Consider the following 57671-nt stretch of genomic DNA (forward strand, 5'->3'; position numbering starts at 1 on the left):
CATCTAAGCGTGAAGCCCCCCTCAAGATGAGATTTCCCTGCTTGAAGACCCCATGTAGACGACGTGGTTGATAGGTTCGAGGTGGAAGCGCAGCAATGCGTGGAGCTGACGAATACTAATCGGTCGAGGACTTATCCAAAAAAAGTACCGAAGTTGCAATTTACCATTGCAAAGTAGGTCGGATGTGTAGTATACTCGTTTTCGCACTCAGTTTTCAGGGAACAATCCCTGAATGAAAACATTCCCCGATAGCTCAGTCGGTAGAGCACTCGACTGTTAATCGAGTTGTCGCAGGTTCGAGTCCTGCTCGGGGAGCCATATCTTGGAGAGGTGTCCGAGTGGTCGAAGGAGCACGATTGGAAATCGTGTAGGCTCTAACCGGGTCTCGAGGGTTCGAATCCCTCTCTCTCCGCCATCATACGTATGGCCCGTTGGTCAAGGGGTTAAGACACCTCCCTTTCACGGAGGTAACAGGGGTTCGAATCCCCTACGGGTCACCAACACATGGGCGCTTAGCTCAGCTGGGAGAGCATCTGCCTTACAAGCAGAGGGTCGGCGGTTCGATCCCGTCAGCGCCCACCATGAATTTCATATCGTCGCGGGGTGGAGCAGTCCGGTAGCTCGTCGGGCTCATAACCCGAAGGTCGTAGGTTCAAATCCTGCCCCCGCAACCAACTTTTCAATGCGGAGCCGTGGTGTAGAGGCCTAACATGCCTGCCTGTCACGCAGGAGACCGCGGGTTCGAATCCCGTCGGCTCCGCCATTTATCTTCTCAACTCAAGGCTTGGTAGCTCAGTCGGTAGAGCAATGGACTGAAAATCCATGTGTCGGCGGTTCGATTCCGTCCCAAGCCACCATTAAACAATTGAATACGCCGTTGTAGCTCAACTGGTAGAGCAACTGACTTGTAATCAGTAGGTTGGGGGTTCAAGTCCTCTCGACGGCACCATTGGTTCTTGGAGGATTAGCGAAGTGGCCAAACGCGGGAGACTGTAAATCTCTTCCCTTACGGGTTCGGTGGTTCGAATCCATCATCCTCCACCATTATAGGGGCATAGTTTAAAGGTAGAACAGCGGTCTCCAAAACCGTTAGTGTGGGTTCAATTCCTGCTGCCCCTGCCAATTTTCCTCTTGAATATGGCGGTCGTGGCGAAGTGGCTAACGCATCGGATTGTGGCTCCGACATTCGGGGGTTCAATTCCCCTCGATCGCCCCATATTCCCATTGGGGATTAGCCAAGCGGTAAGGCAACGGACTTTGACTCCGTCATTCCCAGGTTCGATCCCTGGATCCCCAGCTTTATGCGGACGTGGCTCAGTGGTAGAGCATCGCCTTGCCAAGGCGAGGGTCGTGGGTTCGAATCCCATCGTCCGCTCCATTCCGATTATGGCGCCATAGCCAAGTGGTAAGGCAGAGCTCTGCAAAAGCTTTACCCCCAGTTCGAATCTGGGTGGCGCCTCCAACTTCCTTTTGCCGGGGTGGCGGAATCGGCAGACGCACAGGACTTAAAATCCTGCGGTAGGTGACTACCGTACGAGTTCAAGTCTCGTCCTCGGCACCAAGTAAACTTGTAATATGTGCCCTTAGCTCAGCCGGATAGAGCGTTTGACTACGAATCAAAAGGTCAGGAGTTCGAATCTCTTAGGGCACGCCATTTTTTTTATTCTTCTTTTATGTGCCGATGTGGCGGAATGGCAGACGCGCTCGACTCAAAATCGAGTCCGAAAGGGTGGAGGTTCGAGTCCTCTCATCGGTACCATAAAAACGAATAAATGCCGGCGTGGCGGAATGGCAGACGCGCTCGACTCAAAATCGAGTCCGAAAGGGTGGAGGTTCGAGTCCTCTCGCCGGTACCACTTTACAATTCCTAAACTCTTAAGACGGTCACCCCCGCTTAAGAGTTTTTTGTCGTTTCCGCCATTCACGCGATTGCAAGCCGATCGATCGGCGAGTACGATAGGATTATGTTTCACTGGCGAAGGTGCGAATATCGCGGTTAATCATACATACAACATTGCAACGGACGGGGGGCGGAACAAGGTGATCGCGATCAAGGAGCGAATCGGGAACGCGAAAGCGAAGTTGATCTACAGTCTCGTGCGCAAGCATGGGACGGTATCGAAGCAGTTGCTGCTGGAGCAGAGCGGCATGAAAGGAAGCACGTTAACGCGCTTATTGGAGGATATGGCGGCCGAAGGCTGGATCGAGGAGGTCGGCTTCGGCGAATCGACCGGCGGGCGTCCGCCGATTTTGTACCGGCTGCGGGCCGATCGCGGCTACGTGTTCGGGCTCGACATTTCCCGAATCCACTCCCGTCTCGTCCTGTGCGATCTCAGCTTCCGCAAGCTCGATTCGCGAGTGTGGAAGATGACGGCGGGCTCGACGCCGGAGGTGCTCATCCAGCACATGACCGAGGCGATGGAGCATATGCTCGAGATTCACGACATTCCGAAGGGGAGGCTGTTCGGCGTCGGGGTCGGCGCGGTCGGACCGCTCGATCGGCTGAAGGGCGTTATCACGAATCCTCTCTATTTCCCTGCGACGGGGTGGACGGACGTGCCGGTATGCCAAATGATATCGGATCGGATGGGCGTACCGTGCCTGCTCGATAACGGCGCGAACGCGGCGCTGCTCGGGGAATATTGGACCGACGAGCCGCAGGAGCGCGGCGAGCACGTGCTCTACATCCACGGAGGCATCGGCCTCCGTTCCGCGATGCTGTCGAACGGGAAGGTCGTGTACGGGGCCGTCGACATGGAGGGCGCCGTCGGCCAAATGATCATCCAAAGCGACGGCGTGCCGCACCGGGAACCGGACGGCAACTACGGATGCTTGGAATCGTACGCGAGCATTTACGCCCTCGAGCAGCATGCCGTCTCGCGTCTTAAGCAAGGGCGGGACAGCGCGCTGAGGGCGCTCGTGGAGCGGCCGGAGCAGGTGAAGTTCGATCACCTCGTCGAAGCGATCCAGGGACAGGATCCGCTGACGCTCGATATTTTCCAGCAATCGGCGACGTATTTCGGCATCGGTCTCGCCAACATGCTGAACCTCCTTCATCCGGAGAAGGTGATCCTCGGCGGACCTATGTTCAATACCCAAAATTTATATTTCGAAACCGCTACGAAAGTGGCGATTCGGAACACATACTATTACCCAGCGTATCAAGTGACGTTCAGCAGAGGAAAGCTGGGAGAAGAGGCGCTGGCGGTCGGCGCGGCGGTGCTGGCGGCGACGCAGCTGACGGAATGAATCAGTGCTCGCCGTTTCCCGGCCTCAAGTATGCTTTATCCTTCAAAAACAGCTTCCAAAACCAGATAAAGACGGGCACGAGAATCCCGATGCCGACTGCGTAGCCGACGAGCAGCGCGTTGAACATCTGGGGCGACGTAAACCCTTCTTCGACGGTTAACATCGGGTAAAACAAGTACGGCATATGCGCACGGCCGTACCCGATGCTCGCGAATCCGTACTGCGCCACGACGGCGAGCACGGCGACGCGGGCGAACCCTTGGCGCCCTCTCGGGTCGCGCCACCAGAGCGCCGAATAGCCGATCGCGAAGGCGGCGACCGAGAGGACGAACCAGCCCCATTCATGAGCCATGTTCGCCGCGATCCAGCGCGCTTCCGGCACGAACGTGAAGCTCGTCAGCATCGCCATGGCGAGCGTCGTCGGGCCGAGCGCGATCGCGGCGCTGCGATACACGCGGTAGGTTCGCTCGTCGTCGCCCTCTCGCGCGTAGTCGGCGAGGAACAGCGCGGAGAGGAACAGCTCGGTCGTCAGGCCGAAGCCGAGGTGCGCATACAGCGTCGGACTCGCGAGCAGCTTGCCGAACAGGAGGCGAGGCGCTTCTTCTCCGCCGGCCGTGAAGCCGCCAAGCGTCAGCGGCAGCACGGAAACGAGCAAGCCGGGAATCAGCAGGCCGGTAACGCCCGAGACGAACGGCAGCATGCCGCGGTATTGATGCGTCGAGTACGCATACACGAGGAACGCGCTCCGCAGGATGAGAAGCGCCAGCGCGAGCCCGGCAGGCAGCACGAGCAGACCGCCCAGCGTCGACGTCGCGAACGGGAAAAAGCCGACGAACGCCACGACGAACAGCACGAGAAACACGTTCGTCACTTTCCAGGACGGTGACAGAAACCGGTTCGCGATATCCGCCGCGGCCGTATCGTTCCGCCGCCCGAAGACGAGCGACCAAAACCCCGCCCCGAAATCGATCGACCCCGCGATCGAATACACGAACAAAAACACCCATAGAATCAAAATCCCGAGTCCCGCGTCGGACATTTACCGCACCCCGCCTTCCGCCGCCGCGCCGTCCGGATAATTCCCCGCATACGCTTCGAGCTCCCTTCCGACCGGCCGCCGCCGGAAAAACATCCGCATGACCAGAATCGTCGCGACGAGCAGCAGCACGTAAATCCCTAAAAAGAGGAACAGCAAGAAGCCTAAACTTTCGGATTGCAAAGCGGCTTCCTCCGTTCGCATCACCCCGTAAATGACCCACGGCTGCCGTCCGCTGCAGCTGAACACCCAGCCGGTTTCGATACCGAGCATCGACAGCGGGAAGGCGGCCACGAGCACCGCGAGCAGCCACTTCGGGAACGGTTTCTTCAGCACGTACTTCCATGCCAGGGCGCCGAGCGACAGCGCGATCAACAGCGTGCCGATAAACACCATTAAATTAAACAAGGTATGGATGTAAAGCGGCGGCCAGTTTTCGCGCGGGAAATCGTGCAGGCCGCGCACGACCGTGTCGAACGAATTGCCGGCCAAGAAGCTAAGCGTCCACGGAATCTCGAGACCGCCCACCACTTTCTCGGTCGCCGGATCGACATATCCGCCGATGGCGAGCGGAGCGCGGTCGGTCGTCTCGAACAGCCCTTCCGCGGCCGCGAGCTTCTCCGGCAAATATTCGTGCAAATATTGCGCGGTGCCGTGCCCGTTGAACGCCGTCGTCAGCGACATGACGCCGCCGAACAGCAAGCCCATCATCAGCGCTTTACGATGGTACGCCTGCTCGCGCTCGGTCGAGGCCCGTCCCCGGAGCAGCTTGTACGCCGCGACGGAGACGATCGCGAACGCGCCGGTCATATACGCGGAGGCGAGCACATGCTGCGCGGTAATGAAGATGGCGGGGTTGAAGATCGCCGCCCAAATGTCGACGTCGACGACGTTCCCGGCTTCGTCGATCCGAAACCCGCGCGGCGTGTTCATCCAGGCGTGGGCGTCGGTGATCAGCACCGCCGAGGCGCCGGCGCCGAACGCGACGAGCGTGACGCTGACGATGCGCAGCAGCGGCGTGAGGCGATCGGCGGCATAGACGTAGATGGCCATAAATAACGATTCAAGGAAAAAGGCGAAAATCTCGACTTGGAACGGCAGGGCGATGACCTGCTGCACGATTTCCATGTAGCCGGGCCACAGCAGCGAAATCATGACGCCGACGATCGTGCCGGACGGAATCGCGACGCCGAGAATGATCGCGAACCCTTGGGTCCAGCGGCGCGCGAGCAGCGCGTAATCGCGGTCCTTTTTCCAATGATACAGCACCTCCGCGATCACGATCATCGCCGGGATGCCGACGCCGAGCGTCGCGAATATGATATGAAACGCCATGGACGAGCCGAACAGCGCGCGGGCCATCGTGACGGAATCCATCTTGTGCAGGCACTCCCTCTCTTGGAAACAGGTACATTTCATGTTGCTTCCAAGGGGTGAAAATTATTCTTGCTCGCACGCAAAGAAACCGCCGGAGCTCGAAAGCCCCGACGGTTTGGCGAAGGTCCCGGACTCAGACGCCGAAGACGCCGGAGCGGGAGATGATAACGAGGAGGATGAAGAGCACGAGAATCGCGCCCGTGGACGTCCAACCGTAACCTACTGCCGTCATTCCAATCTACCTCCTTTGCCGCGAAAATGGATACCGACGCGAATTACAGGACCCATACGCGGGCGATGATCACCAAGAGGATGAAGAGCACCAGGATGACGCCCGTCGACGTGAAACCAGTTACCGCTGTCATGGAAACCCCTCCTTTGATCGAACCGCCGTGATTCGTGCGATCCGAGAAGTTAATACAACATATGTGGCTGCGCGGGAGTGCGTATGGACGATTGTCACGGGGGCGCCCCCCGCCCCTGCCCAAATGCCGCTGGAGCGGACAGGTCCGCCTGCAGTCCGAGAGGGGCGGAGCCGAAGTCGGACGTTTCCCCCGCCTTGGGTCCAGTTCGAAATACCGTCACCGGTCCGTTTTGGCAAGCCGCGGAATTCCCTAGAATAAAGACATGAAACAAACCAAGTACATGAACGGAGCTGAACGGATATGAAATGGAATCGAAATACGGGTCTCGCCATCGCGCTCATCGCGATCGGCGCCATGATCCTGCTGCACCGCCTCGGACTCGACGTTTTCGGCTGGGTCGTCCCGCTCGCGATGATCGGGCTCGGATATTACGGCATCCGAATCGGACGACAGACGATCGGCTGGATCGTGCTGTTGATCGGATCGCTGGCGCTGCTCGGCAATCTGTGGGGCCTGATCGCGTTCCTCGCCCCGATCGCGCTCATCGCGTTCGGCTGGACGATGCTGAAACGGCGCAAGGCGTATGAATAACGAGTCGACCAAGGAGGACTACAAATTATGAGTTTAATGAGAAGAGTTCGAGATTTGACGGTAGCTACGCTGAACGATCGATTGGAAAACGCGCAGGACCCGATTCGAGTCATCGACGGCTTCCTTCGCGAAATGATGGAAGCCATACGAGAAACCGAAGCGTTGCATCGGCAGTGCGCGGCGCACACGGCGAGCGTCAGAGCGCAGTTCCTGCAGTCCGACGCGCTGGCGCGCAAGCGCGAAGAGCAGGCGCTGCTCGCGCTGAGGGCCGGCGAAGACAGCGTAGCGCGGGCGGCGCTCGCGGAGAAGGTGATCGAAGAGGAGAAGCGCGACGGCTACCGGACGCTGTACGAGCAAAGCCGCAGCACCGTAGACGAGCTGGAGAACCGCCTCGCCGAGCTGAGACGGGATTATCAAGAGGTATACCACAAGCGTCAATATTACTTAGCGCGTCTCGAGACGCTGCGGCTGCAGCGCCGGATGCACGAGAAATCGCACCATTACGCGAGCCAGGGCGGCAATTGGTTCCACCGGCTCGAAGAACATATCACCGATTTGGAGCTGGAGGCGAGAAGCTTGATGGATGTTCGCGGCGGCTATTCCGCGCCGGCGGGCGACCGGATCTCGTTCGGCGAGGATAAGGTCGAGCAAGCGCTCGCGATGCTGAAGCGCAAGTTGGAAGGAGGCCACTGAACGACATGAAACGAATCTACCGATCCGCCCGCGACAAAAAGCTGTTCGGGGTATGCGGCGGCCTCGCCGAGGCGACCGGCATCGACGCGACGATCATTCGGATCGTGCTGGTCATCGCGGCGGTGTTCTCCGGCGGCGCGCCGATCCCGATTTACATCATCGCGGCGATGATCATGCCGAAGGATCCGACCTACACGCCGCATTACGGCGCGCCGGGCTGGGCTCCGCCGCCTCCGCCGCCGCAGTCTTGGGGCACGCCCCCGACGCCCCCGACGCCGCCGCAGCAGCCGCCGTACGGCCAACCGCCGTCGCAGGGATACTACCCGCCGAAGGACGCGGCGAAGTCGCCGAGCATTGACGACTTGATGGGAGATATCGAGAAAAAAGCGCTGCAGAAAGAATTGAACGAATTGAAAGCGAAGCTCGCCCAATACGAAAAAGGACAAAAAGGAGACGATTGAAATGGGAGTATTTAAGCGGATCAAAGACATGACGGTGGCGTCCATTCACGATGTACTGGACAAAGTAGAGGACCCGGTAGTAATGTTAAATCAATACTTGCGCGACATGGAAGAGGAAATCGCGACGGCCGAAGTGACGGTCGCGAAGCAAATCGCCGCCGAGCGGAAGCTGAAGCAGCGGCTCGACGAAGCGAAGCGCGCCGGGGAGACGCTCATGGCGAAGGCGGAGGAAGAGCTCCGCGCCGGCCGGGAAGAATCCGCCCGCGCAGCTTTGGAAGAGAACCTCAAGTACGCCGCGAAGGTCGAGGAGACCGAGGCGCTGTACGCGCAGACGAAGGCGCATGCCGAAGAACTGACGGCGCAGCTGCACGCGATGAAGGAAGAGTTCTATAAGATGCGCAACCGCCGCAACGAGCTCGCGCAGCGCGCTCAGCTCGCCAAGATCAAGAAGCAGACGGCGGCGGTCTCGTCCGCGAACGTCATCGAGAACGGCGGCGCGGCGCGCGGGTTCCATCGCATGGAGGAGAAAATCATGCAGATGGAAGCTGAGGCGGAAGTAGCGCGGATCCCGTACGGCGCGGCGCCGTCCGCGGAGCCGGTTCGGAACGAGCGCGTCGACGCCCAGCTGGAAGCGCTCAAGCAGAAGCTGGCCTCCGGTTCGGAACAGCAGTAACGCGTCGGCCCAAGGGGCGCCCGGAGAACGTTCGGGCGCCCGCTTGGCTTTTCGTCGCGCAGCGGCCCACATCGCACTTAGGAAAGGAGGCGGCAGCATGGCTAACGGCAAACGGAATACGGCGCTTCTTTTCATCGGGGCGGGGCTTTACTTGGCGATCGGCCACATGGCGGGCTTTGTGGCCGCCGGCGCGCTCGTGCTGGCGCTTCTCGGCTTCGCGATCGTACGCTCTTCCCTCGACAGCGAGCGCAAAGATTTGGCGGGCTACGTGCTGCTCGTCGTCTCCGGTCTCGTGCTCCTCGCGAGCCATTGGGTGTTCGCGCTGCTCGTCGCGGCGGCCGCGTATTGGTTTTTCCGCAAGGCGAAGCGAAGCGGGGAGCCGCTCCCAGGGCCGGACATTCCGCTCGATCGGTCGTTCGTGAAGCAGCACATCGTCGCGAGCGTCCGCTGGGGCGGCAGCGAACCGTGGACGGTTCGCTCGGCGGAGCTCGCGGTCGCGATCGCGGAGGTGCGGATCGACATGACGAACGCGATCTTCGAGGAGCCGACCGTCGACCTGCGGCTCACGGGGCTGATCGGCGATATCGACGTCATCGTGCCGGACGACGTGGGCCTTGCGGTGCATGCGGACGTCGCGATCGGCGAAATCAAGGTCGCGGGCGAACGCGGCGCGGGCATTATGAACCGGCTCGCGTGGCGGTCGCCGAATTTCGAGACGGCGGAGCACCGGGTGCAGCTGCACGTCTCGTACGCGGTCGCCGATGTCGACGTGAAAGTGCTGTGAGCGGGAGGAGCCGGCCATGATACCGAAATTAACCAGCTTAATGTGGCGAACGATGGCCGAAGGCATGATGCTCGGCCTCGCTTTGTTCCTTGTCGTGACGTTGTCCGCGCAGAGCTTCTCGCTGCTGCGCCCGACCGATTGGCAAGGAGGACTGCGGTTTACCGGGCTTACCATCGTCTTCGTCTCCGCCGTCGGCGCCGCCTACGGCTATTGGCAGAGCACCCGCTTGAAGAGCCGGCTCGCGGCGCTGGAAGAGGCGATGATGCTGCTCGAGAAAGGCCATTTGTCCCGGCCGATGCCGGACCTCGGCGAAGACGAAATCGGCCGTTTGGCCGAGCGGCTCGGCGCAATCAGCGGCAAATGGGAGGAGCAGGTGACGACGCTGCAGCGGCTGTCGACGAACAACGCGGAGCTCGCCGAGAAGGCGCGGCTGTCGGCCGTTGTCGAGGAGCGGCAGCGGCTCGCCCGCGATCTGCACGATGCCGTGTCGCAGCAGCTGTTCGCCATCTCGATGACGGCGACGGCGCTCGGGCGGACGCTCGAGAAAGATCTCGAGAAGGCGAAACGCCAGGTCGCGCTGATCGAAGAGATGTCTTCGGTGGCGCAGTCCGAGATGCGGGCGCTGCTGCTTCATTTGCGCCCCGTCCATTTGGAGGGCAAGCCGTTCGCGATCGCCTTGCGCGAGCTGCTGCAGGAGCTGTCCACGAAGATGCCGGTCGCCATTCAATGGGAGATGGACGAAAATATTCGGCTGGCGAAAGGCGTCGAGGATCAGCTGTTCCGAATCGCGCAGGAAGCCATTTCGAATACGCTTCGGCACTCCCGCGCCGAGAAGCTGGAGATGAGGCTGCTCCGGCGAAGCGACGGCGTGCGGCTCAGCATTCGCGACAACGGCATCGGATTCGAGCTCGATAAGAAAAAGCAAGCGTCCTACGGCTTGATGTCGATGACCGAACGCGTCAACGAAATCGGCGGATTCATGAATATCGTGACGGCGCCCGGCAAAGGGACGAGGATCGACATTCGGGTGCCGGTGCCGGTAGAGGAGGAAGAGGGAGCGAACGATGACGAATAGTGTGAAGGTGCTGCTGGTAGACGATCATGAAATGGTGCGTATCGGCCTAGCCGCCGTGCTCGGCACGGAGGACGGCATCGAAGTCGTCGGGGAGGCGTCGAGCGGCAAAGAGGGGCTCCGCCTCGCCGAGCAATATCGTCCCGACGTCGTCCTGATGGACCTCGTCATGGAAGAGATGGACGGCATCGAAACGACGCGTCGGTTGACCGAGAAAATGCCGGACTGCAAGGTGATCGTTCTGACGAGCTACCTCGACGACGAAAAGCTGTATCCCGTCATCGAGGCGGGCGCGTTCAGCTATTTGCTCAAAACGTCGCGAGCGACGGAAATCGCCGCGGCGATTCGCGCGGCGGCGAACGGCCAGCCGGTGCTGGAGTCGCAAGTCGCCTCAAAAATGATGAACCGGTTCCGGAAGCCGAAGGAGGAGGCGCTGCCTCACCACGAGCTGACGGAGCGGGAGATGGAAGTGCTCAAGCTGATCGCGAAGGGCCGCTCGAATCAAGAAGTGGCGGACGAGCTGTTCATCGGCATCAAGACGGTGAAATTCCATGTTACGAACATTCTGGGCAAGCTGGGCGTCGAGGATCGAACGCAGGCGGCCATTTACGCTCATAAGAACGGCTTGGCGGATTAACCCGCAATCCGGGCGGATGCGCGGGATGGGGGTCCATGCGGGCGCGCTCCGGGCCGAATACCATGAACTAACGAACGGTATTCGACGGAAGGGCGATGCGCATGATTCGCGGCAGAAAACCGGCGGCGGACGACAGGCACATTTTGCGGTTGATCCGCCGGGAATTGATCCCACTGACACCCAAGCATCTGCGGCCGGCTTGGTCGGATTCGTCGTTGAAGCGCCGTCTGGACCGCACTGTCGTGTTCGTGTGGCTGCCGGACGAGGCGCACGAGCCGCGCGTCTCCGGCTTTATCGCGGCGATCGCTCGCGGCGGCGAGCTGTTCGTCGACATGCTGGCGGTCGACCGCGGCTATCAAGGGCACGGCGTCGGCGGGATGCTGCTGCGCAAGGCGGAGGCGTACGGGGCGGAGCAGGGGTGCGCCGTCATGCGGCTGTACGTCAACGAGACGAATCGGCAGGGTATTCGATTTTATCAAAAGCACGGCATGAGGCCGGTATGGCACGATGCCAAACTCGAAAGCTATGTAATGGAGAAGCGGATCGGATAACCGGACCGCTTCTTCTTTGCGTTACGGGAGCAGCGCGAACAGCAGCGCGATCGTCGCGAGATCGAGAACGAGCCGCGGCCCGACCGGAGGGACGAACGGGCCGAACGGCGGCACGAACGGCGGAGGCGGCGGGGGCAGCAGCGCCTTCGTAGCCGTTTTGTTGCCCGATTTCGCCCGAACGCCCGCCTTCTTCCGCTTCCGCTTGCCAGCGGACGCCTCCGCTTGGCCGTTCAAGATGAGGCGGCCGTTCTCGCAGCCGGTGACGACGCCGTAATGGCGAGTGCCGTCCATCAGCACGACGCCGACGTATCGATTTTTAAAATGGTGCACATGCTCTTCACGAACAGGATATTCGCAATACATTTCCGCTTCAACACCTCCCAGGGCATTTACCATACTCTATTCATCGCCGCGGCGCGGCGGCCCCGATTCGGCTCGAACGCCGCCGCCCATTTTTCGACGCGGCCGACGGCGCGTAGCATTTTCCGCTCGTGTTTGATAAACTGTCAGTATTGCCGCACGACTGCGGACCTAAAATTCTCATAGAAAGAATGATGACGCTTGAACTATCAATCGGATGGCGCAGTGATCATCCTTTTCGGCGCGACCGGAGACCTGGCGCGGCGCAAGCTGTATCCGGCGTTCTACAGTTTATATAAGGAAGGCAAGCTGAACGATAAGTTTGCCGTTATCGGCGTCGCTCGCCGTCCGCGAACGGACGAGCAGTTCCAGGACGACGTGAAGGAGTCGATCCGCGAGTTCGCCCGCCATCAGCCGGACGACGACGCGGAGTGGGGGCGCTTCGCGTCCCGGTTCCGGTACATGCCGCTCGACATTCACGACATCGACGCGTTCCGCCGCCTTCGCACCCTCGCGGACGAGCTGGACGGCGCGATCGGCATCGGCGGCAACCGGCTGTTCTATTTGGCGCTTGCGCCGGAGCTGTTCGGCAGCGTGTCTCACCATTTGAAGGACGGCGGACTGTTGGAATCGAGCGGCTGGCATCGCCTCGTCATCGAGAAGCCGTTCGGCTACGACCTGCCGTCGGCGGAGAAGCTCAACGCCGAAATTCGGCAAGTGTTCCCCGAAGAGTCGATCTACCGGATCGACCATTATCTCGGCAAGGAAATGGTGCAGAACATCGAAGTCATTCGATTCACGAACGCGTTCTTCGAGCCGATCTGGAACAACCGTTACATCTCCAACATCCAAATTACGCTGAGCGAAACGGTCGGCGTCGAGGAGCGGGGCGGGTACTACGATACGGCGGGCGCGCTGCGGGACATGGGCCAAAACCATATGCTGCAGATGGTGACGATGATGGCGATGGAGCCGCCGGGCGTGCTGCATCCGGAAGCGGTGCGCGACGAGAAGGTGAAGGTGCTGAAAAGTCTGCGCCTGTACAAGGACGCCGAAGACGTGCGGCGGAACGTTGTGCGCGGTCAATACGTCGCCGGCGAGTCGAACGGGAAAGCGCTGCGCGGCTACCTGGAGGAAGAGAAGGTGCCCGCCGATTCGACGACGGAGACGTATTTCGCGGCGAAAATTTTCGTCGACAACTTCCGTTGGGCGGGCGTGCCGTTCTATGTGCGTACGGGCAAGCGACTGCCGGCGAAGGCGACGGAAGTCGTCGTCGAGTTCCGGAACGTTCCCGAGAACGTGTATTTGGCGAGCAAGCATACGCTGCAGCCGAACCTGCTCGTCTTCCGGGTCAACCCGATGGAAGGCGTTTATATTAAATTCAACGCGAAGGCGCCTGGCTCGGAGGAGCGCATCGTGCCGGTCGCGATGGATTTCTGCCAGTCGACGGGCGTCGGCATCAATACGCCGGAGGCGTACGAGCGCCTCATTCACGACGCCGTCCGCGGCGATTCGACGTACTTCACCCGATGGGACGAAGTGGCCGCCGCATGGCGGTTCGTCGATGTCATCGCGAAAGCTTGGACGGAGTCGAAGGAAGACCTGCAGACGTATCCGGCAGGGACGTGGGGACCGATCGCCGCGGCCGAGCTGCTGGATCGGGAAGGGCATCGCTGGTGGCCGGTGAACGGCCAGCGCGACGACGACGAAGCGATCCGTCTGTGCAGCGACACCCCGAAACAGGGATAGGCATTCGAAGAGGAAGGACTACAACGATTCATGAATAATACGGAGCAACAGCAATTTGAGCAAGAGGTGGAGAAACGGCGCACGTTCGCCATCATCTCCCACCCGGACGCGGGCAAAACGACGTTGACGGAAAAGCTGCTCTTGTTCGGCGGCGCGATTCGGCTCGCCGGGACGGTCAAAGGCCGCAAGGCCGCCAAATTCGCGACGTCCGACTGGATGGAAATCGAAAAGCAGCGCGGCATCTCCGTGACGTCCAGCGTCATGCAGTTCGATTACGCCGGCAAACGGATTAACATCCTCGATACGCCGGGTCACCAAGATTTCAGCGAAGACACGTACCGCACGCTGACGGCGGCGGACAGCGCGGTCATGCTGATCGACTCGGCGAAAGGCGTCGAAGCGCAGACGAAAAAGCTGTTCCAGGTATGCCGCATGCGCGGCATTCCGATTTTCACATTCATCAATAAGCTCGACCGAGAAGGCCGGGATCCGTTCGACCTCATGGAAGAGCTCGAGGAAGTGCTCGGCATCCGCTCGTATCCGATGAACTGGCCGATCGGGCAGGGCCGCGGACTCAAAGGCGTCTATGACAGGCGTCAAACGCGCATCGAGCTGTTCCAAGGGGACGATCATTCGACGATCGCCGTGCAGGACGTAGAAGGCTACGAGGCCCCGCTCGTCGAGCGGGTGGCGGGCGAGCATTTGTTCAAGCAGCTGAAAGAAGAGCTCGAGCTGCTCGACGTCGCCGGCGACCCCTTCGATTTAGATAAAGTGTCCCGCGGCGAGCTGACGCCGGTCTTCTTCGGCAGCGCGATCAACAACTTCGGCGTGCAGACGTTCCTCGACAACTTCTTGAAGCTCGCGCCGGCGCCGACGCCTCGCAACAGCGAAGGCGGCGTCGTCGAGCCGGAGGAGCCGAAGTTTTCGGGGTACATTTTCAAAATTCAGGCCAATATGAACCCGGCGCACCGGGACCGCATCGCGTTCCTGCGCATCGTCTCCGGCAAATTCCAACGCGGCATGTCGGTGAAGCATGTGCGCGTCGGCAAAGAGATCAAACTGTCTCAGCCGCAGCAGTTTCTCGCGCAGGACCGTGACCTCGTCGAAGAGGCGTATCCGGGCGACATCGTCGGGCTGTTCGACCCGGGCATCTTCCGCATCGGCGATACGCTCGCGGAGTCGGGCAACATTCAGTTTAACGAGCTGCCGGTGTTTTCTCCGGAAATTTTCGCGAAGGTCGTCGTGAAGAACGCCCTCAAACATAAGCAGTATCAGAAAGGGATCGACCAGCTGACGGAGGAAGGAACGATTCAAGTGTTCCGGACGATCGGCTTCGAGGATACGGTATTGGGCGTCGTCGGTCAGCTGCAGTTCGAGGTGTTCGAGTATCGAATGAAGCACGAATACGGCGTCGACGTGCAGCTGCAGCGGCAGCCGTACCAATTCGCGAGATGGGTCGTCGGGGACAACATCGATCCGGGGAAATTCCGGGTGAATTCGACGCTGTGTCGTGACAAAAATGACAACTTCGTAGCGCTGTTCGAAAGCGAGTATGCGATGCGCACCGCGATGGAACGGAACGAAAACTTGAAATTTTTGGAAACCGCCCCGTAACGCGTCATCTCGCGCGTTGCGGGCGAGTCGTTCCGATAACGGCCCAAGGAAGCTTTTTTCGTCGAAAAAAGTTCAACTTTGAGGGGTATTTCCTAAAAAGTACTATTTCCATACTATGGAACTTTATGGTATACTCCAGTCATAGGACTTTTGACAAGCCTTCGATGAAGAGAGTGATGGATGATGATGATGACAGTGCTAAAGTTGCAGGCTGACGGCTCGACCGAACTTGCCTGCATCAGCTTGCACGATGTGGACTACATGGAGATCGAGGGACGGAAAATTGTATACCATGTTGGTCAGGAGAAATTCCGCCACATCTCGACGTTGTCGGAGTTGGAAGAACACTTGGGCCTTGAAGGATTCGACATGTTGGACAAGACGAACCTCGTCAATTTGAACCGGGTCGCCTCGTTCGACGAAGCGCAAGGCAAGGTGTATTTTCAGGAGCCGGTTACGGGGAACAGCAAGTACGCGACCGTCGCACTGATCAAACAGAAACTCATCAAACGGGAAATGCTGCATTCGGCCGCGATGCACATTCGGGAAATTTTGCGCCGAATCAAGCTGAACGAGCTGAAGCAGCGCTTGATGCAATTTTGACGTCATGGCACCGACTATTCGGTGCTATTTTTTTTGGCCGGGGCGGGAACATGAATGATGCCGATCGCTCGAAACGCGCGCGTCCGAGCGACGGCCGAACGGGGACCGCCGCTTCTTAGCGCGGCGCGGATCAGTGAGGAAGATGCGTCTTGATCGTGTCGACCATCCGATCGCGAAGCTCTCGATCGCTGTTTTTCCAAAGCACCTCGAACAACACGCCTAAGCCGGGCAGCGTCCGCTCGTCGTTGTCGATCGCATCGTCGATCGTAGCGAACAAATCCTCGGCGGATTTCGGTTCCATCTTTTTATAAATCGCTTCACGTAAACTTAAGATCATCTCGATACCTCCGCTGTACGATTCCGATTCCGCATCGGGTGTAGTATGCGCGGTCCTGGACCGTTTCATCCCTGCCCGAGGTTTGGCGCGGACGGCAAAATTGTCGTAAAATATAGGGACTTACGAAAAGGAGCAGATCCGCATGCAGTCGTCGGAACCGATTCGGTCGTTACAAAATCCGCAGGTGAAGGAATGGGCGTCATTAGCGACGAAAAAAGGGCGCGAACGCGCCGGCGCTTATTTGGTGGAAGGAGCGCATTTGGTCGGCGAAGCGCTGCGCAGCGGCGCGGACATCGACGCGGTCGTCTTCGTGCCTGGCTCGCCGGCCGCGGAGGAGGCGCGTGCGGCGGCGCCCGCGGCTACGGATCGCCGGTGGGTGGCTGTTTCCGAGCAGGTGATGGCTAAAATCGCGGATACGGAGACGCCGCAAGGCGTCGCTGCTGTCGTGCGGAAGCGGGAGCTGCGGGCGGACGAGCTGTTCCGCGGCGAGGGAGACGCGGCTGCAGGCGTTTACGTCGCCGTCGACGCGATCCAGGATCCCGGCAACCTCGGGACCGTCATCCGCAGCGCGGACGCGGCGGGCGCCGCCGCCGTGCTGCTCGGAGCCGGCACCGTCGACGTCTACAATCCGAAGACGATCCGCGCCACGATGGGCTCCTTGTTCCATGTGCCGGTCGTGGCTTGCGACCTAGAGACGGTACTGCCGCTCGCGAAATCGCGCGGCGTCCGCGTCGTCGGCACGTCGCTCGCGGCGACGGACACGTGCTACGACGCGCCCCTCGGCGGCGCGGTCTGCTTCCTGCTCGGCAACGAAGGAGCGGGCGTCTCCCCGAGGCTCGCGGCGCTCGCCGACGACAACGTCATCATCCCGATGCGGGGCGGGGCGGAGTCGCTCAACGTGGCGATGGCCGCCACGGTGCTGCTGTTCGAGGCGCTGCGGCAGCGGGAGTTTTCGGAGTCGCTAAAATGAATTCGGTTGGCCGAACGTTTAAGTGTATATGCTTTAATATTTATCCCAATAGGTACAATTACAATGGCTGTGTATCCGAATGTTCCCTAGATGGATAACGGTCCCCGGCAGGTCCGCTTGCTTTAGCGGAAGAAGTCTGAACGAAATTGTGAAAAAGAGGCGAGTTCCTGAGCGGAACTCGCCTTTTTGTTGCGCGGACATGGGGAATCAATCGAACCGGCTTTTCGGCAGAGTGTCACACTCAATAATATTTAAAGAAGATACTGGAATTTGTTGGGTGCCCCAATCCGGTAGGAATAATTATACTGAAGGGGCAGTGAACCGGAACAATGCGAGGGGCTATAAGGTAGTAGCCTTGGGCAGTGAATGGGGTTGGTCAAATTGGTTGGCAGCTAATAGTTAACCGTCTTTAGCCAAAACGTTAAATTAGAGAAGGGAGTTGTATGTATGATGTTTAAGAAAAGGTTAGTAACGATTTTATTGGTTTGCCTAAGCCTGTTATTCAACTTATCTACTGTCTTCGCGGCAGATGAAACGACGAGTACAACGTTACCGTTTATTCTTAAAAATGAAAACTTTGCGTTTCACGAGCGTACGGATGCCGTCATTATCGACGCGGGCAAAGAGGTTGTTGCCTCCTCGCTTTCTGTTTCCGATTTCGAAGTGCACGTGGTCGCTACAAGAAAAGTCGATCCGAATTTTGTAGCGTATGACGGTCCGCGCGAAGTCATTGATGTTTATACAAGCAACGTGAACGATTCGGGTTCTCCTTCCGATACCGGCCGCTATATCATTATTGATTTTCCCGATGTCGGATGGGGGGATGGCGGTTCGACGAGCGATGGCGGATATACATTTGATTCGAAGTACACGATTACTTATAAGGGTGCCCAAATTAATTTTGCGGACGGATCTTCCATCGTGCCCGAGGCATTCGTCCAGACCGGCGTCGTCAGTCCCGTCCTTGACCAATTTAAATATGCAAACTATAACGGGCTGGACTACAGTTACTTCTATAACGAAGATGTCGATAAGCCGCTGCCTCTAGTCGTGTTCTTCCACGGGGGCGGACAGGGCAACGATATCTATACTCCTATCAGATTTAGTAATGGCGGCACCGTATGGGCCAACCCCGAGAATCAGGCCAAGTATCCAAGCCATGTTCTGGCTCCTCGGAATGCGACTACTCCCGAGCACATGCATAAGGTCAAGGCAGTCATCGACGAGATGATAGCTGCCGGCAAAGTCGATCCGAACCGCGTCTATATTACCGGGTTCTCCATGGGAGGAGGCTCCACCTGGACCTTCCTTCGGACCTACCCTGACTTCGCCGCAGCGGCTGCACCATTATGTCCCGCAGGTGGACCTGGAAGCGTGGCGAACGCGCAAGCGGTAGCCTATTTGCCTCTTTGGACCTTCGTAGATGTTAAAGATTTCTTATATGATTCCGTTGTTAATACTGACAGAATTTACGGACCCTATTGGAACGACTCCTTGTTAACCATCCTGCAGGAAAACAGGCTGAATAATCCTCCTTATAATGGTCATGTATTCGATGGGCATGCCGTATGGCTTCCGGTCTATAACGAATACGTTCACCCAGAGCGGGGGATGCTCATAGACTGGTTATTCTCGAAGAGTAAAATTAGAGGCATTTCGGAAGTAGAGGTAAATACCGTGTCCGGGGTTGCTCCCATTCTACCTGCAACAGTGGCTGTTGAAGTCAATCAAAACTCGACGGGGGTTGTTTCGGAAGAACGGCCGGTTGTATGGGATGCCATTGATCCGCAAAGCTATGGTAACGACGGGCCAGGAGTCTTCAAGGTAGAGGGTACGATCGAGGGTACCGTTGAGAAGGCAGTAGCTACGGTGACTGTTGAGTACAGAAATCGGATTGCCGACCTTAAAGAAATCGTTGCTGGCCTGGATATTGTACATGGCAATAAGAATGCCCTGACGGTAAAGCTGGATCAGGCGGAAAAACTGCTGTCCGACACGAAACATGACAAATCTGCAGAAGCGGTCGAAATATTGAACGCTTTTATCGACCAAGTCAATAACTTTGCGAGTTCTGGAAAACTGTCTGAAGAACAGGCGATCGAGATGGTTGAAGCAGCGGAAGAGACCATCAGGAATATTACGAACTAAATAAACGACTAAATAGGCCGCATAAAATCTTAGGATTTTTGCGGTCTTTTCTTTTGCCTCCTCATAGATGCTTAAATACGCTGAACAAGCGACTCAGGAAAGGCGGGCCCTGCTATACGGGCTCGCTTTTTTTACATAAAAACCAATAATTTGTAATGTATTGAACCGAAATCAGACATGTTGTTAGCTCCTCATGCAGCCCGTAAAGTTCATTTATAAGGCGACTGCCCAAATTGTCGCTGGCTTTTCGGGTTTCCCGCTATACCTTCCAGAAAGGGTGGATCTATGTTTTCCGTTATCATTGTTGACGACGAATGGTTTGTCCGCAAAGGCCTGATGGGAATGGTGGATTGGGAAAGCGTCGGATCTCAAGTCATAGCCGAGAGGGAACATGGGGGGGATGCACAGAACATGATCCGGGCGAGGAAGCCGGATCAACTGATAACCGACATCCTAATGCCCGACGTGGACGGAATTCGGCTTATTCAGGTGTCAGCAGATGAAAAACAGGAAACGGATTTCATTTTCATTAGCGGCCATACCGACTTCGCCTGTGCCCAGCAGGCGAGGGGATGCGGCGTGAATGACTATGTATTGAAACCGATCGGCGAGGATCAAATGGTGCAAGCGCTAGAGGGGATCCGCGACAAACTTGCGGCCAAAAAGCAGTTGGAGGCGAGACGTAGCGCATTGGAGGGCGAAAAGTTGGTCGAGGATTTGATCCGGGGCGGCATGACCGAAACGGATCTTCTTTCGTGGAGGCTGCCATGGGCGGACGCTGGTGCGGCGGAGTTCACTTACATGCTGCTCGAATGGAATAACGTTCTTCCGTGGAACAGCAACGAGCTGCCTGCGAAGGACGATATGGAGCAAGGCATCCGCGAAGCGGTCCGCATAGCTGCTTCCTCGCATAGAGACCCGCTGATTTATGGACACCGGAGGGCGTATGGCGTTGTTGTTCCCGATGTGTATCTGGCTCCCTTTCAGGGAGATATAAGGGCATTTATGGATTCGGTGTTGGCAATGCTTCAAGAGCGGTTCTCGATTGAATTTCAGGCCTATGCCGGAATTTCCGTGCAGTCTCTTACGAAACTGCAGGCCTCTTACGTCACCGCCGTGGAAGCGATGCAGCACAAATTCCTGATGTACTCGAATCGAGTGATTTTATACTCGGACATCACCGGTCAGTTAGTTTATACCCTGCTTGATGACGCGGTGTTCTGCACGTTGGTTGAAGCGATTGAAGAGAACGACAGCGGGAAAATTGTACGGACTCAAGACCAAATGTTCGAGGAATTTCTGGAAAAACGTTTCTCTCCGGAGGCGATGAAGTCGGCCATCATTCAATTCGTGCATCACGTTGTGAGAACGATTCGAGGGATGGGAGGCGACGAGAAGGATCTCGCAAGCATCGCACCCGTCACAGGATGGCTGGACCATAATATTACGATCCGCGAGTTGAGGCGGATTGTTGAAGACTTTGCCTTTGAAGCGGCGGAAACAGTAAGCCGTTTGAATCAGGCAGGCAAAGGCGGAATGCTGAAAATCAAAAACTATATCGATCAAAACTTCCGCAGAAATATCAACCTAAAGGAGATCGCCAATCATTTCTATATGAATCCTGCCTACCTCGGACAATTGTTCAAAAAGAGCTTTGGAATCTATTTCAATGATTATGTCCTGCAGCTGCGCATCGCGGAGGCCAAGAAGCTGCTGAGACGGACGGACATGCGCGTCTATGATATCGCCGAGCGGATTGGATTCAATAACGCCGACTATTTCGTGAGCCAATTCGTGAAGCTGGAACGTATGACCCCGACAGAATACCGCAACCACACCCGGCAACCGGCGGGAAAGAAGAGACTGCCATGAACCTTACCATCTATGCTGACCATCCAACGAAGTCGGCAGCGCCAGCACTGCCGTTGACGCCGGCGCCGCCGACGAGTCGCCGCTCGGGCGGAGCGTGCGACTGGCATTAAAGGAACCGTTGCGATTCATAAAGGAACATACCCTCGCCTTTTGCACAGGCAGGTCTGTTCCTTTTTGATTTTATTAAGCGGTTTCAAAAAGTAAAGAAAGGGTAACGAAATCAAAATATGCGGATTGAAAACGCCCATTTTCAATGAGGATAATGAAAATGATCCGTTGATCGACCATAGCGGAATCATCGTGCACGAAAAATTGCAGTTATCGATTGCGGGCGATTTGTCTGAAAGCGAGGTACACGAAGGTGCATAAGGCATTGCTTATTGATCCCAACGTGCAATCGAGAAAAAAGACGGAGCACATGCTCAACTGGAGACAGTTGGGTTTTGTCCTAGAAGTCTATGCTGGCCATTTCGCCGGCATCATGAAGCTTCTTGAGCGGGAACACTTTTCACTATTGCTGCTGGATATGAAGCATTCTCCTTATCAGAGTTTGCAAATATGCCGCCAGATCCGTGGGAAAAGCCAGGTTTCTATTATCCTCGTCGGCGGCGACCGCGATTTCGAGCTTGCGAAGCAGGCGATGAGCTATCAAGTCAACGACTATCTTCCTGATCCGGTTCAGGCTTCCGAACTGACCGCTAGCTTGAAAGCGGTTAAACGGCAGCTCGATGTGCAGTCCGGTAAGGAACCCGTTACCGCCGTCGACGGCGGCCGCCGGCCCCGTCCGAAGGAGCCGATTATCGATGCAGTCAAAAAATATGTGGATAGGGAGCTGCACCGCAATATAACGTTGAAGAAAATATCGGAGGATTTACACTTTAATTGTGCCTATTTGGGGCAGAAGTTCAAACATCATGAAAATATGTCCTACAATGAATATGTATTGAAACAACGGATGGAAAAGGCGAAGCGGCTTCTGGAACAAACGGATCTGCTCATTTACGAGGTCGCAAACATGGTCGGGTATACGGATATCGACTGGTTCTATAAGAAGTTCAAAGCGTACACGGGAACGAGCGCTAAAGCGTACAGGGAAATAAAGCGCTTGCATGTAGTAAAGAGCGGGTAACGAAGTAAAAACTTGCACATTGTGGCTGCTTGAGCGGGATTACTATAATGAAAGCGTAGACATCGCATGCGGCATCGTCTCAAAAAGTTAAGATGGGGGAATGAAAATGGGTGGCAAGGCCGGAAAAAGACGCTACGCCAAGTCCATCACGCTGCTCATGGCGGCGATCATGGTACTCTCGGCTTGCAGCGGCAATAACGGGGGCGGCAATGAGAACGCGCCGGCGAATCAAGGCGAGACCGCAACGAACGAAGGAACGACGGAAGGAAACGGCGAGGCGTCAGGGAACGACACTTCGGCGGATCCGATGGGCAAATACGATCCTCCGATCGAAGTGACGACCATCCGGAATTTGAGCGATGTCGTCGAGAATAACGTGCTAGGCGTCCTCCAAGGCGAAACGCTGGAAGACAACCGATGGTCGCGTCTGTACGAAGAACAGCTCGGCATTAAAATCAAATATGACTGGGTCGTTAAGGGCAACCCCGATTCGGACCAATATCTGCAGAAGCTGAACGTGACGCTGGCGTCCGGAGAACTGCCGGACTTCCTTCCGGTAAGCCCCATTCAGTTAAAGCAACTGGCGGAATCCGACCTCATCGAAGATATGACGGAACTGTACGAGAAATACGCGTCCCCGCTGACCAAGGACATCTTGTCTCAGGAAGGCAGCGGCCCGTTCGACGCGGCTACGCTCGACGGCAAGCTGATGGCGATTCCGCAAGTCGAGCCGTCGATCGAGCGATCCATGTTTATCTGGATTCGTACGGATTGGATGGAAAAGCTCGGCCTTCCGCAGCCGAAGACGATGGCGGACGTGCTTGCGATCTCGAAGGCATTCGCGGAGAACGATCCGGACGGCAACGGCAAGAAAGATACGTATGGTCTCGGCATGACGAAGGATGTCTGGGGCGGAGCGATGGGGCTGGAAGGTTTTATGGCCGGCTACAAAGCGTACCCGAACATCTGGGTGGAGGATGCGGAAGGAAAGCTTGTGTTCGGCAGCATCCAGCCTGAAGTGAAGAAAGCGCTTCAAGAGCTTCAGAACATGATGAAGAACGGCCAACTCGACAAGGAATTCGGCATCAAGGACGGCGGCAAAGTGGCGGAAGACATTACGGCCGGCAAAATCGGCATGTTGTACGGCGAACAGTGGAACTCCATCTGGCCGCTGCAGCTCAATAAGAACAACGACCCGGATGCGCAATGGCGTGCATTCCCGATCGTATCGGAGAACGGCGAGCTGCCGAAAGTGCCCCAGAAGTTTAGCACGACGAAGTTTTTCGCCGTCCGGAAGGGTGCCGAGCATCCGGAAGCGGTCATCAAGCTTTTCAATATGCACTTAGAGAAAAACTGGGGCGAAACGGCTGAGTTCGACAAGTATTACGCGCCGAAGGAAGCGGAAAGCGTGTGGCAGCTGTCACCGGTACAACCGGCTCCGCCGAAGAAAAACGTTACGGCGTATCGCGAGATCGACGCGGCGCGCAAAGCGGGCGACATGTCGGTGCTGAAGGGCGAAGCCAAGACGATTCAGGAGAAGATCGATTTGTTTAACAGCGGCTCCAAGGAAGGGTTCGCGGTATGGGGCTGGGAGCGCATTTACGGTCCGGAGGGCTCGATGGGCATTACCGACCAATATGACAAGAACGGTCAATTCCTGATTGACAAGTTTGTTGGGGCGCCTACCCCGACGATGGTCGAGCGGAAGTCCACCCTCGAGAAGCTGCAAGACGAGACGTTCGTCAAAATCATTCTCGGACAGCCGATCGAAACGTTCGATAAATTCGTCGAAGACTGGAAGAAGCTCGGAGGCGAACAGATTACGCAAGAAGTCAACGAATGGTACGAAACAACGAAGTAATGGATCAGCAGAGGCAGGCGCCTACGGCCCCTGCCTCCTTGCTTCTCTGCACTCGAGACGGAGGGGATAGGTATGCGGAACAAACGAGCGTGGAGGGAGCTTCCCCTTCACTTGATGATTTTACCGGGACTGTTGTTTATCGTCATCTTCTCCTACATCCCGATGGCCGGTATCATGATCGCGTTTCAGCGATTCGTACCCGCAAAAGGGCTGTTCGGCGACCAGAAATGGGTGGGATGGGATAATTTCAATTACGTCATGGAGCTCCCCAGCTTCATGCAAGTGCTCTGGAATACTTTGTACATCTCCAGCTTCAAGCTGGTGCTCGGACTGCTTGTGCCGATCGTATTTGCGATTCTGCTGAACGAGTTGAAGAACGAAGTAATTAAGCGGACCGTTCAGACGACGATCTATCTTCCCTATTTCCTATCATGGGTCGTCCTGGGCGGAATCCTGATTGACCTGCTGTCTCCATCCGGCGGAATCGTCAACGATATGCTGAAATCTTTTGGAATAGAACCGATATTTTTCCTGGGAGACAACAAGTGGTTTCCGACCACATTGATTGTTTCGGACATTTGGAAGAACTTCGGCTATGGCACCATCATCTATCTGGCTGCGATTACGGGGATCGATCCGGGGCTATATGAAGCGGCGACGATCGACGGCGCGAACAGGTGGAGAAAAGCGTGGCATATTACGCTGCCCGGCATGCGGATGGTGATCGTGCTGCTGTCGGTGCTGAGTCTAGGCCAGCTTCTGAATGCCGGCTTCGATCAGGTGTTCAACCTGTACAGTCCGCAGGTGTACGAGAGCGGCGATATTCTCGATACCTTCGTATACCGAATCGGACTGTTGGATGCCCAATTCGGCGTGGCGACGGCGGTCGGCTTCTTCAAGTCAGTCGTATCGTTCGTGCTGATCGCGGGTTCATACTTCTTCGCATATCGGTTCGCAAAATATAGAATCTTCTAGGAGGAGGAAGCCTGAATGTCCGGCCCAATGGTAAAGCCTTCATCTGCCGCGCGCCCCCAGTCCATGAAAACCGGCAAGCCGTTCGATTGGTTCGCGGCCGTCAATACGACGTTTCTCATTCTCGTTGCACTTTTGTGCGTACTTCCGCTCATCCATATCGTCGCGGTATCGTTCAGCTCCAGCACCGCAGCAGCAGCAGGCTACGTGAAGCTATGGCCGGTTGATTTCACGCTCGCGTCTTATGAGTTTACAGGCGGCCGGGAGGGATTCTGGCGCTCGATGCTCGTCTCCTTGCAACGGATTGGGATCGGAACGCCGCTCAACCTGCTGCTGATCATCATGGTCGCCTATCCGCTGTCCAAAGAGTCGAAGAACTTCCGTTTTCGTCTCGTCTATGCGTGGATTTTCTTCATGACGATGCTGTTCAACGGCGGACTGATTCCATGGTATGTCACCATTAAAGAGCTCGGGCTCCTCGATTCCATCTGGGCGCTCGTTCTGCCCGGCGCGGTTCCGGTATTTAGCATCGTGCTGTTGCTCAATTTCTTCCGCGAAGTGCCCAAAGAACTGGAGGAATCCGCAGTGATCGACGGCGCGAGCCAGTGGACGACGCTCTGGCGAATTTATGTGCCGATCTCCAAGCCCGCGATTGCGACGCTGGCGCTGTTCTCGATGGTTGAGCACTGGAACAGCTGGTTCGACGGCCTGATCCTGATGGGTAACCCGGCTAATTATCCGCTGCAAAGCTATATTCAAACGATCGTGATTCAGCAAAACTTCTCCGCGATGTCGCGGGAAGACATTTTGAACATGGCGATGATTTCGGACAGAACGCTGAGAGCGTCGCAAATTTTCCTCGGCTCTCTGCCGATTCTGGCGGCCTATCCGTTCCTTCAGAAATATTTCGTCAAGGGTATTGTATTAGGCAGCGTAAAAGGGTAACGGAATTTGGATGAACCGGCGGCGCAGCTCTTGATTTATACTGTAGGAAAAGATCGGGGGAGACTGCGTTGTTCAAACGTCCCGAATTCTCTTTACGCAACACGATTTTTATTCGATTGGTGACGACGTTTGTACTGATCATGCTGCCCATCATCCTGCTCGGCGTCTATACGTATCAATGGAGCATTCGAACCGCAAGCGAAGATATTTCGAAGACGGCCGTCTCCCAAATTTCCTTCTATCTCGGCGACCTGGAGAATGAGATTGAAAGGATGAAACTGCTGCAGTATGGGCTGCTCGAGGACATCGATCTGAACAGGATCGCCATCACGTGGGAAACGATGGGAGATATCGAGCGGATGGAGAAAATCACTTCGGTGCTGAATCGCATCTATTCCCTGCAGAACAGCAGCGATTACATTCACAACGTCAGCGTCCATATCCGGCCGATCGCCAAAACGATCTCCTCGCTGAACGGCGCGGGAGATTTCGAAGGAGACCGGTATCGTGCGATTCGCGCCGATTTCGGCGGACAAGGATCGGAGCCCATTCAATGGGAGGGGAACCTATTCCTGAGCGCCGCCAAGCCGAGCGGCATGAAAGGGAGAGAACCGCTGTTTACGATCGAAATCGAGCTGGACAGCCGGAAGCTGAGGCAGGCGCTGCAGCAGTTTAACACGTACCCGGGCAGTAGTACCGTCTTGATATCGGGTCAACGGGGCTCCATGCTCGGAAGCGGCTTTGTCAGCGTGCTGGACAGCGAGACGCAGCAGCAGCTCGCCGGGATCGCCGACGGAGGGTCCGGAACGATTACGCTCGAGGACGAACGGTATTTCGTTTCCCATGCCTATTCGGACCGGCTGAACATGTCCATTTACCGTTTTATTCCGGAGCAAATCGTTCGCAAGCCCTTGGACAAATTTTATACATTGGCTTGGTTTTTCGCGGCAGGAGCCTTGGTCATCATAGCCGTGTACGCCCTTTCGACATACAAGTTCATTCACAAGCCGCTGCTCAAGCTGGTCAAGGGATTCCGCCGTCTGGAAAGCGGGGATCTCGAGCAAGCCATCGCTCACGAAGCGAACGACGAATTCCGTTATATCTATGCACGCTTCAATCAGATGGTCGTCAATCTGCGCACGCTGATCGATCAGGCGTATAAGCAGAAAATTATGGCGCAGCGAGCGGAGTTGAAGCAGCTTCAATCTCAAATCAATCCGCACTTTCTGTATAACAGCTTCTTTATCTTGAATACGATGGCCAAGATGGGAGACACGGATCGCATCGAGCAATTCACGACGCAGCTCGGCGAGTACTTTCAGTTCGTAACCCGCAATGCGTCGGACGAAGTAACGCTTAAACAGGAAATTCATCACGCCAGAATGTATACCAAAATTCAGGAGCTTCGTTTCTCCAGAAGAATCAAGGTCCGTTTCGACGAGTTGCCGGCGGAGTTGGAACGGGTCATGGTGCCTCGTTTGATCGTACAGCCCATTATTGAGAACGCATTCGAGCATAGCCTGGAGAAGATGACCCGGGACGGCATCATCGAGGTGCGCTTCGAGCTCTCGGAAGAGTGGGCTTGCATCGTGATCGAGGATAACGGCGATCAGCTGACCGACGAGGAATTGAGACGGATCTCGTCGGCCATCGCCCATGAAGACGATAGGTCGGAAACGACTGGCATCGTAAATATTCACCGCCGTATCGTGATCACATTCGGCGAAGGCAGCGGGCTGCAAGCCGCGCGCGGGAAACTGGGCGGGCTCAGGGTATCGATCCGAGTGCCGCTGAGGGAGGCGAGTACGTATGTACAGACTGCTGATCGTTGACGATGAAGCCATCATTACCGACGGTATGGCCGAAATTTTGGCCAAACTCGACATACCCGGTTTGGATATATGTAAGGCGTATTCAGGCGGAGAGGCGCTGGATTGGCTGAACAGTACGCGGATTGACGTCGTGCTGTCGGACGTCCGCATGCCTGGCATTGACGGACTTGAACTCATGGGGATCATCCGCAACAATTGGCCGAGGTGCCGAATCATTTTTCTAACCGGTTATAACGATTTCGATGCCGTATATCAGGCGATTCAAACCTGGGGCGTTCGCTATCTGCTGAAGACCGAAGGGTACGACAAGGTGATCGCAGCAGTGCAGGACGCGATCCGCGAGCTGGACGAGGGCCTTCGGACTGACCGTCACCTGGCGCAAGCCAGGGAGCAGCGCAATACTTTGGAAACGCTTGCGCATGGCGAGTATTTCCGTCATCTGCTAGCCGGCTCCGGCACCTTGAACGAGGAAGTGCGCGCCGAAGATTTCCGGAAGTTGAATATTCCGCTCAATCCGTCAGAGCCTGTCCTGCTCGTATTCGGCAGCTTGATTCGAGCGGCTGAGAAGCCGTCCTATGCGGACCGGCAGGAAGCGGCCATGGCCGTGAAGCTTCTGGGAGACTCCTTTCTTCGCGATATGACTCGTTGTGTCGGCATTATTGACCGATTCGGCGACCTGCTATGGTTGATCCAGCCGATTGCAGAAAGGCATGAAAGAGAGGATGAGGCATACGCCGGTTCCGTTCGTTTCCTGGAAGGGACGTTGGAACTGATCCAGGAGGCATGCCTGGAATCCCTGAATGTCGAAGCCGCGTTTATCATTGGAGGCGCCCCGCTTCCTTGGAAATCGCTCCCTCGAGCTTACGACCGTCTGCGCCAGCTGCAGCATGTCAGGGTGGGCGACGGAGCAAGCATGGTGATGACGGTAGACGTCGGCCAGCAGGATACGGCCGAACCGATTCGGGAGCGCGTGCGGACCGAGAAGATCGAGCTTCTCTCCGGGCATCTTGAAGGCGGACGAATGGATGCTTTCATGGATCTTCTGGAGGAGATGTCCGAGCCGGTGCGTAACGGACGGATGGTCCATGCGGCACAAGTAATGGAACTGTATTATTCCGTTGCGCTCGTGTTTCTGTCTTACATCAATCAAAGGCCGACCGACGACCACATTACGGCATCCGCCCTTCTGCGGTTCGACGCGCATGCCTCGTGGCACGAGGCGTTTGAATTTCTAACCCGTACGGCGGATACGCTTTTTGCGCTAAGACGTCAAGGGGAGAACAGCAGAGCCGCCGGCGCGATCGAAGGGATCCTCTCCTACATCGAGCAGCATTTGGCCGAGGACTTGTCCCTTGTTCGGCTGGCCAAGCAATCGCATTTTAACCCGTCTTATTTATCCCGTCTGTTCAAACAGGAAACGGGACAAAATTTGTCCGAATATATCGATCAGGCCAGGGTGAAGAAGGCGAAGGAGCTGCTTCTCAAAGAGTTGAAGATTCATGAAGTCGGCGCTCGCGTCGGCTATGAAGCGGCGCATTCGTTTACAAGATTTTTCAAGAAAATGACAGGTATGACGCCGCAAGAGTACCGGGAAGCGGCAAGAAGCGCGGAACTCTGATGCGTGGCGGAACATCAAAAAAGAGAGCGTGGCGATCTCCGTGAAAATGGCGCATGGCGAATATACCATCCTGTTTAAGGGTGGCGGTCTACAGGTTCAAAAGAACAATCGCTTGCTCTATTACAATGAACGTCCCCTGTTTGCAACAATAAAGACTTCATTTGCTCTTAGTGAATTTTATGACGCTCCTTACAACGAAGTCATCGAATCCGGCGGCAGCATCACGGCAACAGGCATTCTAGCCGTACCCTCCGGCTCTGCATTTTTGTTCACAGACGTGTATGAAACGACCGGCGCCGGTTTCAAGTTGAGCCGCAAAGTAAAAGTGCATAAAGCCGGGGACGATCTTGGGTTTTCCACCAAATTTTCTTTGGTCATGACGGAGTCGGACGATGTGCATGACTATAACTGTTTCGCGCCGGGCGTCTGGTATAGACAGAACGAATTCGCTCCGGATCATTTCTTCGGCAAGGACCTCAATAACGAATATTTCTGGCAGATGGAAACCCGCTGCGCCTTGCCTGTATTCGCCATGCAAAACATCGTGTCCGGAGAAACGGCGGCTTTCTCGCGCTGGGCATCCGACGTGACCATGAGATCCACCGATATCGTGCTGTCCGAAAACAGTGTAGATCCCCAGTTTACGGTCGGGGCCATCGGCATGAGCAAGCCGGAAAGCCGGACTTTGAACTATTTGTATTACGGATTTGCGGTGCGCAAGGAGTTCGAGGCGAAGATCGACGGTCTGTCCATCGATTATGTATATCCGGGATGCGATGGGCAGATGCCTGGAAGGAATCAGTTCGAGGGTCTTGACTATAAGGGAACATCCAAAACTTTTCGCCGCGTAAACCACCCTGTGGAAGTCGGCTTTGAGCAGACCTACGCTGTGGCGCTCCAATTCGGACAGTATAGCGACTACCAGCCTATGATGAAGGATATTTGGCGGACAACCTACAGCAGGATGCGGGACAAGCTGTTCAATGTAGACAATGAGCGTCATTTCCACAACTGTATGAAGATCCTTACTACATATACGCGGCAATACGGCGATGCCTATGGTCTGCCCTTTGCCTGCCAACTGCCCGATATGGATGTATCGACCGTGTCCTTCCAGTTCGGCTTCGTGGGACAGCAGCCAGGCATCGGCTACCAGTTGCTGCGTTATGGCGACAAAGAAAACGATCCCGATGCCTATGAAAAAGGGGTCCATACGATTGACTTCTGGGTAAGGACGGCGATGACCGATTCCGGCTTGCCTCACATGTGCTACCACCCCGGAATCAAGGAGTTCGAACCGTACCCGCATTATATCCGGATGCTTGCCGACGGCATCGAGGCGATATTGGATGCTTATCTGTATGAGCGCAATAGGGGCGTAGAGAGGCCGGCCTGGCTGGAATTTTGCCGCAAGACCGCCGATTGGCTGGTGCGTATTCAGAACGAAGACGGCAGCTTTTACCGCGCTTATCATACCGACAGCTCCATCCGTATGGACTCGAAGGCCAACACGCCCAGCGTGATCCGCTTCTTGGTGCAGTTCTATCTGGTTACGGGCGACGAGAGATACAGAACCGCCGCCGCCAAGGCCGGGGAGTGGTCTTTCGACAATGCTTACCGGAACATGGAATACCGCGGGGGCACATGCGATAACACGGATATCATGGATAAAGAGGCCGGCATATACGCCTTGTTCGGGTTCCTTGCCCTGTTCGATCTAACCGGCGAGGACAAATGGCTGGAGGGCGCGATCGGGGCCGCCGATTATACTGAAACCTGGACGTATGCGTGGACGTTCCCTGTCCGTTCCCCCATGCCAAAGCATCCTTTCAATAAGTATTCGATTAGCGGACAGAGCATCATTACGATCGGCGGGGGCGCCGATGTGTACATGGCCGCCTGTGCGTATACGTACTACAGGCTGTATGTGATTACAGGCGATGAACATTATCTCGACTTTGCGGAGTTCATTCACAAGAATACTCGGCAATCCAGCGATGTAGACGGCAGCATCGGATACGTCATGCCGGGCTTGGGACACGAAAGCGGCAATTTTACCAGCCAAACATTGGAAAGCCACTACCACTGGCTGCCTTGGTGCACCTTTGTGGAGGTTGATCCTTCGTCCAGGCTGTATGATACCTTCGGCGGCTATGAAATTGCGGACGCGCAAAAACTCAGTCCGGAGGAACGGGCGGCAAGAAACCGGATTTATGACTCCTTCCTCTCATGATGAACATGAGAGGGAGGAAACCATGCAAGATGAATGAACAATGAAATAGACAATAAGGGAGAGTTTATTCGATGAAAGCAACGATTACCGTTCATGCCGATCAAGCGTCCGGTACGATCAGCCGCCATATCTACGGACATTTCGCCGAGCACCTAGGCCGCTGTATCTACGAAGGCATCTGGGTGGGCGAGGATTCACCGATTCCGAATACGCGCGGCATCCGCAACGACGTGCTGGAGGCGCTGCGGAATCTTAGCATACCGGTGCTCCGCTGGCCGGGCGGCTGCTTTGCCGATGAGTACCACTGGAAGGACGGTGTCGGCCCGCGGGAGCAGCGAAAGCGCATGGTGAACACGCACTGGGGCGGCGTCGTAGAGAACAACCATTTCGGCACGCACGAATTTTTCGACCTGTGCGAGCTGCTTGGCACGGAGCCGTACATTTGCGGCAACGTCGGGAGCGGCTCGGTACAGGAAATGCAGGAATGGGTCGAGTATATGACTTTCGAGGGCGAATCCCCGATGGCCAACTGGCGGAAGGCCAACGGCCGCGAAAAGCCGTGGAAGCTGAAGTATTTTGGCGTCGGCAATGAGAACTGGGGCTGCGGCGGCAACATGCGGGCGGAATATTACGCCGATGAATACCGCCGTTACCAGACGTACGTGCGGAACTACGGCGAGAACCGGATTTACAAGATCGCCGGCGGGGCCAACGTCGACGACTACCATTGGACCGATGTGCTAATGCGCGAAGCGGGCGGTCATATGGATGGGCTTAGTCTGCACAACTACACGGTGCCTGGCGGATTTGCGGTCAAACGTCCGGCGATCGGGTTCGACGAAGCGGAATGGTTCGAAACCATGAAACTGACTCAGCGTATGGACGAACTGATTACGCGTCATTCGACGATTATGGATCGGCACGATCCGGAGAAGCGGATCGGCCTGATCGTCGACGAGTGGGGCACTTGGTACCAGGTGGAGCCGGGCACGAACCCCGGTTTCCTGTACCAGCAAAACTCGCTTCGGGACGCGCTTGTAGCGGGGCTGCATTTCCACGTGTTCCACCGGCACTGCGACCGGGTGCACATGGCGAATATCGCCCAGACGGTGAACGTGCTGCAGGCGATGATCTTGACGGAAGGCGCGAAGATGATCCTGACGCCGACCTACCATGTGTTCGAAATGTTCAAGGTGCATCAGGACGCCGAGGCGCTCGCGCTTCATCTTGAGACGGGGGAGTACCGCGTGGGCGAGGAAGCGATCCCGCAGGTAAGCGCGTCGGCGTCGAAGCGGGCCGACGGCACGATCGACATCAGCCTGTGCAACGTCGACCCGAATCGCGAGGCTTCCGTGTCGCTGCGGCTTCGCGGACTGGCGGGATCGCCGAGCGTCAGCGGCCGCGTGCTGACGCATGCCGACATGAACGCGCACAACACGTTCGAGCAGCCGGAGACGGTGAAGCCGCAGCAATTCGACGGCTTTTCGATGAGCGGCGGCGAGCTGTCGGCGACGCTGCCGCCGATGTCCGTCGCCGTGTTGACGCTTCGCGTCTAAGCCATGCGGGACGGCGACTGCAAAGGCTGCTCGGCTGACGTGCGGGTACCGCGCAGCCAAATCGACCGGCTGCTCGGGTCGATGGCCGGCAAGGGCTTCGGGCTCGTCGACGACTACACGTATGCCGGCCGGCTTGCGGCGTGCCGAGCTTGCCCGGCGCTTGAATATGATACGACGTGCATGCACTGCGGATGCCTGGTCGAGATTCGAGCGAAGCTCGGGAATAAGGACTGTCCGCATCCGGGAGGGTCCAGGTGGAAGGTTAACAAACTCAATTTTCGTGTGGGGGCGAGGTAGATGACTAGGATAGTCAATCCGATCCTTAGGGGTTTTAATCCGGACCCGTCAATTCTCCGCGTAGGTGACGACTATTATATCGCCACCTCGACGTTTGAATGGTTTCCAGGCGTTCAAATTCACCATTCTCGCGACCTATGTAATTGGCGTCTGTTGACGCATCCGCTCACACGCAAAAGCCAGCTGGATATGATCGGAAACCCCAGTTCAGGAGGGATATGGGCGCCTTGCCTAAGTTATAGCGACGGGATGTTTTACCTGGTGTACACCGATGTGAAAAGTCATTTAGGGCCTTTCAAAGACACCCATAATTACTTGGTAACCGCCGCAGACATTTTGGGGCCTTGGTCGGAGCCGGTTTACCTGAACAGCAGCGGATTTGATCCGTCACTGTTCCATGACGATGACGGGCGTAAGTGGCTGCTTAATATGGTTTGGGATCACCGGAAAGGCCGAAATCGTTTCGGCGGTATACTGATACAGGAATACGATCCGGGAAAGCAAAAGCTAATTGGACCGATCCATAATATTTTCCGCGGCACGTCACTTGGTTTGACGGAAGGTCCCCATCTTTACAAACGCGGAGGCTACTATTATTTGCTGACTGCGGAAGGGGGGACACGTTGGAATCATGCGGTGACGATGGCGCGGTCAAGGACGCTTCTGGGACCATATGAAGTCGATCCTATGAACCCTATTCTCACTTCCAAAGACAACGCCGATCTGCCGTTACAGCGGGCAGGTCATGCAGACTTGGTAGAGACCCCCAATGGCGAGTGGTATATGGTGCATCTGTGCGGCCGTCCGCTGACCTCATCGCGAATGTGCAACCTTGGACGCGAGACCGCCATTCAGAAGGTCGAGTGGACGCCGGAAGGCTGGCTGAGGCTGGCAGGCGGCGGGAACGAGCCGCGCACCGAGGTCGACGGACCTACATTGCCGGAGCATCCGTTCGACGAACCCGTCCATGGAACCGGAGTCGATCACTTCGACGAACAGTCTCTCGGGATTCATTGGAATACACTGCGCGAGCCTGCCGATGAGACCTGGCTGTCGTTGCGGGAAAGACCTGGCTTCCTGCGGCTTCGCGGCAGGGAATCGTTCTCCTCCATGCACGGCCAGAGCCTTGTCGCGCGCCGTCAGCAGTCGTTCGTCGCCGAGGCCGAAACCGTGGTCGAGTTCGAGCCCGAAACCTATCAGCAAATGGCCGGCCTCGTGTACTATTATAACGCGAAGAACTGGTATTATCTTCGAGTCAGCCGTGACGAGTCGCTCGGCAAAAGCTTAACACTGATGGTGAGCGATCAAGGCCAATACGATGAGCCGCTAGAGCGTGAGGTTTCCGTCGAAGGCTGGCAGCGCGTGTACCTGAAACTGACGCTTGAGCACGAACGGGCGCAATTTCTTTACTCCGCTGATGGTCATGCATGGACGGCTATCGGACCTATACTGGACGCCGGACGAATGTCCGATGAGAACGCTGAAGCGAAGCGCGGAGGCTTTCTGCTGGATCAAGGTTTCACCGGCGCCTTCGTCGGCGTTTGCGTACAGGATTTAAGCGGTGCCCGGATACCGGCAGACTTCGATTATTTTGCTTACCGCGAGGAGAAAATTATCTGATTTGGAGAACTACGACCCGGAGAGACGCTATGGAATAGCGGCCTCTCGCGGGTCGTTTTTCATGAAGAAGGTCAATGGTAGAAATCAGCACAGGAAGAAGTCGAAGATTCGCTAGCGGAAATGAAAACCCTATCATATCATGAGTAGAATGAGAAACCTATGTTCTCTCGGTACTGATGAGGAGGATTTTACATGCGAAAGCTTTTCCACTCCCTGAACTCGATCCGATTCAAATTGGTGGCGAGCGGTTTGCTGGTCACCGTGCCGCTCATCGTTCTCCTATTCTATAACAATTATTACGCGATTCACGTCGTCCGCGACCAAGTCGCGAATTCGAACAAAAACATGATGTCGCTATACATGCGGGAGATCGATAACGGGCTGGAGGACGTAGACCGATACTTGATGTCCCTTGTTTCTTCGGATATTGATGTGCAAATCTTGGATATGCCTCAAAATTCGGATGAATACATCATGTCGAAATTAAGAATGTCGGAAAAATTAACAAACAACCTCTTGATCTACAAGACGGACGCGTTTTTCGTATACTCGATTCCCGACGACGATTTGATGGACATTGTGGACGGACGAATCGACTTGACCGAGAAAGAAACCATTCGAAAATTTATTCGGGACGGAGCGCGTTCGAATCCGGAAGGGACCGGGGCTCGTAACCTGGGGTGGTTTACCGCGAATATCGACGGCCAGTTTTATCTCATGCGTACGATGCGAGTAGGGGATACGCTTGTCGGGGCGTGGGTCAAAGCCGATACGTTGATGCTGCCGCTCTCGTTGATTCATTTCGGCGAAAACGGCGGTTCCTTGCTGTTAAGCGAAACCGGCGAAGTGATGATCCAAACGAATCGAGTAAATACGGAAGGGATTTCGTTCCACAAAGACATGGACAACCATTATCTTGTGGGGGGGAGCGAGCGCTATCTCGTGGTCGGAGAACGATCCCGCGTCGGGAACTTCAGCCTCGTGGCGCTCATTCCGAATTCCGTCATTCTTCAAAATTTGCCTTACTTGAACAAAGTGGTGTTTATCATTTCCGCCTTGGGCTTTATTTTGCTGCCGGGGTATCTGATCTTCTTAAGGAGAACGCTGCTCATCCCTCTACGGAAAATCGAATCCGTCATGAAGCGAATCGGGGAGGGGAACGTGAAGTTCCGCGTCGAGCCGTACCCGACGTCGAATGAATTCATGCTGGTGAACAAGACATTCAATCGGATGATGGCTCAAATCGAAGAGCTGAAAATCAGCGTTTACGAAGAGCAATTGAGCAAGCATAAAGCGGAGCTTCAGCATTTGCAATTGCAAATCAAACCCCACTTTTTCATGAATACGCTTTCGATCATCTACAACCTAGCTTTGGCGAAAAACTACGAGAACATCAAGGAAATGAGCCTGCTGCTCGTAAAATATTTCCGGTACATGTTCCGAAGCAACCTCACGTTCGTCCCGTTGATGGAAGAGTTGGACCATGTCCGCAACTACGCTAGGATCCACGAGCTGCGCTTTCAACAGGACTTGCAATGCGAAATGCTTCTTCCCGAAGAATTGGACAAGATCCACGTTCCTCCGCTGTTGATTCAGACGTTTGTCGAAAATGCCATGAAGCACGCCGTTTCGCTGGATCATTCGCTCCGGATCGCCATCGAGATTCGAACGGAAAATTCGGGACAAGAATCTTATATCCAAATCGCGATTCGGGATAACGGCAAAGGCTTCAAAGAAGAGGTCCTGCGCGAGCTGCGCCACGGCAACCGGATCGTCGACGAGCAAGGGGAGCATATCGGGATCTGGAACGTGTGGCATCGCATGCGCCTACTTTACGGAGATAAAGCTCGGCTTGCTTTTTCCAACGCGCTGCCGCAAGGGGCCGTCGTGGAAATCAGCTTGCCTTTGCAATTAGAAACGGAAGCTTAAGGGGGAACGGCAATGACTCGATTGCTGATCGTGGACGATGAACCGTTCATCGTGAATGGCCTGAAGACCGCGGTGGATTGGGGGAACATCGGGGTCTCCGCCGTGCTGACGGCGAATAACGCTAGACAGGCGAAAGAAGTGTTCAACGACCGTAAACCGGACATTATGATTTGCGATATTGAAATGCCGGAAGAAAGCGGATTGGACCTGCTGGCCTGGGTGAAGGAGCATTTCCCTTCGACGGAGTCGATTTTCCTAACTTGTCATGCCGATTTTTCCTTTGCTCGTAAAGCTATCGAATTGGGCAGCTCGGATTACATTCTGAAGCCCGTGCCGCCCGAAACATTGGAATCGGCCGTTCTGAAGGTGATGGAGAAAATTCGCAAGCAGAACCGGTTGGCGGAACAAAGCCAATCTTGGGTACAGCATCATCCGCTGTTCATCGAACGATTCTGGCTTGATTTGGTGCAGCTCGTCGTCCCTCCGACCGAGGCGGCGGCGCGCCAGGTTATCAAGGAACGGAAAATTCCTTTCGACGAGGACATGCGGGTTTGGCCGGTGCTCATTCACGTTCAGAGATGGCATAAGAAGATCCTGCAGCGCGACGAGAAAATTTTGGAGTATGCGCTCAAGAACGTCGCCGAAGAGAAGCTCCGCGATCTGGGCGCGAAGGTGAACGTCATCACGCTGGAAAGCCGTAAAATGTTGGCCTTGATCGAAGTGAAGCCGGATTCTCCCATTCGCCGGGAACAGTTACGAGATTTGTTCGAGTCGTACATCCAATCTTGCCGACCTTACTTCTACTGCGATATCTCGTGCTACGTCGGCAACATCTCGCCTATTCACGAAATTGCGAAACAGACGAAACAGCTCCTTACGTTGCAGGCCAATAATGTCGCTTACAACAATCATGTTTTCCTAGAAGATCATCCGTCCGAACAGCTCGGCACGATCCCCATGCCGGACATGAAAATCTGGTATGTCATGCTCGCCAAGGGTTCGAAGACGGGGCTCATTTCCGAAGCGGAGCAATACTTGAACGCGCTGAAAAACCGCTCGGGATGCGATGCGCGGTCGCTCAGTCATTTTCATCAAAATTTCTTGCAAATCCTATACACGTTCTTGCAGCAAAAAAATATCGAAGCTCGGCAGTTGTTTCATGACGCCACGTCCGCCGAATTGTCCGATCGAGCCATGCATTCCATCTCGGATATGCTGCAATGGGTCAAACACGTAACGGATAAAGCCATCGGTCAGGTCCAAGAAATCGAACAGTCGCACTCCGTCGTGGAGAAAGCGCGCCGTTACATCGAAAGCCGTCTGGACCAAGAGTTGAGCCGGGAAGCGTTGGCGTCCCAATTTTATTTGAACCCCGATTACATGGATCGCTTGTTCAAGAAAGAAACGGGAATGTCCATGAAAGAGTATATGCTGAACGAACGGCTTCGCATCTCGGCGGAATTGCTTCAGAAAACCGATTTGCCCGTCACGGAAATCGCCATGCAAGTCGGGTATACGAGTCTTTCCGCATTTACGCGACTATTCAAGAAACATACCGATCTCAACCCGAGCGACTACCGTCAGAAGCACAAAGCGGGCAGGTCGAAGTAAGGCAAACGAAAGGTCGAGTTCGGGTGAGCGGGACTCTCCCTTCGAATCTTATAATCGAACTAGAAACACAACATACCTGATCAAGGGGGAGTACCGTGAAAGCGTTTAAAAAGAGATGGTTGTTTGGACTTATCGCTGGTCTAACCGCGCTGACCGCCTGCACTTCCGGCAATTCGTCGTCGTCCGACACGAGCGGTTCGAGTTCGCCAGCCGCTGGCATCGAGTCGGAGCAGCCGTCGGCGGCTCCGGAAGAAACTTATGAGCTGAACATGGCCTTCCCGATCTTCGGCCCCGTACCCGCGAATATGCCGGACGTGGAGCAAGCGATCAGCGAGATCACGAAACAAAAAATCAACGCGACCGTCAAGCTGACGCCGATCAGCATTGGCGCCTGGGCCCAGCAATCTAATCTGATGCTGACGAGCGGGGAAAAGGTGGACCTGATTCTCGTGCTCGGGCGCGATTTAACCTCGTTGGTTGCCAAGGGACAGCTGCATGAACTGGACGCCTTGCTGAACGATCACGGCAAAGAGCTCACGGCAGCGTTCGATCCGCAGTACTTGAAAGCGACCATGGTCGGCGGCAGCACGTACGCCGTGCCTTCGTTAAGAGAAATGGCGGTCGATTATGGATTGTCCATCCTGAAAAGTTATGTAGACAAATACAATATCGATCCGGCTTCTATTAAAACGCTGGACGATTTGGACGGCATGTTCCAAACAATCAAAGCAGGCGAGCCGAACCTGCCGGCCATTCTCGTGCCGCAGTCGGTCGGCATCTCCTTCCTGGACAGCTACAGATGGTTCGACCCGCTGGGAGACGGCATCGGCGTGCTGCCGAATTTCGACGGCGGCTTGACGGTCGCCAACCTCTACGAAACGCCGGAATACGCGGCATTCGTGAAGAAGATGCGCGAATGGTATCAGGCGGGATATATCATGAAGGATGCCGCGACGACCAAGGATAACGGCAACGCATTGATCAATGCAGGCAAAGGGATCGCTCGCTTCTCGAACTTGAAGCCGGGATACGAAAGACAGGCAGCGATCGAGTACGGAGAACCTGCGACCGTCATTCGGATGACGAAAGTGTACGCGACCACTTCGACGGTCGCCGGTATTAACTGGGGCATTCCGCACAGCGCGGAGAAGCCGGACAAATCGATGCAGTTCCTGAACCTCCTGTACTCCGACAAAGAGATTATCAACCTGCTCGATTGGGGCATCGAAGGCAAAGATTACGTGAAAAAGTCCGACAATATTATCGCTTATCCGGAAGGCGTCACCGCCGAGACCGTCGTCTACAACCTGAATCAGGGCTGGATGTTCGGCAATCAGCTGCTGTCCTACATCTTCGAAGGCGAAGACCCGGATCTGTGGAAGAAGATGGAGGAGCATAACGCAAGCGCCATCAAATCTCCGGCACTCGGTTTTACGTTCGACCCGAGTCCGGTGAAAACGGAATTCGCCGCGGTCACGAACGTCATTAACCAATACAAGCTTCCGCTCGAGACAGGAAGCGTGGATCCGGACAAAATGCTGCCGGAGTTTATCAACAAGCTGAAAACTTCCGGCATCGACAAAGTCATCGCCGAGAAGCAGAAGCAGTTGGATGAGTGGAAGGCACAAAACCAATAAGCAAGCGTGAACGGCCCGGTCGGTTCGCCGACCGGGCCGTAACTACAAAAGAGAAGCGAGGAGGGAGTCAGGGTGGGGAATGCTGCGGTTCGAAAGCGCTGGCTGATCCTGAAATCGTTCGCGCCGCTGTATTTGCTGACGATTCCGGGATTGCTGTATTTGCTCATTAACAATTACCTTCCCATGTTCGGTTTAGTGATCGCCTTCAAAGACGTCAATTTCAGCAAAGGGATTTTCGCCAGCGACTGGATCGGGTTTCGAAATTTCGAATACTTGTTTCGGTCCAGCGACGCCTACATTATTACTCGCAACACGATTCTTTATAACGCTGTGTTTATATTGCTAAATCTCGTCGTAGCGGTAGGCGTCGCCATTCTTCTGAACGAAATCAAAAACAAGCTGATGGCTCGATTTTACCAAAGCGTCGTTCTCTTGCCGTATCTAATCTCGATGGTCATCGTGAGCTACCTCGGTTACGCATTTCTTAGCATGGACAACGGCTTTATGAATAAGACGGTGCTTCCTTTCTTTGGGATGGAAGGGGTTTCGTGGTATAACGAGGCTGCGTATTGGCCTTACATCCTAACCTTCGTTCACACTTGGAAAGGTGCAGGATTCCTATGCGTGGTTTATTTGGCGGCCATCATCGGCATCGATCAGGAATATTACGAGGCCGCGACGTTGGACGGGGCGTCCAAATGGCAGCAAATCCGCTTCATCACGATTCCGTTAATTACGCCGGTCATCATCATGATGACGCTGCTCGCGATCGGACGAATTTTTTACTCGGACTTCGGTTTGTTTTACCAAGTTCCAATGGATTCGGGTTCGCTGTTTAACGTAACGAACGTGATCGACACGTACGTTTATAGGGGATTGATTCAGCTGGGAGACATCGGCATGTCTTCGGCGGCAGGCATGTACCAGTCGCTGGTCGGTTTCGTCCTCGTCTTGTTCTCCAATTATGTCGTACGCAAAATCAACCGGGAGAATGCGCTCTTCTAAGGAGGTTCCGCAGATGAATCATAACAGCGAGACAAGAGCATGGCAGTGGGCGGGGCATTCCGTTCTCCTCTTGTATTCGGCGGCATGTGTGCTTCCATTCCTGCTGCTGTTCATGTCTTCCATATCGGACGAGAACACGATCATGCAGAACGGTTATTCCTTTCTGCCGGAGAAGTACAGCTTGGACGCGTACCGTTATTTATGGAATGAATCGACGGATATATTCCGAGCATACGGGATTACGATTCTCATTACGGTGGTAGGGACTGCGGTCAGTCTGGCCATCACGTCCATGCTCGCTTACCCGATCTCGAGAAGAGATCTGCCCTACCGTAACCCGCTTGCTTTCTACGTGTTCTTCACGATGTTGTTTAACGGCGGACTCGTTCCGACGTATTACATCTACACCCAGGTGTTCGACCTGAAAAATACGCTGGGGGCGCTGCTCATACCGGGGCTGCTGATGAACGGCTTTAATGTGCTGCTGATGAGGACGTTCTTCATGACGACGATCCCTCCGGCCATTCTGGAATCGGCGAAAATCGACGGCGCCGGAGAAATCCGAATTTTTTACAAGATCGTGCTGCCGCTGTCGCTTCCGATCTTGGCGACGATCGGGCTGTTCCAGGCCATCGCCTATTGGAACGACTGGTTTAACGGTTTGATTTACATTACGAATCCGAAGCTGTTCAGCCTGCAAAATATTTTGAACCGCATTATGACGGATATCCAGTTTTTGTCGACGGATCCGTCGCTCAGCGCGCGAGCCTCCGGTTCGATGATGAATTTGCCGTCGGCTACGTTCCGGATGGCGATCGTGGTGATCGGGGTCATCCCGATTTTGCTCGCGTATCCGTTCTTTCAGAAGTATTTCGTCAAGGGGATCACGATCGGAGCAGTGAAAGGCTGACGCTTGCATGCGAGAGTGCCGGAACAGAAATCTAATGTCGCGGGAGGAATGGCAATGGGTAAACATTACTACACGATTACCGAAGTTACGGATTTGGGGCCGTTCGTGTCAAAACTCGTGCTGCCGATGCCGGCAATCGTGAAGGCCGAAGCGGTGAAGCCGGAATGCTTTAACGTCTACGCGGAGCGGAAGGATCGGAAGGGAAATATCTTGATGCTTCCGAAGAGCTGGTCGGAGCGGGATGTGCTGAAGCCGAACAAGGGCTATTGCGTGGTGAAAGACGCGTACCCATCCACGGAGGATGGCGAACGAACGGAAGAAGGGGAATTCGTTACCTTGGAAGTAAAGATGCAGCCGTTCGGCATCACCTCCCGGATCGCCTCGTCGAAGGGGCTGTATGGAATGAACGAGTTTGTCATCAACGATTTCCGGATTACCCAAACCGCTGAGATTCCGGCGGGAGGGGAGTCGTTGACTGGATTGGTGTTCGACCGATGCGCGGGGGACACGATGAAGCAAACGGAGAAGTTCTTGCACGGGATTTCCTCCTATAAGGAATTGCCGCTACGGTATGGCTACTTCGTGCCGCAGACGGGCGACGGCAAGCGGCCGCTCCTCATCTGGCTGCATGGAGGCGGAGAAGGCGGACAAGATCCGGCGATCGCTTATGCAGGCAATAAGGTGGTGAATCTGGCCGGCGACGAAATGCAAGCCAAGTTCGGCGGAGCTTACGTATTGGCGCCGCAGTCGCCGACCTTCTGGATGGACGACGGCAGCGGAACGTACGGCAGAAGCGGCAAGTCCAAGTATGGGAAAGCATTGAAAGCGCTGATCGACGAATTTATTGCGAACAACGACGCGGCGATCGACACGTCCCGAATCTATATCGGCGGCTGCTCCAACGGCGGATTCATGACGATGCGGATGGTGCTGGATTATCCGAACTTTTTCGCCGCGGCTTATCCGGTCTGCGAAGCGTTGTACGATGAGACGATCAGCGACGCGGAACTCCAGGCGATCGCGCATATGCCGATTTGGTTCGTGCATGCCAAGGATGACGAGATCGTGAAACCGGAAGAAACCGCGGTGCCGACCTACGAGCGCCTCATTCAGGCGGGAGCGAAGAACGTGCATTTCACGTTGTACGACAACGTGAAGGATCTTCATGGCCTGTTTACGGAGGAGTCGGAAGAACCGTATACGTACAATGGACATTTCACTTGGATCTACGCCTTGAACGACGACTGCCGCCTGGATTACGACGGGAAGCCTGTCACGGTCGACGGGGAGGAAGTGTCGCTGATGGCATGGCTGGCGAAGCAGAGGCTCGAAACGAGGGTTATTGCGGGGTAATCGAACATGGTTTGCTAAAACGACGGATCGGAGCGGAAAACGATGAAATTAATCAGTTATCGTTACGAAGGGCATACCCGAATCGGCATCATCCAGGAAGAACAAGTGATCGATCTCCATTACGCTTACCGCACGATGCTGGAAGCGGAAGGCGCGATTCGCGCCGCCCACATCGCGGAGGCGTTCGTGCCTGCGAATATGACCGAATTTTTGCAGGGCGGGGAGCAAAGCATGAAGCTTGCTCGGCAGGCCGTCGATTTTATCCGAACGTATAACGGGTCCGTGAAATATAAAACGGTTCATGCAGTATGTGAGGTGAAAATCGAAGCGCCGGTTCCGAACCCCGGGAAAATGATCTGCGTCGGTCACAACTACCGCGAGCACATTTTGGAAATGGGACGCGGTTTGCCGGAATTCCCGGTCGTCTTCGCCAAGTTCGCCAACACGATCGTCGGACCGCAAGACGATATTCCGTTCTACCCGATATCCGAGCAACTGGACTACGAAGCGGAATTCGCCTTCGTGATCGGCAGGCGCGCTCGGAACGTCGCTCAAGTGGACGCGCTGCAATATGTGGCCGGGTACACGATCGTCAACGATGTCACGTACCGGGATATTCAGCGCAGGACGCTGCAGTGGCTCCAGGGCAAAACCGTCGAAGGCAGCGCGCCGATGGGGCCGTGGCTGGTAACGTCCGACGAGCTTAAGGACCCTGCGGGGCTGGACGTCGTGCTAACCGTCAACGGCGAGGAGCGCCAACGCTCCAATACCGCCAACCTTGTGTTCAGCGTGCCGTACTTGGTTGAATTCCTCTCCGGCTTGATGACGCTCGAACCGGGCGACATCGTTCTGACCGGAACGCCGGGCGGCGTCGGCGTGGCGCGCGATCCGCAAGTATTTCTGAAAGACGGCGATGTCGTGCGGATCGAGATCGACGGAATCGGCGCGCTCGAGAACAAAGTAAGAAAGATGGAGGGAGTCTAATCATGTCCGTGAAAGATTCGATCCTCTCCATTCAGCAAACGACGGATCAAATCGTTCGAACTTGCGAGCGATTGCCCCAGGAAGTGCTGCTATGGAAACCTTCAGAAGAAAAATGGTCGGTCATGGAAGTGTTGTGCCATGTGGAAGAGGTCGTTCCGTATTGGCTCGCAGAACTGCAGGAGACGATTGAGTCGCCGCAAAGATCGTGGGGCAGGGGGCTGCAGCACGAGGGAAGACTCGCGGCCGTGGCGGTCGCTCATGAACGGAACGCGTCGGAAGTGCTTCGAAATATAACGAATTCGAAACGGCAGGTGGAAGACGTCCTCGGCGCCATCAGCGAAGATGAGCTGGGGATCGAGGCGGAAAGCCGCAACCCGCGGTTCGGCACGAAGCCGCTGTCTTTCATCGTCGAGCATCTGCTTAAGGAGCATCTGGTTACGCATTACCAACAGATCATGCGCAATATCGAAGCTGCCAAGGGAGCTACCCACGACTAAAGGAGGTGCGGACGATTGGCGGAGCACAACGATTTTTTCCAAAGCCAGACGGTGAAAGATTTTAACCGCGAAATCGCAAAGTACAACCTTGGTCCGCTATGGGACGCTATTCCGTTGTTAATGCATAAGCAGCCGACGCCGCAAGCCGAAGCGTACTTGTGGAAATGGGAGGCGGTAGCGGCGAAGCTGATGGAGGCGCGGGAGATTTTCACGCCCGAGCGCGGCGGGGAACGTCGTGCGATCTACTTCCAGAATCCCGGACTTGCGCACCGTCAGCCGAGCGGCTGGGCTTCTACGACGCAAACGTTGTACGCCGCCGTGCAGCTGCTGCTTCCGGGCGAAACCGCGCCGTCGCATCGCCACACGCAGAGCGCGCTTCGGTTCATCATGCAAGGCGAAGGCGCGTATTCCATCGTGCAGGGCGAGCGTCACTTCATGGAAGAAGGAGACTTCCTGACGACGCCGAAGGGGCTCTGGCACGGCCATGCCCATCCGGGAGATCGACCGATGATCTGGTTGGATTGCCTCGATATCCCGACGATCTACGCGATTGGGGGAACGTTCTTCGAAGGGCATCCGGATCGCATCGAGCAGCCTGAAATCCCGGATCTCTACAGCCCATCGCGATACGAAGGCGGAATGGTCCGTCCGATCGGAGACCGCGAGCCGAAGATCGCTCCGGTAGGCTCCTACAAGTGGAAGCAAACGCTGGCCGCATTGCAAGGGATGAGCCGCTTCGAGCCGGACGCCTTCGACGGTTACGCCGTAGAATTCATCAATCCTTCGACAGGCAAAACGGCCAACCCGAATATCGCGGCTTGGATGCATATGCTTCCGGCGGGCTTTCGTTCCAAGGCTCATCGGCATACGAGTTCGACGATTTATCAAGTATTCAAAGGATCAGGGTATTCCGTCGTCAACGGCATTCGATTCGACTGGTCGCAAGGCGACGTCTTCGTCGTGCCGAACTGGGCGTGGCATGAGCATGCCGCATCCGAAGACGCTTATTTGTTCTCCGCCAGCGACTTGCCGATTATGGAGAAGTTCGAGCTGGAACGCCGGGAAGCTTATGAGACGGACCAGGGTCATCAGCGCGTGACGGGCGAATTCATCCCCGTCTTGCCATAAACGGATTTCCAACGAGCCGCGGCCGTAAGAAGCTGCGGCTTGTATTGTATTGCGCGATGAAAAGGAGAGTGCGGGAAGGTGTCGAGAAACTACCCTTACCTAAATAAAGAGCTATCGGTCGAGGAACGTACAGCCGACTTGTTGTCCAGAATGACGCTAAAGGAGAAAATCGCTCAACTCGGGTGCGCGTTTTGGAATTCGCGCCTGCCCGAGGAACAACAGCAGCTTATGTTAAGCGACGGAATCGGTCAAATTTCCGCCCTTCTTTTCGGAGGCATGGGCAGCAGCGTGCAAGAGGCGGCTCAAGCGATCGCCGGGATCCAACAACGATTAATCGAACAAACCCGATTAGGCATTCCGGCGATCATCCATGGGGAAGCGTTATCCGGGGCGCTGCTTCCCGGCGCGGACAATTTCCCGTTGGCCATCGGGCTGGGCGCCGCCTGGAATCCGGATTCCATCGAGGCGATGGCCGAAGTGATCCGCAAGCAATTTCGCGCCGTCGGGATCGCGCAAGCCCTTTCGCCGGTGTTGGACGTAGGCCGCGATCCGAGATGGGGGCGCATCGGCGAAACGTACGGGGAAGATCCGACGTTAATTTCGAGCCTTGGGGTTGCCTTCGTACGCGGATTGCAAGGGGACACCTTGAGTGAAGGCGTCGCTGCGACCGCCAAGCATTTCCTCGGGTACTCGATGACCGAAGGCGCGCTGAACATGACCGAGGAGCACATCCCGCCGAGAACGCTTCGCGAGGTGTATGCGAGACCTTTCGAAGCGGTCATTCGGAAAGCCGATCTGGCGTCGGTCATGAATTCCTATAGCTCTTTAGATGGGGAGCCTATTATTTCATCCAGGGCGATTCTGACGGACTTGCTTCGGGGCGAGCTCGGTTTCCGGGGACTTACCGTAACCGACTACAGGTCCATCGATAAACTGGTCGATTCGTTCAAGACGGCCAAGGATATGAGGGAAGCGGGTGTACAGGCCATGAAAGCCGGCATGGACATGGAGCTTCCGAGTACGCTCGCATACGGCGCTCCGCTGCTCGAGGCGGTCGAAGCCGGCGATGTCGATCGGGAATGGATCGACCAAGCGGTTTCAAGAGTACTACAGATGAAATTTATGCTCGGTTTATTCGAACGTCCTTATCCCGATCCGGATCGAATTGAAACCGCCTTTCATCAACCTGAAGATGCGAATCTGTCGCTCGCTGTCGCAAGGCAGTCTATCGTTCTGGTCAAGAACGAAGGAGATTTGCTGCCGTTGAATCCCAGGTACAAGAAGATTGCCGTGATCGGGCCGAATGCTCGCTCCTTGCGAAATCTATTCGGAGGGTATACGCATCCGGCAGCCAAGGAGTTATCGTTCGGTATGGCGAGAATGGCAGGGGTCGAAATTTCCGGCGTTCAAGATCGAACGTACGAGGATCAACTGCATGAGATGGAGTCCGCCTACTTGCCTAAGCTTTATCCGAAGACTTCGACGGTATGGGGCGAGTTGAAGGAGCGGTTGCCGCAGGCGGAAATTACGTACGCCCAAGGCTGCGAACTGATGGGAGACGACCGGTCGGGCTTCGAGGAAGCGGTTCGGCTGGCGCGCGAAGCCGAGGCGGCCATTCTCGTCGTTGGCGGCAAGGATGGGTTCGGACCGCCTTGCACGACGGGCGAAGGGAACGATTCCTCCCACATCGGCCTGTCCGGCGTGCAAGAGGAGCTTGTTCAAGCGATCCATGCCGCCGGAACGCCGATCGTCGTCGTCCACATGAGCGCCCGTCCGCTGGTCAGCCCTTGGATCGCCGCCCACGTTCCGGCCATTGTCGAAGCGTGGCATCCGGGAGAGTCGGGGGGACGCGCCATCGTAGATGTTCTGGTAGGCGACTATAATCCTGGAGGGAAGCTGCCCGTGACCGTGCCGAGAAGCGTCGGGCAGGTCCCGGTGTATTACGCGCATCGCAACGGCAGCGGTTACGAGGGACGTCACATGAGAATGTTCGTCTCGGAGCAAGGGTATGTCAACGAATCGCTGCAGCCGTTGTATCCCTTCGGACACGGGCTGTCCTACACGAAGTTTACTTATTCCGACTTCGAGATTTCCGAGCGGCGGGTGACGACCGACCAGTCGGTTACGATATCATGCCGCGTAACCAACGACGGGCCGCGGGACGGCGACGAGGTCGTACAGGTGTACATCAGCGATCGATGGGCCTCCGTCGTCCGTCCGGTGAAAGAGCTGGCAGGTTTTAAACGGATCCATCTCAAGCGAGGGGAGCAGAAGAGAGTCTCTTTCACCGTCGCCATGAGTCAGCTCTGCTTTTTAAATAAGGACATGAAATGGGTCGTCGAGCCGGGAGAGATGTCGGTCATCATTGGCACTTCCGCAACGGATAGTAGGTTGGAAGGGACATTCGAAATTGTAGGGGACGCTGCTGTCGTTAAAGACGAAACGAAACAGTTTTTCGCCGAGGTGCAAGTAAGCTAGGAAGCGGAGGCGGCGATTTCGGTATTTGGCTGCGGCGAGACGTCGGGACGAGTCCATATCGTTCAGGCGATGTGGACGGGACCGATGCCTGTGGACAGGTCGAACGTGAGCAAGCGAAAGGTCGAGTTTGGGTTAGTCGATTTTTTCGCACAAATTTTATAATTTGGATAGTTTCTCAGCATATGGGAAGGAGGTCTGGACAGTATTTCGAGCCGTACAAACTTTTATGAAGAGGTGATCTGACAATGATTCGAAAGAACAGAGCCTTTGCAAAAGTATTACACGTGCTCCTCATGGTCTCCTTATTCATTCCAAGCGCGGTCCCCGCATTCGCTGCCGATGATTCGGCCGTGCAGAGCGCCGCAGAAGTCTCCGGTCGCATCGATACGGTGAAAGTGGGCCCTATCGGAGATGAAATCGAAGTTTATGTATATGTGCCTGACGCGATTCAACTTGTCGCCTGGACCAATCCGATTCTCTTGGTTTATGGCGACGAAGACTTTACTGCAGAAACCGCCAAACAGGCGGCTGAGGGAAGCGGGCTAGCGGCGCTTGCGGCCAGAGACAACGCCGTAATTACATTTGTAAATTCGAAAGGAGCCGCATGGAGCGCTGCCGATGTCGCTGTTTATAAAGATATCATCGTCGACAAGTATGCGGAAAGACCAGACAATACATGGGAGAACGGGAAGACGGCCGGCGGGAAATATGCCGGATACTTATACCGCATCTACGTTATTGCCGAGGGAAGCGGAGCCGACTTTGTCAGCCAATATCTCGTCGACGACGAGTTGAACCATGCGCTCAGACCCGGTTTTACTTTAAGTATCCCTCCTTCGTCCGTGATGCTGTTTAACACGACGCATGTGCCGACGGCGGCGCAACGGGAATATCCCGCAGTGGTCATCAACGGCAGCGAGGAAGTCAATGCGAAGTATGCGTCCCTTAACAAAGAACATCATGTTCTGTTCGGTACAAGCAGCATTACGGATGGCTTCGACCCAGGCATGATCGCGGCGCACTACAAGAAATTGACGAGCGTCAGAAGGCAGGATTTCGACTGGAAAGGAAACAGCGCAATATACGATATCCCGGACTACGAGGCGCTAGGGGTAGAGATTAATGCCGTTAGACACACTTTGGCGTCCAACAAATCCATTACGTATCTCGAGCATATCCCCCCATCCGTTGATCGAAGTAAAGAGGGCAGCGTTCCGCTTGTCATGCTGTACCATGGCGCAGGGGAAAAAGCCGAATATTTCGATATGCTCTCCGAATGGCCTGCGCTAGGCGCTGAGGCAGGATTCGTAACGGTAACCGTAGATCAGCATCAAACGATTACGAACGATGAAAATATGGAATTGATAAACTCCATCTTAGAGAGACACCCCTTTATCGACCGAACCCGAGTATATGCTTCCGGTTTCTCTATGGGCTCCATGAAAACGTTTCAGCTCGGCACCCAGTTTCCGGAGTTCTTCGCCGGCATTGCTCCGATGAACATTGCCCCGGCCCCGCCCGGAGGACTGATCGATGTAGTTATTCCAACCATCTACATCACAGGAAGCGACGATCCATTCCCCGTGTTCCCGCATCAGAACGGTTCTCTGAACAATGTGGACAGGATGATGGAGCGCATTTTCCAGATGAACGACATCGGCAATTACGTTTACGATGCGAGCGCCGGCAACCCGTGGGGGATCACATTTGATCATGTCGCAGCCGTGAAAGCAGAACAGGGAATAGGCACGATTACCATCAACTCTGTAAAAAGCAACGATGGGAATGTATATACCAAATTTGTGAATACCTCCTACGTAGGACATGCGATTTTCGCCGAGCATGCATCTATTGCCTGGGATTTCCTGAGCCAGTTCAGCAGAAATGAAGACGGCACGGTCTCGCGGCGTCATCAAGTCATGTTCGTCACCGAACCCGCCGAATCGTTGGTTGTTGTGAGCGATCAAAACGGCAATATCGTTGCTCCGGAATCGGACGGCGCCGGATTCGTTTATTTGTTGCCGGAGGGCGTCTACTCTTACACAGTGAAGAGCGACGGTTACGAGGTAAAGACCGGCTCGATGTCAGTTACGCAGGCGGAAACCATCCATGTCAAGCTTGAGCCCGCCATCAAAATCACCTCTGTCGCGCAGAGCAACGGGCAATGGGACGTCCTGTTCGACATTCGTTCCGCGAACGGCAAGGGATATAGCGCCTATATCTCCGAAACCGGCGAGAAAGGCTCGTTCGTTTCGGCAAATGCGAGCTTCAATAGCAAGGGGGCGAATATCAAAAAGCTGGATAACAGCAAAACGTACTTTGTCTACATCGAGTACAGCAACGGCGATCTCTATGAAAGAAGCGCCATTGTGAAATTGATTTCCGCGGAATAGAAATAACAAAAGCAGGCTGCTGTGATGCGGCCTGCTTTTTTTCGGTGAGTTGTAAGTTACATCCGCGGCGTGAATGTTCTCCCTACGATCATGCCGTCTTGGTATCCGTCATCGCCGAAAAAGTCTTTGGCCAGCAGCGAATACAGTTTCGGGTGAACAACGGAGAGCGGTAAAGACGGCTGCCGCCGATATTCCGCTACGAGACGAGGATAACGCGACAATTCCGACTTTTTGACATACACGATCGTATTTTGCGCGTACCACCATTGCACGTTCGGGTTGTCCCAGACGAGCTGGCGGATACAGTCCACGGCCGCGTAGCCGACGCTGCCGAACAGTTCCGCCCAGTAGCTCTGCCACTGTTCGTTCACGTGATGCTTCCCGCCCTGGTACGGGATGGCTGCGGAGAAGAGGACGACCTGCCCGTGTTTCGTCAGGGAGTCCACGTACGTCCTCGCGGCTTGCTCGGGCAGATGCTCGCCGACCTCGAGCGAGATGACGAGGTCGAACGTCCGTCCGAGATCGAACGGTTGGGAGAGGTCCAAGCTCCGGAATTCGTCCGGCGCGATATGCCGCATGCTTTCGTCGATGTATTCGCCGTCGATCCCGAGCACCTCGCGCACCCCTTGCTCTTTGCATACGGCGAGCCAGCCGCCGGTGCCGCAGCCCACGTCCGCTGCGCTCCCCACATCGAGAAGACGGAGCACGATCGGTATAATCTCCTTGGCGGATCGAATGGAACCGTCTTGCTGTGCCGCGAAAAAATGGGCGTCATATTGAGACGACATGGCGAGCCTCCTCTGATTACTCAAATTTGGATGGGGGGACGCGATAATATTTCTTGAACGCTTTGGAGAATGTGAACGGGTCGGGGTACCCAAGAAAGCTGGCGATTTGCTGAACGGTGTATTTCTTTTGGTATAAATAGTCTCTCGCTCGGTTCATTTTAATCTGATAGATGTACTGCCCGGGAGTGATGCCTACGATTTTCTTGAAATACGAGATGAAGTATTTTTCGGATACGCCTGCGATCGCCGCAAGCTCGCTCATTTTGATCGCCGTGTGAAGTCGCTCGTCGACGTACTGGAATACCCGCTGCAGAACGTCGAGACTTCCCCCGGTCTTACGGGACGATTTGCCATGGGCGAAAGTCCCGATATAGGCTCCTTGACCATGGAGCTCGATGATTTTCGCAAGCACGGCCGTCAGGCACGCCTTCATGTATAACCGGTTGCCCTTCGATCGAACGTACGACGCGTCGAACAGGGCGGTTTCCTCCCGTACGAGCTCCCCCGGGACGACGCCCGACAGCTGGAAGTCGTCGAGGATCCGCTGCTGCTGTCCGATGCCGAAATCGAAATGAACGTAAATGAACCGGCAGCCGGAGCCTATGGTCGATGCGATGTACGGAATGCCTGGGTAAAACAAAACGACGTCGCCTGGCCGGGCCGTATGTTCGGTGCCGTGAATCGCGATTTTGACGATCCCGGATTGAATAAACCACAAATCGTAGTCGGCATGCGACTTGTGCTCGACCCAATCCCCGTCGTGCGCGGGATCCATGAACGACTTCATCCGCAGCGCAATCATTTCCGAAAGCTCATTCAAAATGCCGATGTCCGTCGTATTCGTATTCATTTGTTACCTCTACCGGAAGACATTCTAGCTGATATTAGTATATCATCGGCGTTCGATAATAGGGAAAATTCTTACTATTTGACATGAATCCGAAACCATCTCTTATTCTGCTTTCGAATCGTTCGCCTATAATTAGGGCTATAACCGACGAGGAGGTCACAAACGTGAACGGTTCGGAAATGCGGCAGCCGAAAGTCGTTGTCATCGGAGCGGGCAGCCTGTTTTTCGGGCGCCAGTCGATTTGGCAGATGGTGCACTCTCCCTATTTGAACAACGGAACGTTAGCGTTGGTGGATACGGACGAAGAGAAACTGTCCAAAATGGTGCGGCTGGCTAGGCTCGTCGCGCAGGAGAACGGGGTTCCGCTGAAGGTAGAAGGCTCGACGAACCGGAGAGAGGTGCTTCGAGACGCGGATTTCGTCGTGCTCAGTTTCGCCGAAGATTCCGTAAAATACCGCGGCATCGACTGCGAGGTTTCGTTAAAATACGGCATCCGCATGTGTTCCGGGGATACGATCGGTCCAGGGGGCATCTTCAGAGCGATGCGCGAGCTGCCGGTCATTATGGAATGCGCGAAGGACATCGAGGAGCTGTGTCCCGACGCATGGGTAATCAACTATATCAACCCGTCGACCGTGCACGGGATCGCTTTGCGCCGGTATGCGCCGAAGCTGAAATCGTTCGCGCTGTGCGACAGCCACCATATGCCGCACAAGAAAGCATACTACGCAATCCGAGCGGGCATCATCGGGGACAAAAGCGAGTTTACGGAGGCCATCGACCGGAGATTCGATTTCCGCGTGGCCGGGGTGAATCATTTCACTTGGCTGCTAAAGGCGGAGTTCGATGGCAAAGACGTTATGGCGCCGATCGCCGAAGCGCTGCGCAAGTCGGCGGGGACGGAGAACGACGGCGGGGACGTAGGCGCGAAAGCTCTGCATAACGATGCGATCACGTATGAGTTGTATACCGTATTCGGGTATATTCCGACCTGCACCGCCCATACGAAGGAGTACGTCCGTTATTGGCAGGGGCTCGGCAAGACGAAGGACGCGATCCCGCCGCTGAAAATTTGGGAGACGGAGGACCGGTATAAGCGTCATGAAGAAATGTGGCGGCAGGTGGACGATTTTCTCTCCGGGAACATCCCGATCGGCGAGTACATGTCGACGTTCGGCCCCGACCATGCGACGGACATTATCGAAAATATGGTCGGCAATTTAGGAAGGCGCTTCTTCATCAACACGTGCAATAACGGCGCTGTGAGCAACATGAACGACGATGCGTTCCTCGAGCTGCTGTGCGAGGTCGGCATGGACGGGGTAAAGCCGCTTCCCGTCGGGGACATGCCGCGGGGCATCCGCGGCATGCAGGAGCTCGTGCTGGATACGCACGAGCTGACCGCGGAAGCCGTCGTGGAGCGGAGCTTCGCGAAATTGAGAAGGGCGATGCTGACCGATCCGCTCGTGAACTCCATCGGCGATGCCGATATGATTATCAAAGAGCTGCTGGAGCGGGAAAAAGACATGATTCCGAAATGTTGGTATGAATAGCTCAAGCGAGAATTACGTCATCGCTGACGTGATTGCGGCGAACAGAGACGAGTAACCGTGGTCACTCTATGCAGGAAAACGCGAACAAGCCGGCGGGATTCGCCGGCTTGTCTTATTTATTGCGCCGCATCGGCCGCGGGAGGCTCCGGACGGGTGCGGGTTCCGCCCATGCCCGCCGGTCGTCCGCCGCCGCCGAAGCCGCCGCGGCCCATGCTTGCGGGCTCGGTGACGCCGGATTCGTTCAGCCATGTCACCGTGTCCGCGATCTCGAACGATACGACCTCGTCGTCCCCGGCGAAGAGCGTGTACGCGGACCCCGCCTGCAGGTCCGGCGATCCGATGACGACGGCTTGGAACGTCTTGGCGGGCGCCAGCGTCGCGATCACGGTGCCTTCGGCGTCTTCGAGGCGGATCGCGGTGCCCTCCGCCTGCGTTCTCGGGAAGGTCATGACGATGGAACGCTGCGGGGATGCATCCGACGGCGCTTGGAACATGCCGGCGCTTCCCGCCGCGAGCAGCAGGCCGCCGCTGAGCTCGAACGTGCCGTTGAAATCGAGCGTGCCGTTCATGCTCGCGGTCGGGCCGTTCACAAGCACGGCACCGCCGGTCATATAGATCGACCCGTTCGAGTCCAGGCCGTCCCCGGCCGCGTCGACGGTCAGGCTGCCGCCCGAGATCGTAAGCCTGTAGTCTGCGGAAGCGGCGAATTCGTCCGGACGCCCGCCTCCGGCGGAGCCGTCGCTGCCCCCCGCGACGTTGATGCCGTCGTCGTTCGCCGCAATCGTCACGTCGCCGCCCGCGATCTCGATCACGGCGCTCTCGACGCCTTCGTAGCTGTCCGCGACGGCGATCGTCCCGCCGGATATCGCAATCGAGGCATCGGCATGGATGCCGTCGTCGCCCGCGGCGATCGCGAGCTCGCCGCCCGTCACCGCGACGGCGCCGTTGCTGTGCACCGCGTCGTCCGCGGCGTCGATCTCGAATGTGCCCGCCGCGACGACGATGCTTCCGGCCGCTTTCAAGCCTTTGGCGCTGTCGGCTTCGGCCAGCGCCGCCGCGTGCGCGCTGCCGCCGCCGGAAGATATCGAGAACGCGCCGCCGTCAATGCGAATCGACGTTTCCGCTTGCACCCCGTCGGCGCCTGCGTCGATCGCGAACGATCCGCCTTCGACCGCGATATAGCCTTTGCCTTCCTCGGCGCTGTTCGTCGCCTTCATGCCGTCGCCGCCGGCGGCGATGGCGATCATTCCGTCTTTCACGGCGATCGAATCGCGCCCGATCAGCCCGTCGTCGACCGCGTTGATGTCGAGCGTGCCGCCCGCGATAATCACGTCATCTCTGCCGGCGATGCCGTCTTTGTATACTTCGATCGCCATTCGTCTCCACTACCTCTCCCGCGTTTCATCCGCCTTAACGATTTGTTTACAAAACGAAGTATAGGCGGCGAAGCTGAAGCGGTCTTGAGCGTTAGCTGAAAACAAGCTGAACGTCTTGCAGCATTTTTTTCGCCGGTTTCCCGATAGATGAGATGGAACAGTGTTCAAATCCGCGCGATTTTGCCATGATGAACGTACCGGAACGTTACGGAAGATAGAAGGAATGGGGGGCGTCCGTCTTATGGCTGCGTATTCGTGCAAAATTTTGGAGACCGAACGGCTGTCCGCGGAGCTGTACCTCGTCCATGCGCTGCTGTGGGAGGGGACGCTCCCGTCGGCGGCGGGGCTCGTGCGCGGATGGACGGTGCGCGGAGAGCGGATCGAAGCGCCCGTCGGATTCGCCGATCTCGGAGGCGCTTATCGGAACCGAATCAAGTTTTTCGTCGACGCGGGCCGCTGCGCCGATTCGGCGAAAGCCGCCCTGCGGGCCGCGTCATCGGGCGGCATCGAATTCGCGGGCGCGCCGCTTGCGATTCGGACGGAAGGGAGCAAGCTGTTCGCCGTCGCCGACGCGTCCGGAACGGCCGCGGCGCTGCCCGCGCTGCTCGCGGCGGCCCGCTTCGGCATCCCGGCGGAGCTGGCGTGGGTCGGAGCGATGAACAAGCCCGTCTTCCGCGCATGGAAGTCGTACGCCGACCGTCTGAACGTCCCGGTCCATGCGTTCCAAGACAACACGGCGCTGGCGAAGCTGCTCGCGGGGCGGCCGAGCGGCGCGCGCCTGCTCGCGGCATGCGAATGGCGGGAGCTCGAAGCCGTCCGCCGCCGCGCGCGGGAAGCCGGATTCGCGGAGGAGGAGATGCAGTGCGTCGTCTTCGGCCCGCCGAGCCCCGCGCGTCCGGCGCCGGAGAGCGATGCCGAGCGAAGGGGACGCTTGCCGATCGAAGCGGACCAACGAACGCGGCGAACGATAAGCGCCTGGCTCCCGCGCGCGAAGTCGGCGCAGAATTAACGCGAGCCTTACGGAAAACCGCCCGAAACGGGTGGTTTTTCCGCGTTCTTCCGCTATAATAAAAGTACATTGCCGAGGAACGTCATCTTTTGAACATACATCGGTCATCCTTTAGGCGGTCATTTCTCAGGGGGTGGATGTATGCGCAATAAGGAGCTGCTGACCAGCATGTGGGAACGATTTATTCAGGATGGATCGTTCGACCCGACTTTGGACGAAGTGGTGGCGCAGTCGTGGCAGCGTTCGGTCGCTTATGGCGTGGATCCGTACCAAGAGAAGGGACAGCGAATGCTGCATCCGCGCAAGTTCGCGGAACGGCTCGCGGAGAAGAAAGAGCTGATCGATTTTTCGCTTCCGCTTATGAAAACGCTTTATAATCTAGTGAAGGACTCCGGCTTCTTAGTCATCTTGTGCGACGAACAGGGCTTCTTGTTGAAAGTGATCGGCGACATGCACACGATCGAGGACGCGGAGAAAATGAATTTCGTCGAAGGCGTCTCCTGGAGCGAGGAAGCGATGGGGACGAACGCGATCGGCACGTGCATTGCGCTGGATCGCCCGATTCAAATTTACGCGGCGGAGCATTTTTCCCGGGTGTGCCAATCGTGGACGTGTTCGGCGTCGCCGATCCACGATCCCGAAGGACGCATCATCGGCGTGCTGGATATGTCCGGCCCGTTCGACAAGGCGCACCCGCATACGCTCGGCATGGTCGTCTCCGCCGTGGAGGCGATCGAAAACCAGCTTCGCTTGAAGGAGAAGTCCAGGAAGAACGATGTTACGCAGAGCTACTTGGAGGCGATGACGAATACGCTGCAGGACGGCGTGCTCATCTTGAACACGGCCGGCAACATTATCCGCACGAACAACGTGCTGCTGCATTGGTTCGGATTGCGGGAAGACACGGTGCTGTACCGGCATTTGGCCGATGTGTTCGAATGCGGCGGAGCGGAGCCCGACTTGTT

Annotated in this window: 48 protein-coding genes, 18 tRNA genes and 1 rRNA gene (1 of these 67 running past the window's edge); 58 read left to right on the forward strand and 9 right to left on the reverse strand. The window is 56.1% G+C overall.

Translation table 11 applies throughout. The features are described 5' to 3' along the window. The 20 genes from VE009_RS06300 to VE009_RS06395 all read left to right on the forward strand — a co-directional run. A 23S ribosomal RNA gene (locus tag VE009_RS06300) occupies nucleotides 1-139 on the forward strand; the annotation flags it as partial. A gap of 103 nt (nucleotides 140-242) precedes the next feature. Further along, nucleotides 243-318 (forward strand) — tRNA-Asn (locus tag VE009_RS06305). Between the two features lie 6 nt (nucleotides 319-324). Next, nucleotides 325-415: transfer RNA gene (locus VE009_RS06310), tRNA-Ser, on the forward strand. A gap of 10 nt (nucleotides 416-425) precedes the next feature. Beyond that, nucleotides 426-500 (forward strand) — tRNA-Glu (locus tag VE009_RS06315). 6 nt (nucleotides 501-506) lie between these two features. Further along, nucleotides 507-582, forward strand: a tRNA-Val gene (locus VE009_RS06320). A 15-nt stretch (nucleotides 583-597) separates the two neighbouring features. After that, nucleotides 598-674 (forward strand) — tRNA-Met (locus VE009_RS06325). A gap of 12 nt (nucleotides 675-686) precedes the next feature. Then, nucleotides 687-763, forward strand: a tRNA-Asp gene (locus VE009_RS06330). An 18-nt stretch (nucleotides 764-781) separates the two neighbouring features. Next, nucleotides 782-857, forward strand: a tRNA-Phe gene (locus VE009_RS06335). A 16-nt stretch (nucleotides 858-873) separates the two neighbouring features. After that, nucleotides 874-949: transfer RNA gene (locus tag VE009_RS06340), tRNA-Thr, on the forward strand. Between the two features lie 9 nt (nucleotides 950-958). Continuing rightward, nucleotides 959-1044: transfer RNA gene (locus VE009_RS06345), tRNA-Tyr, on the forward strand. 4 nt (nucleotides 1045-1048) lie between these two features. Then, a tRNA-Trp gene (locus VE009_RS06350) sits at nucleotides 1049-1122 on the forward strand. 18 nt (nucleotides 1123-1140) lie between these two features. Then, a tRNA-His gene (locus VE009_RS06355) sits at nucleotides 1141-1216 on the forward strand. A 9-nt stretch (nucleotides 1217-1225) separates the two neighbouring features. Further along, nucleotides 1226-1297, forward strand: a tRNA-Gln gene (locus VE009_RS06360). 6 nt (nucleotides 1298-1303) lie between these two features. Beyond that, nucleotides 1304-1378, forward strand: a tRNA-Gly gene (locus VE009_RS06365). Between the two features lie 10 nt (nucleotides 1379-1388). Further along, a tRNA-Cys gene (locus VE009_RS06370) sits at nucleotides 1389-1462 on the forward strand. Nucleotides 1463-1472: 10 nt separating this feature from the next. Further along, nucleotides 1473-1561: transfer RNA gene (locus tag VE009_RS06375), tRNA-Leu, on the forward strand. 16 nt (nucleotides 1562-1577) lie between these two features. After that, nucleotides 1578-1654: transfer RNA gene (locus VE009_RS06380), tRNA-Arg, on the forward strand. Between the two features lie 23 nt (nucleotides 1655-1677). After that, nucleotides 1678-1759, forward strand: a tRNA-Leu gene (locus tag VE009_RS06385). 15 nt (nucleotides 1760-1774) lie between these two features. Then, a tRNA-Leu gene (locus tag VE009_RS06390) sits at nucleotides 1775-1856 on the forward strand. Nucleotides 1857-2040: 184 nt separating this feature from the next. Further along, nucleotides 2041-3249: an ROK family protein gene (locus VE009_RS06395; protein ID WP_325006550.1), complete on the forward strand. Its 1209-nt coding sequence runs from the start codon at nucleotides 2041-2043 to the stop codon at nucleotides 3247-3249. 1 nt (nucleotide 3250) lies between these two features. Here the strand turns inward: VE009_RS06395 and VE009_RS06400 are convergent, their stop codons facing one another. The 4 genes from VE009_RS06400 to VE009_RS06415 form a co-directional block, all read right to left on the reverse strand. Beyond that, on the reverse strand, nucleotides 3251-4288 hold the full coding sequence (locus VE009_RS06400) for a cytochrome d ubiquinol oxidase subunit II (RefSeq protein ID WP_325006551.1): 1038 nt from the start codon (nucleotides 4286-4288) through the stop codon (nucleotides 3251-3253). Then, nucleotides 4289-5662 (reverse strand): cytochrome ubiquinol oxidase subunit I, encoded by a 1374-nt coding sequence (locus tag VE009_RS06405; protein WP_325006552.1) that lies wholly within the window; start codon nucleotides 5660-5662, stop codon nucleotides 4289-4291. A 133-nt stretch (nucleotides 5663-5795) separates the two neighbouring features. Then, on the reverse strand, nucleotides 5796-5894 hold the full coding sequence (locus VE009_RS06410; RefSeq protein ID WP_325006553.1) for a YjcZ family sporulation protein: 99 nt from the start codon (nucleotides 5892-5894) through the stop codon (nucleotides 5796-5798). Nucleotides 5895-5937: 43 nt separating this feature from the next. Beyond that, on the reverse strand, nucleotides 5938-6027 hold the full coding sequence (locus VE009_RS06415; protein ID WP_325006554.1) for a YjcZ family sporulation protein: 90 nt from the start codon (nucleotides 6025-6027) through the stop codon (nucleotides 5938-5940). A gap of 300 nt (nucleotides 6028-6327) precedes the next feature. On the opposite strand from VE009_RS06415, the gene VE009_RS06420 reads away from it, so the two are divergent. The 8 genes from VE009_RS06420 (at nucleotide 6328) to VE009_RS06455 (ending at nucleotide 11489) form a co-directional block, all read left to right on the forward strand. After that, nucleotides 6328-6618, forward strand: a complete 291-nt coding sequence (locus VE009_RS06420) for a LiaF transmembrane domain-containing protein (protein ID WP_325006555.1) — start codon at nucleotides 6328-6330, stop codon at nucleotides 6616-6618. A gap of 27 nt (nucleotides 6619-6645) precedes the next feature. Next, complete coding sequence (locus VE009_RS06425; RefSeq protein ID WP_325006556.1) at nucleotides 6646-7311, forward strand: PspA/IM30 family protein; 666 nt, start codon at nucleotides 6646-6648, stop codon at nucleotides 7309-7311. 5 nt (nucleotides 7312-7316) lie between these two features. Continuing rightward, the gene (locus VE009_RS06430) at nucleotides 7317-7772 is read left to right on the forward strand and encodes a PspC domain-containing protein (RefSeq protein ID WP_325006557.1); all 456 of its coding nucleotides are present in this window, start codon (nucleotides 7317-7319) and stop codon (nucleotides 7770-7772) included. Between the two features lies 1 nt (nucleotide 7773). Then, nucleotides 7774-8445: a PspA/IM30 family protein gene (locus tag VE009_RS06435; RefSeq protein ID WP_325006558.1), complete on the forward strand. Its 672-nt coding sequence runs from the start codon at nucleotides 7774-7776 to the stop codon at nucleotides 8443-8445. A gap of 97 nt (nucleotides 8446-8542) precedes the next feature. Beyond that, entirely contained in the window at nucleotides 8543-9229 is a 687-nt protein-coding gene (gene liaF / locus VE009_RS06440) for a cell wall-active antibiotics response protein LiaF (protein WP_325006559.1), read from the forward strand. A 16-nt stretch (nucleotides 9230-9245) separates the two neighbouring features. Then, nucleotides 9246-10304: a sensor histidine kinase gene (locus VE009_RS06445; protein WP_325006560.1), complete on the forward strand. Its 1059-nt coding sequence runs from the start codon at nucleotides 9246-9248 to the stop codon at nucleotides 10302-10304. After that, a complete protein-coding gene (locus VE009_RS06450; protein WP_325006561.1) occupies nucleotides 10294-10938 on the forward strand; it encodes a response regulator transcription factor in 645 nt (214 codons plus the stop codon). The genes VE009_RS06445 and VE009_RS06450 overlap by 11 nt, the downstream gene beginning before the upstream one ends. A 101-nt stretch (nucleotides 10939-11039) precedes the next feature. Next, the gene (locus VE009_RS06455; RefSeq protein WP_325006562.1) at nucleotides 11040-11489 is read left to right on the forward strand and encodes a GNAT family N-acetyltransferase; all 450 of its coding nucleotides are present in this window, start codon (nucleotides 11040-11042) and stop codon (nucleotides 11487-11489) included. Nucleotides 11490-11510: 21 nt separating this feature from the next. Here the strand turns inward: VE009_RS06455 and VE009_RS06460 are convergent, their stop codons facing one another. Continuing rightward, nucleotides 11511-11852, reverse strand: a complete 342-nt coding sequence (locus tag VE009_RS06460) for a hypothetical protein (RefSeq protein ID WP_325006563.1) — start codon at nucleotides 11850-11852, stop codon at nucleotides 11511-11513. A 198-nt stretch (nucleotides 11853-12050) separates the two neighbouring features. On the opposite strand from VE009_RS06460, the gene zwf reads away from it, so the two are divergent. The 3 genes from zwf to VE009_RS06475 all read left to right on the forward strand — a co-directional run bounded on the left by zwf (nucleotide 12051) and on the right by VE009_RS06475 (nucleotide 15815). Further along, a complete protein-coding gene (gene zwf, locus VE009_RS06465) occupies nucleotides 12051-13598 on the forward strand; it encodes a glucose-6-phosphate dehydrogenase (protein ID WP_325006564.1) in 1548 nt (515 codons plus the stop codon). Nucleotides 13599-13628: 30 nt separating this feature from the next. Further along, a complete protein-coding gene (locus VE009_RS06470; protein WP_325006565.1) occupies nucleotides 13629-15212 on the forward strand; it encodes a peptide chain release factor 3 in 1584 nt (527 codons plus the stop codon). A 180-nt stretch (nucleotides 15213-15392) separates the two neighbouring features. Next, nucleotides 15393-15815, forward strand: coding sequence for a LytTR family transcriptional regulator DNA-binding domain-containing protein (locus VE009_RS06475; RefSeq protein ID WP_325006566.1), 423 nt, complete (start codon nucleotides 15393-15395; stop codon nucleotides 15813-15815). Nucleotides 15816-15945: 130 nt separating this feature from the next. Here VE009_RS06475 and sspI read toward each other — a convergent pair whose 3' ends face one another. Next, the gene (gene sspI, locus VE009_RS06480; protein WP_325006567.1) at nucleotides 15946-16152 is read right to left on the reverse strand and encodes a small acid-soluble spore protein SspI; all 207 of its coding nucleotides are present in this window, start codon (nucleotides 16150-16152) and stop codon (nucleotides 15946-15948) included. Nucleotides 16153-16294: 142 nt separating this feature from the next. On the opposite strand from sspI, the gene VE009_RS06485 reads away from it, so the two are divergent. From VE009_RS06485 to VE009_RS06600, 24 genes are all read left to right on the forward strand, one after another. Beyond that, entirely contained in the window at nucleotides 16295-17122 is an 828-nt protein-coding gene (locus tag VE009_RS06485; protein WP_325006568.1) for an RNA methyltransferase, read from the forward strand. A gap of 447 nt (nucleotides 17123-17569) precedes the next feature. Then, the gene (locus VE009_RS06490; RefSeq protein ID WP_325006569.1) at nucleotides 17570-19270 is read left to right on the forward strand and encodes an Ig-like domain-containing protein; all 1701 of its coding nucleotides are present in this window, start codon (nucleotides 17570-17572) and stop codon (nucleotides 19268-19270) included. Between the two features lie 285 nt (nucleotides 19271-19555). Further along, nucleotides 19556-21142 (forward strand): response regulator transcription factor, encoded by a 1587-nt coding sequence (locus VE009_RS06495; protein WP_325006570.1) that lies wholly within the window; start codon nucleotides 19556-19558, stop codon nucleotides 21140-21142. A 361-nt stretch (nucleotides 21143-21503) separates the two neighbouring features. Next, the gene (locus VE009_RS06500) at nucleotides 21504-22271 is read left to right on the forward strand and encodes a helix-turn-helix domain-containing protein (protein ID WP_325006571.1); all 768 of its coding nucleotides are present in this window, start codon (nucleotides 21504-21506) and stop codon (nucleotides 22269-22271) included. 106 nt (nucleotides 22272-22377) lie between these two features. Further along, entirely contained in the window at nucleotides 22378-24132 is a 1755-nt protein-coding gene (locus VE009_RS06505; protein ID WP_325006572.1) for an extracellular solute-binding protein, read from the forward strand. Between the two features lie 72 nt (nucleotides 24133-24204). Continuing rightward, a complete protein-coding gene (locus VE009_RS06510) occupies nucleotides 24205-25107 on the forward strand; it encodes an ABC transporter permease (RefSeq protein WP_325006573.1) in 903 nt (300 codons plus the stop codon). A 63-nt stretch (nucleotides 25108-25170) separates the two neighbouring features. Then, nucleotides 25171-26049 carry a carbohydrate ABC transporter permease gene (locus tag VE009_RS06515; RefSeq protein ID WP_325006685.1) on the forward strand — a complete coding sequence of 293 codons (879 nt, stop codon included), beginning with the start codon at nucleotides 25171-25173 and terminating at the stop codon, nucleotides 26047-26049. A 68-nt stretch (nucleotides 26050-26117) separates the two neighbouring features. Then, nucleotides 26118-27881, forward strand: a complete 1764-nt coding sequence (locus VE009_RS06520; RefSeq protein WP_325006574.1) for a sensor histidine kinase — start codon at nucleotides 26118-26120, stop codon at nucleotides 27879-27881. Then, entirely contained in the window at nucleotides 27859-29499 is a 1641-nt protein-coding gene (locus tag VE009_RS06525; protein WP_325006575.1) for a response regulator transcription factor, read from the forward strand. The genes VE009_RS06520 and VE009_RS06525 overlap by 23 nt, the downstream gene beginning before the upstream one ends. Before the next feature lie 28 nt (nucleotides 29500-29527). Beyond that, entirely contained in the window at nucleotides 29528-31732 is a 2205-nt protein-coding gene (locus tag VE009_RS06530; protein WP_325006576.1) for a hypothetical protein, read from the forward strand. 71 nt (nucleotides 31733-31803) lie between these two features. Beyond that, nucleotides 31804-33288, forward strand: coding sequence for an alpha-N-arabinofuranosidase (locus tag VE009_RS06535; protein ID WP_325006577.1), 1485 nt, complete (start codon nucleotides 31804-31806; stop codon nucleotides 33286-33288). 81 nt (nucleotides 33289-33369) lie between these two features. After that, nucleotides 33370-33585, forward strand: coding sequence for a DUF6171 family protein (locus tag VE009_RS06540; protein WP_325006686.1), 216 nt, complete (start codon nucleotides 33370-33372; stop codon nucleotides 33583-33585). Then, nucleotides 33586-35205, forward strand: coding sequence for a glycoside hydrolase family 43 protein (locus VE009_RS06545; protein ID WP_325006578.1), 1620 nt, complete (start codon nucleotides 33586-33588; stop codon nucleotides 35203-35205). 192 nt (nucleotides 35206-35397) lie between these two features. After that, complete coding sequence (locus tag VE009_RS06550; protein WP_325006579.1) at nucleotides 35398-37134, forward strand: sensor histidine kinase; 1737 nt, start codon at nucleotides 35398-35400, stop codon at nucleotides 37132-37134. Nucleotides 37135-37146: 12 nt separating this feature from the next. Next, complete coding sequence (locus tag VE009_RS06555) at nucleotides 37147-38745, forward strand: response regulator (RefSeq protein ID WP_325006580.1); 1599 nt, start codon at nucleotides 37147-37149, stop codon at nucleotides 38743-38745. Nucleotides 38746-38840: 95 nt separating this feature from the next. Further along, the gene (locus VE009_RS06560) at nucleotides 38841-40382 is read left to right on the forward strand and encodes an ABC transporter substrate-binding protein (RefSeq protein WP_325006581.1); all 1542 of its coding nucleotides are present in this window, start codon (nucleotides 38841-38843) and stop codon (nucleotides 40380-40382) included. A gap of 72 nt (nucleotides 40383-40454) precedes the next feature. Next, on the forward strand, nucleotides 40455-41387 hold the full coding sequence (locus VE009_RS06565; RefSeq protein ID WP_325006582.1) for an ABC transporter permease: 933 nt from the start codon (nucleotides 40455-40457) through the stop codon (nucleotides 41385-41387). Between the two features lie 13 nt (nucleotides 41388-41400). After that, nucleotides 41401-42297, forward strand: coding sequence for a carbohydrate ABC transporter permease (locus VE009_RS06570; protein ID WP_325006583.1), 897 nt, complete (start codon nucleotides 41401-41403; stop codon nucleotides 42295-42297). Nucleotides 42298-42351: 54 nt separating this feature from the next. Next, complete coding sequence (locus VE009_RS06575; RefSeq protein WP_325006584.1) at nucleotides 42352-43650, forward strand: prolyl oligopeptidase family serine peptidase; 1299 nt, start codon at nucleotides 42352-42354, stop codon at nucleotides 43648-43650. 42 nt (nucleotides 43651-43692) lie between these two features. Then, on the forward strand, nucleotides 43693-44634 hold the full coding sequence (locus VE009_RS06580; protein ID WP_325006585.1) for a fumarylacetoacetate hydrolase family protein: 942 nt from the start codon (nucleotides 43693-43695) through the stop codon (nucleotides 44632-44634). Between the two features lie 2 nt (nucleotides 44635-44636). Next, complete coding sequence (locus VE009_RS06585; RefSeq protein WP_325006586.1) at nucleotides 44637-45131, forward strand: DinB family protein; 495 nt, start codon at nucleotides 44637-44639, stop codon at nucleotides 45129-45131. 15 nt (nucleotides 45132-45146) lie between these two features. Beyond that, nucleotides 45147-46259 carry a cupin domain-containing protein gene (locus VE009_RS06590; protein WP_325006587.1) on the forward strand — a complete coding sequence of 371 codons (1113 nt, stop codon included), beginning with the start codon at nucleotides 45147-45149 and terminating at the stop codon, nucleotides 46257-46259. A gap of 78 nt (nucleotides 46260-46337) precedes the next feature. Beyond that, nucleotides 46338-48737 (forward strand): glycoside hydrolase family 3 N-terminal domain-containing protein, encoded by a 2400-nt coding sequence (locus VE009_RS06595; protein ID WP_325006588.1) that lies wholly within the window; start codon nucleotides 46338-46340, stop codon nucleotides 48735-48737. A 245-nt stretch (nucleotides 48738-48982) separates the two neighbouring features. Continuing rightward, on the forward strand, nucleotides 48983-51130 hold the full coding sequence (locus VE009_RS06600) for a hypothetical protein (RefSeq protein ID WP_325006589.1): 2148 nt from the start codon (nucleotides 48983-48985) through the stop codon (nucleotides 51128-51130). Between the two features lie 56 nt (nucleotides 51131-51186). Here the strand turns inward: VE009_RS06600 and VE009_RS06605 are convergent, their stop codons facing one another. Together VE009_RS06605 and VE009_RS06610 are read right to left on the reverse strand one after the other, a co-directional pair. Further along, nucleotides 51187-51918, reverse strand: coding sequence for a class I SAM-dependent methyltransferase (locus tag VE009_RS06605; RefSeq protein ID WP_325006590.1), 732 nt, complete (start codon nucleotides 51916-51918; stop codon nucleotides 51187-51189). A gap of 16 nt (nucleotides 51919-51934) precedes the next feature. Next, entirely contained in the window at nucleotides 51935-52768 is an 834-nt protein-coding gene (locus VE009_RS06610; protein ID WP_325006591.1) for an AraC family transcriptional regulator, read from the reverse strand. Nucleotides 52769-52947: 179 nt separating this feature from the next. Here VE009_RS06610 and VE009_RS06615 point away from each other — a divergent pair, with 179 nt between their 5' ends. Further along, nucleotides 52948-54321, forward strand: coding sequence for a glycoside hydrolase family 4 (locus VE009_RS06615; protein WP_414694790.1), 1374 nt, complete (start codon nucleotides 52948-52950; stop codon nucleotides 54319-54321). 116 nt (nucleotides 54322-54437) lie between these two features. Here VE009_RS06615 and VE009_RS06620 read toward each other — a convergent pair whose 3' ends face one another. Then, nucleotides 54438-55697 (reverse strand): carbohydrate-binding domain-containing protein, encoded by a 1260-nt coding sequence (locus VE009_RS06620; RefSeq protein WP_325006593.1) that lies wholly within the window; start codon nucleotides 55695-55697, stop codon nucleotides 54438-54440. 241 nt (nucleotides 55698-55938) lie between these two features. Between VE009_RS06620 and VE009_RS06625 the strand changes: the two genes are divergently transcribed. Next, a complete protein-coding gene (locus VE009_RS06625) occupies nucleotides 55939-56706 on the forward strand; it encodes a hypothetical protein (protein ID WP_325006594.1) in 768 nt (255 codons plus the stop codon). Between the two features lie 141 nt (nucleotides 56707-56847). Next, nucleotides 56848-57671 carry the 5' end (the start) of a sigma-54-dependent Fis family transcriptional regulator gene (locus VE009_RS06630; protein ID WP_325006595.1) on the forward strand. Its footprint extends 1141 nt past the window's final position, so 824 of the gene's 1965 nt are visible here — the first part of the coding sequence; it begins with the start codon at nucleotides 56848-56850; the stop codon falls past the right edge of the window.

The sequence above is a fragment of the Paenibacillus sp. genome (assembly GCF_035645195.1).
Taxonomy (GTDB): Bacteria; Bacillota; Bacilli; order Paenibacillales; family YIM-B00363; genus Paenibacillus_AE.

Bases quoted from the DNA above. Each gene is read 5' to 3' on its own strand.
- VE009_RS06615 (WP_414694790.1), top strand. From the start codon at position 52,948: ATGCGGCAGCCGAAAGTCGTTGTCATCGGAGCGGGCAGCCTGTTTTTC.
- VE009_RS06450 (WP_325006561.1), top strand. From the start codon at position 10,294: ATGACGAATAGTGTGAAGGTGCTGCTGGTAGACGATCATGAAATGGTG.
- liaF (WP_325006559.1), top strand. From the start codon at position 8,543: ATGGCTAACGGCAAACGGAATACGGCGCTTCTTTTCATCGGGGCGGGG.
- VE009_RS06410 (WP_325006553.1), bottom strand. From the start codon at position 5,894: ATGACGGCAGTAGGTTACGGTTGGACGTCCACGGGCGCGATTCTCGTG.
- VE009_RS06495 (WP_325006570.1), top strand. From the start codon at position 19,556: ATGTTTTCCGTTATCATTGTTGACGACGAATGGTTTGTCCGCAAAGGC.
- VE009_RS06415 (WP_325006554.1), bottom strand. From the start codon at position 6,027: ATGACAGCGGTAACTGGTTTCACGTCGACGGGCGTCATCCTGGTGCTC.
- VE009_RS06575 (WP_325006584.1), top strand. From the start codon at position 42,352: ATGGGTAAACATTACTACACGATTACCGAAGTTACGGATTTGGGGCCG.
- VE009_RS06525 (WP_325006575.1), top strand. From the start codon at position 27,859: ATGTACAGACTGCTGATCGTTGACGATGAAGCCATCATTACCGACGGT.
- VE009_RS06430 (WP_325006557.1), top strand. From the start codon at position 7,317: ATGAAACGAATCTACCGATCCGCCCGCGACAAAAAGCTGTTCGGGGTA.
- VE009_RS06610 (WP_325006591.1), bottom strand. From the start codon at position 52,768: ATGAATACGAATACGACGGACATCGGCATTTTGAATGAGCTTTCGGAA.
- VE009_RS06545 (WP_325006578.1), top strand. From the start codon at position 33,586: ATGACTAGGATAGTCAATCCGATCCTTAGGGGTTTTAATCCGGACCCG.
- VE009_RS06550 (WP_325006579.1), top strand. From the start codon at position 35,398: ATGCGAAAGCTTTTCCACTCCCTGAACTCGATCCGATTCAAATTGGTG.
- VE009_RS06600 (WP_325006589.1), top strand. From the start codon at position 48,983: ATGATTCGAAAGAACAGAGCCTTTGCAAAAGTATTACACGTGCTCCTC.
- VE009_RS06420 (WP_325006555.1), top strand. From the start codon at position 6,328: ATGAAATGGAATCGAAATACGGGTCTCGCCATCGCGCTCATCGCGATC.
- VE009_RS06460 (WP_325006563.1), bottom strand. From the start codon at position 11,852: ATGTATTGCGAATATCCTGTTCGTGAAGAGCATGTGCACCATTTTAAA.
- VE009_RS06580 (WP_325006585.1), top strand. From the start codon at position 43,693: ATGAAATTAATCAGTTATCGTTACGAAGGGCATACCCGAATCGGCATC.
- VE009_RS06505 (WP_325006572.1), top strand. From the start codon at position 22,378: ATGGGTGGCAAGGCCGGAAAAAGACGCTACGCCAAGTCCATCACGCTG.
- VE009_RS06400 (WP_325006551.1), bottom strand. From the start codon at position 4,288: ATGTCCGACGCGGGACTCGGGATTTTGATTCTATGGGTGTTTTTGTTC.
- VE009_RS06585 (WP_325006586.1), top strand. From the start codon at position 44,637: ATGTCCGTGAAAGATTCGATCCTCTCCATTCAGCAAACGACGGATCAA.
- VE009_RS06535 (WP_325006577.1), top strand. From the start codon at position 31,804: ATGAAAGCAACGATTACCGTTCATGCCGATCAAGCGTCCGGTACGATC.
- VE009_RS06570 (WP_325006583.1), top strand. From the start codon at position 41,401: ATGAATCATAACAGCGAGACAAGAGCATGGCAGTGGGCGGGGCATTCC.
- sspI (WP_325006567.1), bottom strand. From the start codon at position 16,152: ATGATCTTAAGTTTACGTGAAGCGATTTATAAAAAGATGGAACCGAAA.
- VE009_RS06445 (WP_325006560.1), top strand. From the start codon at position 9,246: ATGATACCGAAATTAACCAGCTTAATGTGGCGAACGATGGCCGAAGGC.
- VE009_RS06455 (WP_325006562.1), top strand. From the start codon at position 11,040: ATGATTCGCGGCAGAAAACCGGCGGCGGACGACAGGCACATTTTGCGG.
- VE009_RS06555 (WP_325006580.1), top strand. From the start codon at position 37,147: ATGACTCGATTGCTGATCGTGGACGATGAACCGTTCATCGTGAATGGC.
- VE009_RS06435 (WP_325006558.1), top strand. From the start codon at position 7,774: ATGGGAGTATTTAAGCGGATCAAAGACATGACGGTGGCGTCCATTCAC.
- VE009_RS06620 (WP_325006593.1), bottom strand. From the start codon at position 55,697: ATGGCGATCGAAGTATACAAAGACGGCATCGCCGGCAGAGATGACGTG.
- VE009_RS06490 (WP_325006569.1), top strand. From the start codon at position 17,570: ATGATGTTTAAGAAAAGGTTAGTAACGATTTTATTGGTTTGCCTAAGC.
- VE009_RS06510 (WP_325006573.1), top strand. From the start codon at position 24,205: ATGCGGAACAAACGAGCGTGGAGGGAGCTTCCCCTTCACTTGATGATT.
- VE009_RS06485 (WP_325006568.1), top strand. From the start codon at position 16,295: ATGCAGTCGTCGGAACCGATTCGGTCGTTACAAAATCCGCAGGTGAAG.
- VE009_RS06470 (WP_325006565.1), top strand. From the start codon at position 13,629: ATGAATAATACGGAGCAACAGCAATTTGAGCAAGAGGTGGAGAAACGG.
- VE009_RS06405 (WP_325006552.1), bottom strand. From the start codon at position 5,662: ATGGATTCCGTCACGATGGCCCGCGCGCTGTTCGGCTCGTCCATGGCG.
- VE009_RS06540 (WP_325006686.1), top strand. From the start codon at position 33,370: ATGGCCGGCAAGGGCTTCGGGCTCGTCGACGACTACACGTATGCCGGC.
- VE009_RS06625 (WP_325006594.1), top strand. From the start codon at position 55,939: ATGGCTGCGTATTCGTGCAAAATTTTGGAGACCGAACGGCTGTCCGCG.
- VE009_RS06475 (WP_325006566.1), top strand. From the start codon at position 15,393: ATGATGATGATGACAGTGCTAAAGTTGCAGGCTGACGGCTCGACCGAA.
- VE009_RS06425 (WP_325006556.1), top strand. From the start codon at position 6,646: ATGAGTTTAATGAGAAGAGTTCGAGATTTGACGGTAGCTACGCTGAAC.
- VE009_RS06515 (WP_325006685.1), top strand. From the start codon at position 25,171: ATGAAAACCGGCAAGCCGTTCGATTGGTTCGCGGCCGTCAATACGACG.
- VE009_RS06605 (WP_325006590.1), bottom strand. From the start codon at position 51,918: ATGTCGTCTCAATATGACGCCCATTTTTTCGCGGCACAGCAAGACGGT.